This is a genomic window from Advenella sp. FME57 (assembly GCF_014897675.1).
Taxonomy (GTDB): domain Bacteria; phylum Pseudomonadota; class Gammaproteobacteria; order Burkholderiales; family Burkholderiaceae_B; genus Advenella.
On sequence record NZ_JABUXU010000015.1, the window covers coordinates 1 to 57671 of the forward strand.

Sequence of the window (57671 nt, forward strand, 5' to 3'; positions counted from 1 at the left end):
GAGTTCAAGGCAGTGTTCGCCCAGTTTGCGCCTGGCGCGGTGTTGCCGTTCTGATCGCCAAAAGTAAGCAATGAAAAGCTTGGACCGCCGAAAGGCGGTTTTTTGTTACCGACTCGATCTCAGGCTTCCACCCACCCTCAAGTACGCTCGGTTACGCCAGACAAAATGACTCAAACTCACTGCCCATAGATGCACCATTGCCTAGCGAATTTTTGATAACCGCACTCTAGGCATATGAAATAGCAGCCATCACAATCGACCTCAGTCTCGACCAAATCCGACGCCATTTTTGGCGACATTCGGTGCATCTCCACATCGCGATTTCTTGCTTAAGAGGGGCTATCACATAACCAATTTTCGTAAGCTTTCGTTTTAAAATAACATTTGATACCAGTCAATTTTTCAGCAAATTATCTATTAATTAATTGAAATATTATTTAATAAAAAATAGAGGATTTAGCTAAAATTCGCAGAGCGCCATGTAAAGCTGCGAAAGTCTAAATCCAGATCTGTAATTTCGAAGACGCTCAGGTCTAGACGTAATAATGAGCACTGTTTTCTGAAAACCAGCGGCTTAAAATATACATATCTCATTCGAGCGGTAGTTGCCAAAGATTCTGAAATTTGAAAATCCGGATCAGCAATTTACCTTTGGATACCTCATTCTTACCATTTTTATGAAGTTGACTCGATTTCAAATTGGGGTAAACCCTAATTTCCACAGAAATGCACCAAGATAGACGACGTTCCACGATCCGCTAGTTCAAGCAACCTTGTAATGTGATTCAAACGTCGTATAGCAACCCCCACATGTGGGAATGAGCAAAAACAGGGTAAACCCTTATTCAAACACCTCATAGGAATTGCATTTGAAATATTTTTTGTGAATCTGGTTGCTTTATATTAACTTATTGACAATAATACGTAAGTCGAATATTTCAAAACTCGACATAAAGTAAACCGGATAAGCGAATATGTCCGCGGCAACTCGGCTAAATAAAAATCGCTATCCAATTTGCTTTCTTTATCACAACTTATATGGATAGGTGAAAATATGGCTACAGTAGATCTGGATGTCGGTGGATTGTTCCAACCGTCAGAACAAACAGTTGACCAAAGCTCCTACGATGGCGACACATTGCTAAACGTGAATGCGCTTAGCCCAAACACCACACTAACAGTTACCAATACGACAGACTCCCCCGACGTTCTTGAACTCCAACAAACGATCGGTATCGGACTGCTTTCGACCAGTACTTTAAACTTGGGTGAGAACGCCAATGTTAAGCTGACAGGCTTGGCGGGGGTTAATGCCGGATCAACTTTCAACTATAACCTCGAAAACGGTTCTACGCTTGAAATGTCATCGGACTTCCTTTCCCTTGGGCTAGGAAATACTGTTAACGTTGATTTGGGCGCAGATGGCACCTCGACATTTATTTATGATTCTACCGGTATCAATGTCGAACTGTCAGGATTCCCCAACGTCACTGGCGTAACTGCAGGAGACCAGATCCTAGTCGCCAATGCAACAAGTGGTGAATACGTCAACGGTGATCTGATCTTTAAAAACGATTTTGGAGTTACTGTAGGCCGCTTTAATGCAGAGGGCCTGGATCCTAACCAAGTATTTTTTGAAGGCGGCACGATGACTTACGCGTGCTACCTCAAAGGCACACACATTGCGACACCTGACGGTGAAGTCAAAGTGGAAACCTTAAAAGCTGGCGATCAGGTTCTGACTGCAAGTGGCAGCATTGCTACCGTCAAATGGCTGGGCTTTCGCAAACTGAATCGTGATCGCATTCCGGCTGATGCACAATTGCGCGCTGCCCCTATCCGTATCGCCAAGGGCGCTCTGGCAGAGAACATTCCCCACCGTGATCTGACCGTTTCACCGGGCCATCGTTTCAACTTCGACGGTGCACTCATTCCCGCTTTGTCCCTGGTAAATGGACTGACTATTACCCAGGACTTCACTGTCAAGCACTATGAATATTTCCACGTCGAACTGGAACAATTTGACATGCTGCTGGCTGAAGGCGCTGCTGCAGAAAGTTATCTGGATGTTGGCGACTACCGCAATTCATTTGAAAACGCCGAAACAGTCGCTGCCCATCCTGATTTCGGACCCGCGCCTGAGCGTGTTGCGCTTCCGGGTTATGTGCAGAAAATTACACCTGAAATTATTGAACCCGTTCGTCGTGAACTGTTCAAACGTGCACAGGCACTGACCGGGGTATCCCGTACGGCTGATGCAAAGCTTCAGGTTCAAGTCAATGGTATCGCCATTGACGCAGCAACTGCATGCAACAAAACCGGGGTATATCAATTTGAACTGCCTGCCGGACAGCAATCGGACATTCGCATTCTGTCTAACTCAGCCGTTGTTCGCGATACATCATTGAGAAGCCGTCGCGATACCCGTGTAATCGGTGTAGGCTTGACCGACATCACTCTCATTGTGGACGGCACTCGTCACGCAATCGACATTACAGCTGAGAGCCTGACCGGTCTGAATGATGTGCAGGATGTCTACGGTACAGATATGCGCTGGACGACTGGCGAAGCTGTTATTCCTGCCACACTCGTACCGTCATCTAAAAGCTCTGTCGTACTGGAGCTGAATGTGCTGCGTACGCATATGTACTGGACTGCAGCTGAGCTCGAAAAAGCACGAAAAGCAGCATAATCTCGTGTAGACAGTAACAAGCTAGTAACTTTATAAGAGAAGCCGCTCGAATGAGCGGCTTCTCTTTTGAGTGCGTTGTTCCTGGAATTGCTCCGGTATTACAGGACCGGAAGTATTAGTTGGTTAATCGCAGTTGCTGCTCTCGGAAGCATCGGGGTGACTGGTATTTCAACGCACTGCTATCATCTTTGTAATGTTCGGCCGGTCTTTCGAAGCTTTCATAGCGACCGCTGAGTCTGGCCAGTTAGCCATATCAGCATAATCCGGTCTGAACTTCTTCAAGTTGAAATCTATGTTTTAGTCTTCTCTGTGTTTTAAGTATAAGCACGAATCCAAAGTGATTGGGATCTTCTACACGGATGCATGATCTTGCCGCTTCAACGAATCAATTAAATCCAATGCCTCATCAAGTTGGATTTCCTTCCCCATTTGATAATTGTAGTATTTTGGGTAAAGCATAAAAGCACCTGCAAAAAGCTGTTCTTTAGTAAGCTGACGTGTTCTGCGAGAGTTGTATTGACGGTCATCTGTCAATCCCCAACCGGCATAAAATGGACAGCCCAGGGTAGTGACCTTGAGCCCGCGTATAAGCGCTTCAAATCCAGCTAATGACGTAATCGTGTACACATGGTCTATACTCTCGAACGCTTGCGCCATGGGGATATCTTCTTCCAGGATATAACAAAGGCTTTTTACCTCTTCAGGGTCTGAAAGTTTCTTCCGATGGCCATTTAATATATCTGGATGTGGCTTATAGATTATTTCCGCCTCTGGGTTTTCTCTTGCGGCAAGGCGTATCAGGTCATTATTACTGATAGCGGATTCGCAACCATATTTGATTGAGGCATCATTCTCAACTTGTCCAACAACGAGAATCCGCTTGCTGTTTTTTGGGCCATACATAGGCTTATCAACTATTGCTGGTACGTGATTGTATTTACTGATTTCGAGTTTTAGCATCTTATTAATGAGAAAAGCAGCCTTTTTAATTAATTTTGGATTTTTTTCAAAGTCATAATGACTCAAAAGAATTTCAAGATCCGATGGCTGCGTAGCATCGAAATACGGTGTTTTTGAATCTATCGTAAGAGAAATCGGTGGGGTATGTTGTGCGCCTAACTGTATCGACCGAATAAAGCCGTCTTCCAGATACCAGATTTCATTTTCAAGTTGTTCAAACAAGCCTACATGATTCTTGCCCCAGACCATAATTTGAGCACTAGGCAGACTTTGAATAAAATTGAGTAGCCGACGTTGTTCGAATTCAGCCATATTCAACGGATAAAAGCGGAATCGTCTGTCTGGAAACCACTGATGCAGTAAAGGGCGTTTCCATTTTGCGAAATGGAACGCGAAGGTAGGAATATGATTTTCATCAAGCACCTTCGAAAAATCTCTATTTCTTTTGAAATCAAGTATATATCGGCATGAGCTTTCTATAAGGGCTTTGATTTTTTTTTCATTTCGAAGTTGATTTATTGATGTATATACCAATAGCATGAGAGCTGTATTCCCATTGTAATGATCTATGCAAATCACCATAGTCCTCGTCATACACTTCCTACACTTAAGTGCATATTAATACAATTTTAGGTACTAGATTCCATCGTATCCATATCACGACTACCGACGAAGCAAGATCGTATGTGTGTAATTACTCAGTGAAAAACTGCGCATGTGATAATAGGAAACATCACAAATGAGTATGATCATGGAGGATGAGACCAAACTTTGGCCTCCCAAGTGCAAAAGCGCGCTAGTGCTCCTATAATGGGCTGGTGTTCACCCAGATACACAGCGTTGGTTCGCAGTTAAGGCCTTCGACAGGAATTCATCGCGCCACATTGCCCTCAGAAAAATGGCACGGTGGAACGCTTGATTCGAATGTTCAAGGAGCAATGTGCCCCATCGCCTTCGCTTCGAAATGCTGCCGCATGCCAGTCGTGTTATCGGTGACTGGATACGCTTTTACAATTACCGACGCCCACACCAGGTGTTGAATATGAAAACCCCGGCTGCTACATTTACACTAGCCGCGTAAGTTGAGCAGAAAACGTTAGGGCATTACACGCCAATGCCAATCCTGCCATCGAAATCCCCGGCTGCCGGCTCGCAACAAACCATCTCGGCCTTAAACGCAGCTGTGTATGCATGCGAAGTACGTTTTATAGGGATTAATTCGTTGGATGCGTACAAATAAATACATAGATGTACCAATCCTGCACCTTTTGCGTTAAGGGACCTCATGGCTTGGTGTAATGACCCAGCGTTTTCTGCTCAACTTACGCGGCTAATGCAAATGCGGCAGCCGGGGTTTTCATATTCAACGCCTGATGTGGGCGTTGGTGATTGTAAAAGCGTATCCAGTCACCGATAACACGACTGGCATGTTGTAGCGTTTCGAAGCGATGGCGATGAGCGCATTGCTCTTTAAGTGTTCTGATGACACGCTCTACCATGCCATTTTGCTGGGGGCAATGTGGCGTGATGAACTCCTGCCGAAGGCCATAGCTGCGAACCAACGCTGTGTAGCTGCGACTGGTAAATACCAGGCCGTTGTCGGACCGAAGCAGAAACGGTACGGGCACGCGCCCCAGCGTACCGAACCGGGCAATGAGCGCGTGCTCCAGCGCACTGCTTGCCGTTGTGGCCTTGCCACTGCGAGACAGATGCCAGCCTAATAGTTCACGCGTGTGGCAATCGATCACCAGAGCCAGCGTAGCCCAGTTATCACGGCCCGCCCAGATGCGGCACAGATCGGTAGACCAGCGCTCGTTAGGCATACTGGCTACTGAAGGTAAGGCCTGAATGCGGGGTCTGAAGCCAATCGCCCGTTTCCTGACCTGCCAGCCGTTTATCTGGAAGATACGCTGCACGGTGTTCTTGTTAAAGCCTAGCAAACCAGCTACTGTCCGATAGCCAAACGACGGGGACTCCTCAATCATCGCCTTGATTGGCTCCACGAACATTGGATTAACTTTAGGCGCAGACTTGATCGGCTTGTAATACACCGTGCGTCTGGGGATACCAAACCACTGGCACAGCTTGGCGATAGAGACCTCAAATCCTTCTTCTTTTAGTCCCTGGCGGATCGATTCGATCATTTGTCGTCCTCGTCCAGCAGGGACTGCAGCTTTTTTCTTGCTCTCAGCTCCAGCATCGCTTCGCCATAGGCATGCTGCAACTCCTTGATTTGCCGTTCATATTGTTCTTTTATATCCAGTGGATTGGCTCGCAGGGCATTCTCCATCCCTCGCTTGGCTTCATCCACCCAATTCTCCACCTCGGATGGCGACAAATCATAAGCGCGACTGGCTTCTGCTACTGTAGTTTTACCCTGAATAATATCCAGGACCAGTGCACTTTTTCGCTTGGCTGTCCAACGTTTAACTTCTTCGTCCATTGTCATACTCATCTGTGATTTCTCCTATTATCACATGAGCAGTTTTTCACTGGGTCATTACATTGGAAGCTGACTGATATTCATTTTCTTAAAACGCGGTCCAAGTGATCGCACAACTTCTTGCTCTGAAATATTATCAGAAGCAATCATTTCTTTTTTCAGAAGACGACCCGAGTCATTAAATTCGTGCGCATTTACCAAAAACATAGGCGATCGAGAATCGGTTATAACAGGAACAACGGTATCCATTTTTATATGGCCAGCTGGCTTTGGAAGCTTGAATATGTAGTGACCGGATTCAATTATGTTAGATACATAAGCTAACCCGACTGCTAAATTGGCTTGACGTTTCTCCACTAGGCGAAATGTCTTTTGCCCTTCTTTATTGATACAGCTCAAATAATACCCGTTATTAAACGATATGCCATGGCCAACAAATTTCGGGTGTAAATAATTTCTGAGTTGGGCCGTATAGTCGTTTGCAAGACCGTCATCGTCATCTAGGCGGGCCGTGATGACGATTTCTCCATCGTCATCACTAGGAAGTAATTTCTCTACAATTAGCTTTTTCTCAAAATCTCTTGGGTTTTCATAAACGGACAAAAAGGCACAATAGACATAGGACCTCTTCGACACCAAACCAAGCAGTCTTCTCGTCCATTTCTCAGGCAATTGATCTGAACAACGTAAAACAAGAATAAAATCTTTATCGATCTGAGCGTCTAAAGAGGGGAGGCAGATATTTTCAAAATACGTAAATCGGGACTCAAGTCGCTGATCCGTGAATAATATTTTTTTTCGGCTTTCAACGTCAGCGTCTTTACCTTGTGCATATTTGTTGCCTTTCTCATATATATGAGAAAACGGAGTAAAAATCACAATTCTACTTCTTGTAACTTCATCATTAGCTTGTGCAAATCTATCCATGATAACCTCGCTTTCTCTGAGTTTTGCTAAATCATAAGAAATGATAGCTTGTTTTTGCATGAAAGTTATTGACCAAAATAGCTTATGGAGTACGTGCTCTCAAAGATCTGATCAGCCTAATTCATTAACGAATTTAAATGATTTGTGTAATTGTCTTTTAACCTCTCAAAGACTTCTTTAGGAAAAGGGTTAAACGGCGTTGAAACTCCTGCTTGCTTAAAATTATCGATTAAATAAGCGACCTTTCTTGTCATTTGAGGTGGAAAAGATTCATTTATCAAGCCTAATATTTGAATAGCTTCCAAACTCATTTTTGATCTTCGTACCCCCCCGCTTTCCGTTGCCTGAGCAAAAGGTGCATTAACACCTAGCAAATTAGCTAAATACTTGTCGTTATTCTGAATTACGTCGTTAAATTCGCTAATCACAATGTTTTCGCACCCAACGCTCCGTATATCGTGCAATAAATCAATCCAAGATACTTTATCAAACTCGACCATCTCATAATAATCGTCAAAGTCACAATACTTGAAGTGTCGTAACGATTCGCAATAACGAGAAATGAAATAATCGACGTAATCACGCAGAGTAATGTGCGTGATAATTTTATAGCCATTGAGTGCTGCGACTAACTTACCTAAACGGGGAATTGCTTTCGAATATATTTTATTGGAGTCTGGTTTATTCGTGCCTCCGATTATATTCTCATCTGAAATTACTAACTTGTCGCAAAGCATATAGGGTAACAATCCTTCCAGAAGTACTTCCTCTTGGGCATTGGTACTTAGTTTATGCGTTAAAGATTTTCTTAGGTCTTCCAATTTTATGTACTGAATACGTTCTTTCGATAGTTTTTCTTGACTATTTAACAAACGGGATTGAATATGAGTTGTCGCTGTTTTATGTACACCAAGATGTAAAATTATTTCGGGTTTCATATGTGCGTTCAAGTAATAAATTTATAACTCTCTGTGCGCAAAAGTCGAGCATACAAGTACAGAAAGTTTTAAATAGTAAGTTCGAGATGTAGCTCGTGAATACACGAGTTCTTATGATTTATGGGTTTAATACAATAGAGTTCTGTGCAAAAGATTTCATTTAATTATCTTGATTCGGACCAAGCAGTATCTCAGATAGGCTTTCGCATTAATAAATCACACAATGTAATTTTATCAGATATATTTTTCCGTTTAACAGGCACAGGATAAAAAGAAAATTGGCCTAGCATAATCTGGCTTAAGAATTTAAGATTGTGCCTCGGCATGTTCGCGGATCTGAGGGCTCTTTTGGATCACCTTTGTAAATTTAGGACCGGAACTATTGCCTATTTAATCGCTGCTACTATTCCTGGAGTTGTCGGGATGACAGGTATCGCAATGCGATGTGACGATGGCCCTCATTGTAGTATTCGAACCACTGTTTCAAGGCGTTTATGACGGCCTGTGAGTTAGGTCGATCAGCCAGATGGGCATAATCGCGCCTGAAGGTTTTTACAAAGCTCTCGGCCATCCCGTTGCCTGCGGACTGACCACCTGTGTGATAACAGGTTTTAATCCCGGCATCTGTGCAAACTGGCGGGTGTTGGCAGGTGTGTAACAAGCGTCATTATCAGACAGCCATTCGCCTGGCTGCGCGACGGTCTGTCCATAGAGTCTCTACTACCTGCATCATCAAATCTCCAACCAGTTGGGGAATCAATCCCTTGGGTTGTCGCCACCCAGCTCATACTTGCCTGTCGGGCCTAAGTCAGCATTTGAGTGGTATGAGATGACGCGGAAGACGGGTAAGGGCGAGGACGCGAGCGAACCTCTACAAACTCAAATTGCGCACCAATGAAATAGCAATTAGATTCTAAATACTCTTATCAATACTTGATTAATTACATCTACCGTTTGCCGCGCAACCGTGCAATCAATCCGAGCAATGGACGTAATGCCTTTCGCCACGAAGGCATCACACTAGCACCCTGTACCTTCCACAACAACAATTCATCAAGCGCCACCTCGACCGTCGTAAAACGATGAGTGCGACGGCTTACATAGGTTGGATACAGAATCAATGCCGCTGCCGTGAGTTCGTCCAGACTCCGCTTGCGGGTCCGACGAGAGACCGGGTACCGATCCTCTGTGAGGCTCCAGCCGGCATAAAATGGCCGTCCATAAGTGACCACTCGCTTGCCTCGCATTAAGGCTTCAAATCCTGCCAATGAAGTCAGAACGTGAACTTCGTCGACTTCCGTAAATAACTGACCTATAGACAAATCCTGAACAATCTCGTCGCACCATTGCCCGACCTGAGCTTCCCCCTTCCCTTTATCACGCATGCCGGCTGCAACGTCAGGGTGCGGTTTATAAACAATATAAGCATCCGGGTTATTTAGCCGAACAGCCTTTAACAATGCCAGGTTCCCGCGAATTACAGTAGACCCGAAACGTATAGATGCATCCGTTTCAACCTGTCCTGGAACCAGAATGACAGTGGTAACCTGCTCTGGCCGGACCCACCCCCCTGTGCCTACATTATATTTAGTCAGGTTTTCAGAGACAATTCGCTCTCGCAGATGTTGAGCGCGACGCAGCAGATCCGGTGACATCTGTGAATACTGCAGTATAAACTCCAGATCCGATACACATGTTGCATCGTAATAAATACCACGCGTGTCCATTACCCAGGAAAGCGGTCTGATCAAATCGACCCCCAGCCCCACAGAGCGCATGAAACCGTCTTCCAGCCGGATAACCTGCCCCGAAAACGATTCACTCGCAGCGTTGCGCCCCCAAAGCGCCAGAACACCATTGTTTGGGCATTGTCCCACCTTATTTACAAATCGGACAGCGCTACCTTGAAAAAAATCTTTGACGATCGGCCTTTTCCAGGACGAATATCCCGGAGCAAAGATTTCCTTAGGAAAACGTGCACGGCAGGTCCTTTGTAGCTTCATCCACGAGATGAGACGTTCAGGTTGGCACAATTGGCCAGATTCGGGGTCCAGATAACGTGCGTACTCTATCAGCGCACCATAAACCAACTGTTCCAACGTCACAGGTGAGCGTCTATCTGGCGCGGGTAATCTATCGTGGGTCAGTCCGTACCCGGCATAAAATGGCATACCGAAGACATGTACCGGCTTTCCCCACAACAGCCCTTCAAACCCCATTTGCGAGGTCACTACATAAATGGCACGAGCACGCTGTAACAAGGTCACCGGATGCACATCATCGGCGATCACTTGAATCCGAGGATTCTTTTTAAGAACAGCAGCATTGAAATGGCCCCGTTTGCGTCCAGCAAATACATCGGGATGGATCTTGACTAGAACAGTTGAACTTGGAAAATCACTCAATGCTGCCTGAAGCATTGCTTGGAAACTTTTTTCGCTCGCCTGTCCGTGCTCGATAGCGGAATCACCGTATGTCTGATCAGCCACAAGAACGTAGTCTTCCGGCAACATACCCGCCCAATCCCGCAGATGGTTATATTTCGATACACCTGCATCACGCCATTGCCGACATAGACTGCGCGCCCTCTCAATCTGTTGCAAACTCAAGGACCGCTGGATGTAGTTTTCCAGATCGGAAGGCCGGCCAGCGTGATAGTAAATCCCCTGATAATCCACAACAATAGAAAAAGTTGGGTCTTTATCGCCCAGATCGACTGAGCGTAGGAAGCCGTCCTCGATAAAAAGAATGGTCTTTTGCAGTTCTGAGGCCACCACGGCAGCGTGGCGATAGGATGGCTTGAATCCCCAACTGGCCACGTAGTCAATATTCCGCGGCATGCACCCGATCCGGCCGCCGACCACCTCAAAATCCGGCAACAGAGCGGAAAGTGTTGAGTTTTTACTTATGCCCCGGGTAGCTAGCAATAAACGCGGCGTCCTGTTCATGCAATTTGCTTAATATTATTTATATAGTTGGTCCGTCAATCGGCATAGTCTTTACCCATCGATGGAATTATCTCAGCATTAAAGCACAAAACCAAAGCAATCTGCGAGGCACTACCGCGTCTTTCACTCTTAAGTATTTTCTCAGGCATCCGTCACACCCCAGTTTTACACACTCAATAAAAGTTGAGCACTGACCGCATACGCGACGCCGCTTAGCCAGACAATGTCGTCCGCAGTAACTTCGCGGGCATCAACAACCACCACCAGCCCTGAAATAATTAAACGGATATCGTTAGCTGTGATTTAACTAATTGCATGTCGATGCCCCACTCGGCCTTACTCCGTAGGCACTTGCAGCTTATGGTATTTACGACCCAAATTGACCGTTGCTTCAAAAAAACCGTTCTTGCTACCGCAATCGTATCGGGTTCCTTCGTAAGTGTGCCCAAATACAGCACGTGATTTAAGCATGGACGCAATCCCGTCAGTCAGCTGTATTTCACCGCCAGCTCCTTTTCCAATAAAACGCAGATGTTCGAAAATGTCTGGCTCCAGAATATACCGACCTACAACCGCATTGTTGGAAGGGGCATTCGCAGGATCAGGTTTCTCAACGATTTGCTCAACTGTCATGGTTCCACTGCCTACCGATTTACCGGCGATGATGCCATATTTTTTTGTCTCTTTTTGCGCCACCACCTGTGTACCCAGCACACTGCCATTGCAGGCGTGCGCTACCTGAATCAACTGGTGCGTGACAGGTGTATCAGAATCAATCAAATCGTCTGCCAGCAGTACGGCAAAAGGCTCATTGCCCACAACGGGTTCCGCACATAATACCGCATGCCCCAATCCTAAGGGAGCAGATTGTCTGATATAAATACAATTGACATTGGAGGGCAAAATATCCTTCACGATTTCCAGCATTTCTGTTTTACCGCGTGCGATAAGCTCCGCCTCCAGTTCAGGCATCGAATCAAAATGATCCTCTATCGAACGTTTGTTGCGTCCGGTTATAAAAATCAAATCGGTAATACCTGATTTCACCGCCTCTTCCACAGCATACTGAATTAGCGGTTTATCTACAACGGGGAGCATTTCTTTGGGCATTGCTTTGGTAGCGGGCAAAAAACGGGTACCCAGCCCGGCAACCGGAAATACAGCTTTTCGAATAGGATTCATTCAGTCCTCGGAGTAAAGTTAAAAATAAAGCTAACCTAAATAAATATACTTCACACACCTATACAACGCGGTAATCTACTATTTCAAGTGTATTGATGTGTTTCTGACCAGTTCACAATATTTCTCGTTAAAACGGAAAAACAATAGGTACCAGGATTAGGATGCATAACGAATAGACAATCGCAATAGGAAGCCCAACCCTGAAAAAGTCCTTCACTCGATAGCGCCCGGGCGAATAGACCATCAGGTGCGTCTGATAGCCAAAAGGGAACAAGAAGCAGGCACTGGCGCCATACGCAATTGCCATAATAAATGGAGTTGGGTCAACACCAAAAGCCTTGGCGGTGGATAGCGCAATCGGAAAGGCCAAAGCGGCCGCCGCATTATTGGTGATGAGTTCAGTAAGCAGCATTGTAATTAGATAAACGCCCACAAACGCCCCCATTACACCATATGCATCGAACGCAGAGCGCATAACACTGGCAATCAGATCTGCTGCGCCGGAGGCGTCAAGCGCATGCGCGACAGACAGGGCCGAAGCGATGATGATCATCAGCTCGAATGGAAAGCGGCGACGCAATTCAGACAACGTCAAGATTTTTGTGATGAGTAAAGCAGCAAGCAACACCAACAACCCACTGAACAATGGCGCAATTTCCAGCGCGGATAGCAAAATAACAACGGCAAATCCACTCATGGCAAGCGTACTTTGTAACGTGTTCAGTACTGGGCGTTGCAAAGTATCATCTAACACATGGAAATTACGGTCTATATTACGGTGTTGTTTAAAATCCGGACCAACAGCCAATAGCAGCGCGTCGCCCACATGCAATGTTATCTGCCCTAATTGGCCTCGTAGTTGCCGATCACCACGACGTATACCCACAACACCCGCATCAAACATGGTGCGAAAATCCACATCACGCAAGGTGCGGTTCGCCAGCTCAGATTCATTTGAAATGACTGCTTCCACTAAATTGGAGTGTAGTAGTTCCGGCACATCGGTGCCAAAGACAGCCAATCCGTCAAACTGCTTCAATGCCTGCACTTTCTCCGTTTCACCCGAAAAAATCAGCACGTCGCCAGCCAGCAGCACTTCTTCCGGATTAACTGGTGAAATAAGCCTCCCTTCACGCAAAATCTCTACCAGATACAGGCCATCCAATCGTCGCAAACGATTCTGTTCGATCGTTCTGCCCGCTAATGGCGAATCCTGTTGTACCTGAGCTTCCAAAAAATAACGTTGGCTCGAAGATATATCATCAGCAGTTCGGTTATCAGGTAACAGACGAGAAGTCAAAGACAAGACCAAAATGCAGATTAAGGCTGTTGGCAATCCAACCCAGGCAAATTGAAACATTCCAAGTGCAGGCAGACCTGCACTGACAGTAAACGAGTTAACAACAAGATTGGTTGACGTTCCCACCAATGTAATTATGCCTCCGAAGAGGGAGGCATACGATAAGGGAATCAGCACTTTGGATGGTGCAATCAACCGCTGCTTTGTAACAACGCCCAAAAATGCGCCTACTACCGCGGTATTGTTCAGAAAGGCAGAAAAAACCGCCGCGACAAGTGACAGCCGAAACACTGCAGACACGGCTTTGCCTCCGCGAAACAGCATAGTCGATAATTTATCCAGTATTGGGGTTCGCTCCAACGCCAAAGACACCAGCATCAATAATATCAGTGTCGCCAGCGCGGAATTGGTAAATGCGGATAAATAAACCTTCTCGGGCACCAATCCAAACAAATAATACGCACCCGCCCAAGTCGAAAAAAGAATGGCGGGCGATATTTTCCCGTGAATAAGTAATACCAGCAATAGACCGATAGAGCCCAGGACCAAATAGGCAGTCATAATGGGCATCCAGTCAACGAGAGTGACCCCAGGCCACAAAATGCGGATTTTCGAATCCCGGCTTACCATATTCAAGTGGCTCCCCGGAAATTGCTTCGACCCGTCCTCCGGCAGCACTTAGCACAGCATGACCAGCAGCAATATCCCATTCCATGGTACGTCCCAGCCGCGGATAAACATCTGCCTCGCCGGCCGCTACCAAACATAGTTTCAGTGATGAGCCGGCATTAACGACATCTGCTACCGTGTGCCCGGATTGCCCCAGAAAGGAATCCAGTGCGGCACTATCGCCGTGAGAACGACTGGCAACCACGGTCAGGCCAGCCTCGGGCACCACGCGGCAACGAATATCAGATCGGCCTGTAGACTGTTCCACAAATGCGCAGGAATCAACCGCACCAGCAAAAAGACGCCCCTGTGCCGGAGCGTACACCACACCAAGCACCGCAACTCCGTTTACTATCAACGCGATGTTGACCGTGAACTCCCCGTTCCGATTAATGAACTCCTTGGTTCCATCCAGTGGATCGACCAACCAGAAGGTATCTGCCACATCTGGCATCTCGCCAGCCGCTACCGCCTCTTCAGCAATCACCGGCACACCTGGCAATAGTGCTTTCAGCAGCGGCACCATCACCTGTTCCGCCCGTTCATCTGCCAACGTAACGGGAGATGAATCAGCCTTTCCCTTTACTTCAAAATCAGTCTGATAAATTTCCATAATCGTCTCTCCACCCTTACGAACGATGGGAATGATGGATTCCAGAAGGGAGCCGAGGTTATTGGCAGTCACAAATTGATCCTTTTATTTGATTGCGAAAAGTAGATAATATTACTTTTCGCATATTACATATTGAATATTAAACAATTTTACACATTAATTTTAATAATTTATATATACTTAAATTGTTTAATAGTGATAATTACCAATCTGAGCAGGTTATGGTCGTAAAACGCTCTTCTCTCTCCATGGAAGAACTTAACCGGCAGCGGCGAGCTGCAGTACAGTTGCGCCTGCAAGAAAAGACGCTGGGCTTTATAAGTAAAAGTACAGGATTGAGCGCTCCCACTATCATTAATGCGCATAAAGCGTATTTAACGGGAGGTTGGGCCGCCGTTAACACGAAGCCCAGGGGACGCCCCCCACTGTTGCAAGAAGCCTTATCTTCACAGGACGAAGCTGAATTGCAGGGCATACTGTTTCCGCCAGTAGGAAATGATAGTCCTAAGGTATGGGATATTGATACGCTCGTACATTGGATTGCAGGACGTGCGCTTGAAAAAAGCGGTAAACAGCCTGATCGAAAGGCCATTGCACGCTTTCTGTCCAAATACAAGCTATTGGCCAGGTCACTATTGGATGCTGCGCGCTCACATCGCGGCAATCACATCCAAACGTGGCTGGCCAATGATTACCGGGAAATACAAAAACGCGTAAAACAGGAGCAGGCAAATCTTTTCTGGGTAGACGAGCGCCAGTTGGGCAACGCCGATTTACCATATTTCCAATTGGTTGCCCACACCCCACGGGGCACTCAGTACTGGCTGACTCTGGCTAAATGGCCCACCGCCCTGAACTGGACCGCGTTTTTCGACGGGATTTGTAAAGTATCAGTCAACAAAGCCATCATTATTACCCAAAATCCAGCCGTGAAAAAGAACACCATAATCAGCAACTGGATCGCACAACATACAGACAATATCGAAGTCATTGTTCTACCTGCGCCCTGGCGCTCTACTCCAGAACCCGCCGCAGACACCAGCCATCATCCTTCCAATTTTTCACTAAAGACGAGGCAATCCATGTCCCTCACTCATCTCCAACAACTTGAGGCCGAGAGTATTCACATCATGCGCGAGGTCGTTGCAGAGGCCGACAATCCAGTCATGCTGTATTCCATAGGAAAAGACAGCGCAGTGATGTTGCACTTGGCACGCAAGGCCTTTTTCCCTGCGCCCCCACCGTTTCCCTTGCTGCACGTGGACACACAGTGGAAATTTAAGGCCATGTACGAGTTGCGAGATCGTATGGCGAAAGAATCCGGCATGGAATTACTGGTTCACGTAAATCCCGACGGCATAGCCAAGAACATCAATCCGTTTACTCACGGCTCTGCCATTCATACCGATGTCATGAAAACCGAAGGTCTGAAACAAGCCTTGGACAAATTTGGGTTCGACGCAGCCTTTGGCGGCGCCCGCCGCGACGAAGAGAAGTCACGCGCAAAGGAACGCATTTTTTCATTCAGATCCGAGCAACACCGCTGGGATCCCAAAAATCAGCGCCCGGAACTTTGGCGTCTGTACAACACAAAAAAACACAAAGGCGAGTCCATTCGAGTATTCCCTATATCCAACTGGACAGAGCTCGATATCTGGCAGTATATCCACCTGGAAAACATTCCAATTGTGCCACTGTATTACTCTGCCGTACGACCAGTGGTCGAGCGCAACGGCACGCTAATCATGGTCGATGATGACCGCATGCCACTCCGACCAGGCGAGGTGCCCATGATGAAAAGCGTACGCTTCCGAACACTGGGATGCTACCCATTGACCGGCGCAGTGGAGTCCACCGCAGATACATTGCCCGCAATTATTCAGGAAATGTTATTGACAACAACATCCGAGCGTCAGGGGCGTATGATCGACCACGACTCTGCCGCCTCAATGGAAAAGAAAAAGCAAGAGGGGTATTTCTAAATGGCACATATATCTGATCTTATTTCAAGCGACATCGATCAATATCTGAAGACTCATGAAAACAAAAGTCTGCTGCGATTTATTACATGCGGCAGTGTTGATGACGGAAAAAGTACGCTTATTGGACGACTGCTTTTTGAATCCAAAATGCTGTTTGAAGACCAACTAGCTGCTGCCGAGGTAGATTCAAAAAAATTCGGCACACAGGGGGACAATATAGACTTTGCCCTGTTGGTAGACGGTCTGGCGGCCGAACGGGAACAAGGCATTACCATTGACGTTGCCTATCGCTTCTTTTCAACAGACAAACGTAAATTTATCGTTGCCGATACCCCCGGACATGAACAATATACGCGCAATATGGTCACCGGCGCATCCACCGCGGATGTAGCCATTCTGATGGTTGATGCGCGCAAAGGGATTCTAACTCAGACCCGTCGCCACAGCTATTTGGTGTCACTGCTAGGTATCCGCCAGATTCTGGTAGCCATTAACAAAATGGACCTGGTCAACTACGATGAGAAAACATACAACAAAATCGTAGAAGACTACAAACAATTTGCCAAGCAACTGGACATTGAAAACATTACCTTTATTCCTCTGTCGGCCTTCAAAGGCGATAATATTATTACACCAAGTGATAATACCCCATGGTATCGCGGCTCTACACTGATGGGCTATCTAGAGACAGTGGAAGTCGACGATGAAAGAACCCGCAAGGAAGCATTCCGCCTGCCTGTGCAATGGGTGAACCGCCCGAATCTGGATTTCCGTGGATTTACAGGCGTTGTCGCAGGCGGGCAGATACAGCCCGGAGACCGTGTTCGCGTTCAACCATCAGGCAAGGAAAGCGAAGTTGACCGCATTGTGACGTTCGATGGCGATCTGGATACGGCAATTGCTGGCCAGGCCATCACGCTGACTCTAAAAGATGAAATTGATATTTCCCGTGGAGACGTCATTTCCAAAGCAGAATCCCCAGCAGAAACAGCTAACCAATTTGAAGTGACTGTAGTGTGGATGCACGATGAACCCATGCTTCCGGGCCGGTCTTATCAATTGAAAATTGGCACCAATACGGTATCGGCTACGATCACTGAAATCAAATATCAAGTCAATGTGAACACCCTGGAACACACTGCCGCCAAGAAACTTGAGCTGAATGCCATTGGTGTATGCAATATCAACATTGACCGTGCGATTGCGTTCGATCCCTACACACATAACAGGGACACAGGCGGTTTTATCCTGATCGACCGCATGAGCAATAATACTGTCGGCGCCGGCCTGATTCATTTCGCACTGCGTCGCTCGCATAATATTCATATGCAGCACGTGGATGTAAACAAGGAAGAAAGAGCGCTATCAAAAGGGCAAAAGCCGTGCGTACTCTGGCTGACAGGTTATTCTGGCGCTGGAAAATCCACCATAGCCAATCTAGTTGAAAAACGACTGCATTCGATGGGAAAGCATACGTACCTGCTGGATGGTGACAATATGCGTCACGGATTGAACAAGGATTTAGGCTTTACTGATGAGGACCGGGTAGAAAATATTCGTCGAGTTGGAGAAGTTTCACATCTGTTAGTTGATGCTGGCCTGATCGTACTCACCGCTTTCATATCCCCTTTCAGAGCCGAGCGTCAATTAGCACGTTCACAAGTAGAGGATGGAGAGTTTATCGAGATATTTATTGACACTCCCCTGGAATCAGCGGAAGCTCGCGACCCGAAAGGTTTATACAAAAAGGCGCGTCATGGTCAACTAAAACACTTTACAGGGGTCGATTCGCCTTACGAAGCTCCGGAAAAGCCCGAAATAAGAATTGATACTAGCAAAATGAGCGCTGAAGAGGCGGCGGACCATATTGTAAGCTATTTGGAAAACGAACACTTTCTGTGAAACAGAGCTAATCATCAATATTAGTGTTCAATATTCAAGCCCGGTTATTTACATAGCCGGGCTTTTTTTGAACCCGGCACGGGCCTCTGGTATTTATACCTTGTTTCTGAAAAAAAAATATGTGATCATCCACCATGACGATTGGAATATTTGGATTGCCCTCAAGATTCCCATATTCGTCCTATTTACCTTACGCCATCACAATATTTTGGCAAACTAAACAAAATTAACTTGGGTTTTGCGCCTTTCTCACATGTCATTTGATTTCAATAAAGATACTTCTTTTGTTCTGGGGAAAACGTATGTCAAATATCATTTCCAGAATTTATCCAAACCCATCGTGTTTCTATTTTCACCGGCTGACTCTGAAATTCCGATCGAGAATATACGAGCGAATATAGATCCTTGGGGGTTTTCAAGAATAAAAGAGTTAGGACTGAATGTTCTATCGTTCACCTCTCTACAGCCCAGAAATTGGTATAAACACCCGGTTTTAAATCAATATCTTAAAGTGCAGCTCCCAGACATGCTGCCAGACTTTCCCGAACGGCTTGGGATCGGCGCCAATGTAGGCGGTTTTGGCGTGTCTCTTTATGCAAATGCGCTCAATTGTCAACGGATCCTCCTGTTCAGCCCTATATCGACCTTAAATCAGGAGCATGCCCCCTGGGAAAATCGTTTCGCGCAAGGTTTGCGCGGTCTGAACTGGACACAAGGAGACATCGATGGCAGCACAACGCGTTGCCCCGGCCAGATTATTTATGACAAACAACAGATGCTGGATAATTCACATGCACAGCGCTACGGCTCACAACTGGAACGCATCACCGCTCGAGGCCTGGGAGAAAATCTTTACAAACATCTTCAGACCATGAAGCTACTTGACAAAGTAATTGATGCTTTCATAGAAAATGAACTGACAAGCCATTTTTTCCATACATCGCTACGCAGAAGGCGGGGCTATCTGGATTATTATGCAGGGTTGCTCAACCACCCCTCCAATCGCCTGACCCCCGCTCGGCAAACAATTATCGAAAATCGCCTACTTGCCTGTGTACGTAAATATGCCAAGGACCCTCAGGCCATTCGTTATCAGGACGCCACCCTACTCAGAGATCTAGCCATCAGAATCGAGAACGAGGATCTAACTTTGGCAGAACATTTAATGAGTCAAGCCCACCAATTACGGAAAGGACCTTTCATCACTAAGAAACTGGAAGCATACCGCCGCGCCCTGAACCGGCGTTAAGCTCACGACATTACACGCATATACGTGAAATGTGTCACTAAATTGTCGCGACCGACCGCGGGTTCGCCCAAAACCAGGCGCCCCGCCCGCAGACCAAGCTCGTACAGTTTGTTAGAAATTTCCGTCAACCTATCCAGCTCGCCTTCAGGGCACGAAATATAGATCTCATCCAAAGCGAGCACATCAAGCCACAACAAGAGAATCTTTGAGTCCGACTCGAGCAATAAACGCAATGATGAGACATCGAAAACCAGAAATAGCGAATCGGGTATCGTGCCCTCATCCAAGTCGCGTAATGCAGAATCATTGTGCTCTACTTCTATGCAAGTGATGTCCTGAGCTGCATTATGAACAGTCTGGATAGACAATTGTTGACCCAAATCCGCACTCAATGCCTCGACCAGCATTTTCAGTTTTGGCACAAAAGAAACGTTATTGTTATATATCAAATACTTTTCCCACTTGTTAGTTAACAACTACTCGATACGTTGACGAGCATAGAAGGCCTGCACAACCAATTGGTCCTGCCCTGCCTTATAATTGCCACAATTGAGCAATACATCGCGAATCATCACGTGTCCTCCTATCACGGCTCCTTCCTCCGGCACGTTATTCTGAAAGGTGTTGATTAAAAACCTTGGCACCCAGATATGCCTATATCCCCTCCTGGAAAAAGCCAGCCAGAATGCCCAGGCAAGGTCTTCACAATTGCGTCTCATTACATCAAACCCGATTTCAGATGCAACCTTTGTCTCGATCAATGCGGTCAGCACCATATCATTTCGTAAAAAATGAACATGATCACCCATAAATTGACTGAGCACTTTTCCAGCGTTTACACCATACCTATATTGACTTGGCAACACCGCCTGCGGAATCATCACCGATGTGTTATATGCACGCAGCATTTCAACCAGAAAATTAGGTGCAAGGATGGTGCGCTCATCCAAAAAAACACATAATTTGGTTTTGGTCTTTTGAAGAAGCATCTTGAACAGAGCCGCTCTTCCAACAAGCGGCTGCTCCAGCAATGTGCAATGGGGTAGGCGAAGCCGGATATATCCCTGCACAGTCTCACTAATTGAGCCCTGATCGAAACAGATCAACACATGTTGCGCCTTCATTGTTTGCGCACATATTGCGTCGATAACCGCCTGTATATTGCCGGCCTCTGTAACTGAAACCAGAAAGCTTACGTCATGCGCCACGGCACGGCGTCGGGCAAATTTCAGAGCATATTTTTTCTTTTTCTTTCTGGCGGCGTCATACAAAGTACCAACGCTTTGCGCGATGCGTGAAGGATCAAGTTCTTCCTGGTTATACTGCTGCAAACGTTCAACTATGTCAGATGCGTTCTGAGCAATAGAATTCACCGTTCGCTGCCATTGCCTGACATCGGGCTCTTTTTTATCGAGAATATAATGCTTTAAATCAGGGGGAAAAAAGGATTCCATCGGCGTACCTGACATCACGATTGGCAGCACACCTCGATCTATGGCCTCAAGACACGCGAAACTGAACGTTTCAGCAGCCCCCAAAACCGGGAAAAAACTCCCTGCCTGCAAGCGTGCCAGCGCCTCATCTCTTGACAGCTCCCCCATGAATTTAACCTTGCCGCGCAATGTGGGCATCAACCGCTCAAGAATATACTCACGTGGATCTGCTCGAAACGGAATACGATCTTCTTTGCCAATAAAGAGCACTTCATCCAGCTCCGTTGAGCTATTCATTAAGTTGGCCAGCAAAATCAGCTTATCCACACCCTTCGATAGACAAAGTCGCCCAAGAAACTGCATAGACGGATGGACTCTGTCGCAGGGAGTACACATTTGAAATGCATATGGCTCACGCACAACGACGATATTCTCTGTAATGCCGTACCTGTGCAGACGTGAACGTGCCGATACAGAAGGAGTCAATATCAAATCGCTGATACGCAGCTGCTGCCGCTCGCTTGTAAGTTCGTTTTGCGTGTAAACGGACGAGGCAATTTGGTCCGCATCATTATAATCCTCGATGAACCCATGATTGAAGGTAGAGCAGAGGATGTTATGGCTCAAATTGGAAGACTGGATATGCTGAAATGCCCTAAGGGATGGTGCCAGGAAGTCGGCAGACTCAATCACCTCAACTTGCCATTCAATCGCGCAACTTAAAATTTCATCAGATAGTATCGCGGAGACTGCATAATTATATGGCCCTTGCGGAAACCGCCTGTGCACTTGAACACCGTCCAAATAACATATTCGGGTATTTTCGGACTTGAAAGGCCAATAATCATATGTCTCGTTCCTGGGCTGATACGTCCAGGTTAACAGGAACACCTCGTGGCCTGCCCGCTCCATAGCTGAAGCCATATAGCCAATATATGTGCCTATACCCCCTGACGGAAAAATCGGGCTTTCATTTGTGACATATAGAATACGCATTTACTACACTCTGGCGCCGGTCATCATAAAAGAGCTTAGCAGTATGCGATTAAGATCAGAAGTTGCACGGGGTAAATTGATAATGATTCGTGCCCCGATTGCTTCTGCTAAAGGGAGCGATTCGTACTGAGCATCGTCAATATGATAACTAAATGCCAATGGTATACCCAATGCCGGGTACGACTTATGATGATAGTCCTCATGCCTTGAGTCAGGAAAATACAACCGCAAATACATGGAAAAATCCTCTACCAACTCATCCGACGAAGCGCTGAAAGCAGGAACAAAATCCAAAGTTAAATTATTTATTTCCCTTAATGCATCAATAGATACATCTGTCTCCAGCGTGAAATATGTTAGGTCATGCTCTGGATCAATGCTGGGGTAGATCAACAAGCACGAGCTGCCTGCAGTAGGGTCCTCGGCATCAGATTCATCATGGTACGTATCCGTTTTGACCTTACAGCTGAAACCACCCGCATCTAAACTAAAACCAACACATACGCCACGGGTAATTTCTTCGTATGCCTGAACTGCTTGCTCGGTAACCTCAGGAGAAAACCTCGTCAATAATGACTCAAGGGCATTCTCCACCGGACCAGTAAAATCCTGAGCATCGGCATCAAATGGCGCGTTCTGGATATGCTCGTCCATGTACGCACGCATTGTGACCAGCGCTTTTTCCATTGAATAGATTTGACTACGAAAAGCCTGTAAGGCGGCCTTGTCCATGCTTTCTCCCTTGCCACGGCCATTCCATCTACAGATGGAAATGCACCAATTTATATAAATCTGAAGTCTTTTAGTTGCACTTTAATTGCGTTAACCAAAAGGCAGTTATTTTTCGTTAGAAAAGTAACATGGAATATCATTTTAACATCATTAGTTTCCCACCGTTGCCCGACCTAGGCTTGGCAAACACGGGCACCGTTACACATATCACAATTGAAAGATGCAATGGATGGCGAAAATTCGTCAAACACGATAGAATTATCAAGCCATTAACAATTGAACCTTATATCTTTTAATGTTTTTTAAACTAATAAAAGACCAATTGAAGTCAAAAAATGTCATCTCCAAAATTCTCGCGGAAACCGAGGATTATCGAATTACGCTCCACGATATCGGCAGCAAGACTACTATAATCACATTTGGCTATTGGGGCAGCGGAATCAGCCAGAAAGGCTTTGGCACCGACTTTTGCTTAAAAAATGGCTTTAATAATATCTATGTGTGCTGCAAGGGCGCGCAACGCTTTCAGCACCTGTCGCTGGATACGTTCACCAACACAGTTAAAGACGTATTAAAAAGCAAAGACGTAATCACCTATGGATTATCTCTGGGAGGATACGCTGCCATTTATTACGCAGCCCACATTAATGCCAGGATTGTCGCATTTAGCCCCCGCAACTTAAGCCACCCGGCTACTCCCCGAATCAAACAAACTTTCACTCATACTCAAATCTACGAAAACGCAGTCACAAGACACACCCCGATTATCATAATTGATCCATTTGATCAAACTGACTTCACATTCATCACAAAAGCAATTGCTCCCGCATATAAAAAAATGCACGTCATACACATCGATAATGCCGGGCATAGTTGCTTTGGCGCGATCAAAAGCAGCGGTAAACTAGGACCTTTTCTATTGAATTTATTCGCAGGAAAAGTTGACCAGATAGACGTTGAGAATAAATACAAAGCAGAGTTCCTGGCACAAAAGGCCCAAGCTTATATGCATACCGAAGGGCATGCCGAGCCCTATATTCGAGCACTTATCCAACTGGACCCAAGTAGGCGAACCTTACGACTAGCCAAGGAGTATATCGTGACGAACAGCAAAGCTATAAAACTACCCACTCTTTCCATCAATGAAACTAGAGCGTGCCTGGCCACCCTAGACAATGCCTTTACCGAAAAATCGATGGCTTTTGACATTTTGACAAAAACAGCCGCTGTTCTAGAAGATGCCGGTCAGTTTGAAACGGCATTATCGCTATATCAACTTGCTATTATCAAATGGCCAGAAAGCCAACGGGCGCGCCAAAAGATTGAGTCATTGATGCCAATTGTGAATCTGACCAAACAACAAGAGAACGCTTGAATACATGTCCTGCCAATTTACCAAAATTTCGATACAGACCTGCATACGGCCCCATCAATACAGTAAGCAATTAAAAATATCGAACATCGAACATCGAATACCCAGCACCACGCCAATTGGTATGCCGTACTAGGCCGTCGCTAATGCAACACAACAGGCCTTCGCTATCCATGCGTTAGTGGAACTGGTAGATGCAGGTACCAACGACTCCGAATGATCGTAAACACGTTGGGCTCACGAACAGTTGTTTTTTAGCGAAAGCCCACATTGGGCCCCTTTTTTTGTGACATTTTGATTACAATTTTCTTTTGGTTCAGGTAATCTGTATAAAAAAGTTGCATGCTATCGCTAACGTAAGACTTGGGCACGGAGACAACCATGGAGCACAATGTAACAACAACCTACCTGTTAAGCGGGAAGGGAGATCAGAGAATGGAAACCATTGAGGGCAAGCAACAATCGGTGCCCGCGTGGAACCAATGGTGCTTGGCAATAAATCCAGCTCGCAACACCGATATAATCGCATCGGTCAAATATCAAAATCTCGATTTGTACAATATATTAGTTAACAATCCTGAAAAATCAGAATCTTTTTTTGATGAGCTTGCGTCGGCCCTACTGGCAAAAATACAGAAAGAGCAACGGGACGTTGTAGCCATCGAATTTGAATTCGATGGGTATCCGGTTTGTCTATCCAATCTTATTCCGCCAGGAACGGCCAACGACATAGAACATTATTATTGGTGTGTCGAACGGTAGTTGGTGGACCGCTCTAGAATCGAACATTGACGCTACGATAATGGCAAATTCTTCGCAAGGTCATCCTTCCTGCGTATTACATCATTCAGGCCAAGGTCGCCTAGTTACCAGTTTCTGAATTTTCTCAAAAATCCCCAGGAGTGCGATGCTGCATAAGCCGCAGAGACAATTGCTGGGAAAATGTAGTGATGGAAAGCTTTTTCTCGATACTCAAGCTGGAATGCGTGTATCGGTAATAATTCAAGACCAACGCCGAACTTAAAACGGCTATCGTTGACTATATTTAATGCCTCTACCAACTGTCCCTGCAGGCACTCAGCAAACGTGATCCTAGCTCATGTGGCTATCCAAATAATCGGGGGAACCTTAATCATCCTCATATCACCCTACAAGTAGCCACGTATCTTCAACAAATCTCAGTGAAATTTCTAGACGATATTGAGCGAGCCGTTACAATGCAAACCCTGCTTGAGGGTAAGACCGCCTGAAAATCAAAGGACGTGGTCCAAAAATGATCAGACAGTTATCCGTTTGTCAGATTACGTTTGAGCTAATGTAAATTATCAGTGCCGAAAATTTGACCTTCCCAACTCCTCCGCTGAATCAAGTCACCACACCGGTCGTGCTATTTCATGACTTCGTAGTTGTTAGCTTTAGCATTACTACTCGACATACTAATTAAGTGATTAATTCACCTCCCATGCGCTGACAACTTTTTCAAATGTCCAATCCATTGGAATTCATTGAGTTTGAATCTACTTTTGTGCGATTTTTCTATACTGCTTTATTTTTTTTTCAATAAATGTGCCTTGGCGAATTTGATACGCCAATTCCATTAATTTAAGTGCTTTATGTATATCAATATCCTCTAAAAGACGTGCACTATCCCGCAGCGTATCGGCAAATTTACGCTCAATGGTGATATTTTGTGGACTATTAATTTGCCCCTGGAGAAATTGATTCTTTCTATTCTGGATTATACGACGTCTAGTTTCAGTATGAGTACGAAACTCTTCATTTAACATTTCATCATAATATCTCACGATATTTCTTCTTTTTCTTACACTTTCATGAAATTGAACACAATCAATATCCCCATCGACAAACGCTTGAAATAGTGGGCTCAGTAGCTTCATCGTTTGAAGGTGTGTCGGCGTGCTGTGCCCCACACCAGGAATTTTCAAATGGACAATATTTTTCTTGTATCTAAGTGCGTGTAATCGATCGAGTTTGAAAAGTGGGTCATAGACTACGTATCCCGGGCAGTTCATCTTCGAGCCATCAAATACCCCGTATTTCCAGCTAAGTGAGCGTCCTCCAGGGAAGCGAGTCTCCCATGGCACTAGCCGATCATTTAGAGTCGATATAGGGTTCATGAGAAGCACTCTGTTCATTCTAAGGATATTTGCGAAAGCGCTCACCCCATACCCTCCCATTGAACCACCGTAACCTAGCCGCTCTGGAAAATCAGGAAGATTTGCAGACAGATCTCGCAGAAAAGCTGGAAAAGCTCGTTTTCTATACCAGTTACTGGGACGGCAGGAGGCAAAAGATAAAACGTTCAAACCTTTTCTTTTAACGAACTCAAATCCCCATGGTGAAGGATATTCCGAAATTTTTGCTTCATCAATTAATTCCCCAAGATTAGCAAAGGTAATGACAAGCGGTTTTTTGATATTGCAAAAATGATATTTAAAATACACATTTGCCGCAGAAGACGCTCGGTCGATATTAAATTCAAAGTCCAATCAAATTCCTCGATGAATAATTTCTTTGTTTTCCGCCTTTATATGAAAGCATACAAGAGCAGTTTTCCATTTAAAAATATTATACGAACGAATCTTCGTTAAATTTTGTGCTGTTTTATTGGAATTTGTAATAAGGTTTTAATGAGTTACTGGACGAACTAAGGGTAAACGATCTTTGAAGACAACATCGAGACACTAAAGTCAAAGACCTGTAATTCTGCATCATCAATCCAACGAGAGAGCGCCATCAATTTAAGTATTGTGTATTTGGTAGCTGGAACACTCACAGCACGCAACTCCGCGGTATTGGACGAAATGCGGTAACTAGGCGACTCTGGCACTGTTAATTGGCACACTGATCACCGGTGTTGGTATGCGTGGCATCTACGACCCTTAGGTTTGGCTCCGTCAACCGCTTGAGGTTTACTAGCTCCGATTACATCACGCTGGAGCGTGTGATTCAAACGCTCAAGGAGCAATGCGCCTATCAACATTGGTTGAAAATCCTAATTCAGATTCTGCATTGGCCGCTAAAGTTAAGCGGAGAACGCTGGGACATTACAGAAACGCTGGGGACCTTACGCCAACCCCCAGCGGAGCGCGAAAAATTTCTCAGCAGTACGTCTAAGGTTGGAGAAAACCTGTCACTAATCCAGCCGAAGCTGATAGCATTCATATCGATGAATCAATGATGAGGCATGCATTCTGGAGTGCTTATGTAATTCACTCCCTATTTATCCATATGTATTTTTTCTTGGATAAGAAAAATTATCCTATTCAAATTGCTGCTACTATTAACCGTACTGCGACCCAAAGATGTTACCTCAAAGTACTGGTGAAACTCGGTTGCGTTATTACTCAATTTATTACAAACGCCGTGCATCATTCAGAGTGACAATAAGTCCAAGCGATATTGGTTTAAGGTACTGACTGTCTGACAATCGTGGCATAAGGAAAAACAATGCTTAATATGACTAGCGAATTAAAACGCCTCTCTATGTTTGGCCCCACGGCGTTGTTGCTCGCTCTGGTATGTGCTCAGCTCAGTTTAGTAAATAGCGCCCAAGCAACCTCATGTGTAAGTAGCAATGGCAGTTTACGATCTGATGCAGCACCAAAGAAAGAGAAACAGATAAAGTGCCCGTCTCCCGTCTATAAGCACTTTACCACTGGGTTGGTTGAATTGCGTAATGGGAAGGTGCTTTTGCGGGATGGCGAAGAGTGGTATCCCAAAGGGATGACTTTTTTTGGTCGCCTTATTCCTAAGGGGCATAAATCAGACGCCAGCACTATGTACGCACAACGTAATTTCGGACAAAAATATATGGATGCCCTAAAGTGGATGGGAGGTGACACTGTTCGATTGCAAATTGGTATGCCTTTTCTCGATCCGAAGTCATCTCATTTCACTTCTAGTTATCTTCAGGAAGTCATAGATGCTGTCAGTTTGGCTAGACGAAATGGGATGACGGTAATTTTGTCGATGCAGTGGCAAGAGCGAGTAAATGTGCCCGACGTAGAGAAAAGAATGCCAGGCCAATCGGCCTTACGAGCCTGGGAGTACATTGCCCCACAATTTTCGTCAGACAGCGGTGTTCTTTATGAGCTCTTTAATGAGCCTGTAACACCAGTTAATCCTTCTCGCGCTGAATGGCTGAAGTGGCAAAATGGCCACCAAGCAATTGTGAATATGATCCGTGAGAAAGGCATCCACAATGTATTGATTATCGAAGGCCCAACGATGGGGAAACTTCTAAGCGAAAAATACCCCATTAAAGATACCGTTAGACAAACCGCTTATGGCATTCATCCGCGCCTGCGCGCTTACCTCAATACTCCTGAAGAGTGGGATGAGCGTTTTGGCAACTTTGCCAATTCACATGCTGTAATTGCAACAGAATGGGGGCATAGAGGCAGCACGTGTAAAACAGCAAATAGCGACAGAGCGAAGGAGTTTATCAAGTACTTAGAGAAGAAAAACATTGGCTTAATTGGATGGGGAATGGAGACGAAAAGTAGCACTATCCCAAAAATTTTAGGCAATGGACGCTATCAAGTTTCCAGCTATAAAGATCTTGATTGCAACGATAGAAATGCAGGTCCTGGTGATGATATGCGCCAGCTATTTCAAAGGAAAACAAATAGACAAGCACAAATTACAGAATAAAATATGATCCCGGGCACGCTAAACTGCTCTCCAAAAGCGTGTAATGCCCCAACGTTTTCTGCTCAACTTACGCGGCCAGTGTAAATGTAGCAGCCGGGATTGTCATACTCAACACCTGGTGTGGGCGTCGGTAATTGTAAAAGCGTATCCAGTCACCGATAACACGACTGGCATGCGGCAGCATTTCGAAGCGAAGGCGATGGGGCACATTGCTCCTTGAACATTCGAATCAAGCGTTCCACCGTGCCATTTTTCTGAGGGCAATGTGGCGTGATGAATTCCTGTCGAAGGCCTTAACTGCGAACCAACGCTATGTATCTGAAGGGTGAATATCAGCCCATTATCGGATCGAAGCGGAAACGGCACGAGCACTCGCCCCAGTGCACTGCTGGCAGTCATGGCCTTAGTGGCTACGAGAGGCTGCGAGACCAGATGCTATCCAACCCAGATACGGCACAGATCTGTAGGACACCGCTCTTTGGGGTGCAGGCCACTTGAGGGTAAGGCCTGAATGCGGGGCCTGAAGCCAATGGCCCGTTTCTTGATCTGCCAGCCTCTGGTCTCTTCTTGCGCGGTCATACTCATCGTGAATTTATCCTATTATCACATGAGCAGTTTTTTACTGGGTAGTTACATTAATGAGGGTTATAGCCACTCGGGTTTTTTAATTGCCAGTTCCAAGCATCACTTAGCATCTTCTCAAGATCGAACTCAGCATACCAAGACAACTCGTTTTTGGCCTTTGTCGCATCCGCCCAGAATGCCGGTAAATCACCTGGCCTACGCGGAGAGATTTGGTATGGCACTTTCTGCCCGGTAATTTGCTCAAATGCCGCCACCATTTCAAGAACCGAAACTCCTTTTCCCGTACCCAGATTGAAAATTGATATCCCGCCTTGCTGCAGAGCATTTAGGGCTTTGATATGCCCGCGTGCTAAGTCCACCACATGCAAGTAATCTCGAACACAACTACCGTCCGTTGTCGGATAATCATCACCAAAAACAGAGAGGACCGAACGTTTACCGATGGCTACTTGTGTAATAAATGGAAGAAGGTTATTAGGTATACCTTTTGGATCTTCGCCAATTAATCCAGTTGGGTGTGCTCCAATAGGATTGAAATATCGCAGCAATGCGATTTTCCAACGTCCATCTGCTTTTGCCAAATCGGTAAGAATTTGCTCGACCATGGCTTTAGATGTTCCATATGGATTATTTGTTGTACCCCGCGCTTGCGTTTCAATATAAGGGACAGCCGCTTCCTCACCATATACCGTGGCAGAAGAACTGAACACCAGCCGGAATACATCTGCTGCACTCATTGCCTCGCATAGGACCAGCGTGCCATGCACATTGTTCTGATAATAAGTGAGTGGTTCGTCAACGCTTTGCCCAACAGCCTTTAGCCCAGCAAAGTGGATCACTCCATCTATCTTATGTTTGGCAAATACCCTATCAAGAAGCGCTCTGTCCTGCACATCACCGTGTACAAATATCGGCTTTTTACCCACTATTTGTTCAATACGATCAATGGATATTGCATTGGAATTACATAAATTATCTAAGACTACAACATCATTTCCAGAGCCAAGAAGCTCCACAACGGTGTGAGAGCCAATGTACCCAGCTCCACCGGTTACTAACCATCTCATATTCCACTTACTCCGTACAATTCGAGATCAATTTAATGTCCCATATCAATTAAATTAATGGTAAGAAAATGCATCCTTAACTGGCTTGCAAAAAACCAGCACTAGAAGGCGCTTCTTGAGAAAAATGGAATACATCAGCCAGTGCCTTTGCAACAATACTTTGATCGGAACTTGGGATTCTGATGAGATGACAATGCCTATCCCGCAACATAGAGTTTAATCGAACTGAATCACGTTTATCTTCTTCTTGATAAATTCTGTATTTGTACTCAGAATCAACTAAATCAATAACCCTCGCCTTTGAATCCACAACAATTAAAGCTAAATTCGATTTCCAACGAAGAACTTCCAGAAATGACTGGAAACGAAGATCTAATGTAAATATAAGCTTCTTACCTGCATAAGCAGCAGCCAAATCACCCAAATAGTAAGGCCAGACTCTCAAACGCTCTTTCGAGGGAACGACATCAAAAATGTCGTTCAATACCACACAATCATCAGATGCGTTATCCCTTATAAATTTCGACACCGCTTTCCGATCCTCACCGTGCAGGGCAGCGACCACGATCATATCATTAGGTACCTGCTTAATAAATTCATAGTGGTCATGATCAAAACTGGAAAGACTTGGCCAATATGTATCTGCAGAAGCATTTTGCAAATCATAGCAAAAGCCTACGGTCGAAACGATATCACGACGAGCGGATACTTCATCAATAACTTTTTCTTTCACACGAATATAATTGCATTCGGCATCTTTAGCCTTACCTAACCCTACTGAGAGCTTACAGTTGCTGTAGAGATTTCTTAGGCCATCTTGAATATCGGCATGATTTTCATCAAGGGAAATAACTGTCAGATTATCCTTGAATTTGAGAATATCCAAATAGGCGATGTCTTGATCATCGTCCAGAATGAAAATCAGAGTTTTATTCTTTTCCTTGTGAGCAAATTGACCGACTCGAATGTACCAGGGTATATCCATCAACGAAATAATATCGGACGACATTGTCGTCGCACCATTTTTGGCAAATGCCGTAGGTGATTCAATCAAATTGCCACAAAGCGCTGCATCAGGCAAATTACCAAACCATCGAGGAACACTTTCCTGCTGCGCCTTTGTATACGCATAGACGACCACAATAGGATTAATGATCGATTTTACATAATTTTTTTCGTTTCCATAGAAGACCTTAATGAGCACATCTTCCAGTTGATGCATTGAGCCCGGATCCACTTGATAATACTGACACAACCGCTCCTGCAAAAGTCGATTAAATTCTGCTTTCGCAACTTCCGTCTGATTGTTGTCGGTCTTGAGCTTAAATACTTCTCCAATATTGGACAAATCACTTTGTTTGATTCTGTCGATTTTCCTTTGTGGTCGATCCTCTTCCGAGTTCATGTACACCAGCGTGATCATCTGGCTCCATCGTAAGACGTCAATATAGTTCAGATCTTTCAAGTCGATGGAAAATACCAATACATCTTCCTGTGTGTCCGAAACAAGATCACTCAAATAATATTGCCAAATATGCCGAAGATCACCTTTCCTAACGGTATTGAAAATATCATGAAATACACGAGCAGATGTCTTTTGTTTGATGTAGTCAATCGCCCTTATGCGTGTCGCCGCATCCGACGAACAAATCACAATCATTCGTTTAGTCAAAGATTTAATCAGATCATATTGATTGGTGTCCGCGTCACTGACACTATACCAATTCTTCCGTTTCCAACCACGCAGCAGGCCCTTGCATAGCGCGTCAACAGAATTCAAACGATGTCCCAATCTTTGGACTGTTTCATTTAAAAGCGTCTCGTTGATTCTGGCAAATTCGCAAACATAGCCTTTGCGCATGAAACGAGAGGTCTGCGCATTGAAGCAAAGTGCATCAAGATATATTTTTTCGTTTTCTGGAGCATCCTCATCCAACAACAACACGGTGGCGTTTTCTTTCCACCGAAATACTTCCAGGAAGCGACGACTTGAATCGTTCAAAGTAAATACAAGTGTCTTCCCTTTGGACCTGAATACCAAAGACCCGATATAGAGCTGCCATTTATGCTGTGCCAGCTTGACGCTATCGGATTTATAACCGGCCACCTGTGGCGTTCCCTCATTAAACGTTATTTGTTCGGGATCCAGTATATCGCCATACACGACAGCATCTGGTAGAGCTGCAAATTTCCGTTTGACGCTTTCTTTCAATTCCTGGTTATTAGAGCAAATAATTACTACTGGATTAGGAATTGATTTGATATAGTCATATTCATTTTCATTGAATGAGACTAGGTTATACCAACGGTTGCTTTCCATCTCCTTAAGCAACTTGATCCGCTCAAACAACTCGACTTTGTATTCGTCACACTCATTATCCAGATAGTCAGCGTACTCATTAGGCAGCATCGCTCCAATACGTTTCAAATGCTCACGCAAAATTGGCGCCCGATGAGAGACCTTGCGTGCAAAAAACAACTCCTCGCCAATAAGTTCTGCCAGGTCATCCTCGTAATACACCCTAGGGATACCCCAACTATTGAACTGATACCGAGTCAACGGTGCCGCATCGATTTCAGTTTTGGGTATCAGATTGCCTACCTGGGTCTGGAAAAAAAGCTCATCAGGAATCCAGCTACGTTTGTAGAACTTGGTCAATTCTGGATGACTATCGATTAAAGTAAGAATTCGCTCAATAGTACTCTTGCGCAAGCACCACCATTGAGACCCCATATGGGGTATCTGACTCAAAGGAAGTTGCCGTTTAACTTTCCATTTTTTTTGGAGTGATATGCCCCAATTGAAGAGCGTGGTCTGGTAACGCCAATTGAAGAAGTGAAACAGCTCCCACCGTTCCTCCTGTATGCCATCGGTGATCCAACGATTGTCGCGAGCGTTGACGACTTCAATATGATCAACCTCATCCTGAGCGAGATGCTGCTCCAGCAGCTTGATCGGTTTGACAGGCATGCAAGAGCCTGAGATCAACATGAGATAATCGCAGTTGTAATTTTTTTCACGAGCAAGGTACAAACAGTTGAGAGTGGCCTGAATGATTGACCACTCCCCCCAAACGACTTTTACGCGTTTAGCAAAATAAATTTTTCCAGGTAGAGCATCGAGCCCCCAATGACTGCATGCGTCCTCCAAACTATGAGAGGATCTTGCGTCATGATGAGCGAATATATCTGACCCGGCAGATAACACTGATTCAATCAACGGTTTAAGGGATTCCGGCGCCTCATGTGCCACCAATACAAAAGAAACTTTCACTGATCACCACTCCCCGATGTTAACTAAACCCAGTTTTGCCAAAGTCCTCCAATTTTCGTACTTTACAGAGATACTTGCATCGTATAGATGCGACTTCTCTTGAATGATTTTGTTATATTTTTTATACTCAGCGGAATCATTGTAATGCTGTTTTGCAGCGATCTCTTCAACTACCTTGTCCTTCAACTGACTAATAAACTTGAAGTGTAAAATAGCACCAGATGTTTTTCTACTGAAATAACCTTCGTTTAGCTTGCGCGGTATAGCCATGTGCATGGAGGAAACATAAAAATAATGGCGTTTCCATTTAACCAGCGGCACTTTATTCAAAGCAGGTGCGTTTTCCGGATTATCTTTAAAGAACACTCTACGCCGCACCCCCCCCTGCACAAACAAATTCTTATATTCCTTGCTATACGCTTTCACATATCCAGTGGAATCGAAATAAGAACAAGCATTGATTGGATTTGTCCCTTCCGTGTAGAAACTTTCTTCTACTGCTTTGTCTCCATACATATCCACCATTGTAGTAAAAAAAGCGGATTCACGTATGGATGACAGAAACTCAGTCAAATCACGCAAATCACGAGTCTCAATGTACGGATACACTAAAAATTCATCGGGATCACAAGTGATACACCAGTGACCAGCGCCATACTTATATAGAAGATAGTTTGCCCAATGCATACCAAAATTGGAGGCTTTATATCCTGCCGAAGTAAAGAATGTTGTTACATCATTTTGTGCCTGAGTGACATCATCAAAATTATCAGTTGAGCCGTTATCGACGAAAATAAAATGATCAACACCCAAGTTCCGGTAGTACTCAAGAAAATAACTTAATCTATGCGCTTCGTTCTTCATCACTGCAAATAGAAGAATATCGTTCGGCTTAAATTTCTTTAGATTATTCTGTTTAATACGTAAATCGCGCCCATGTCTGAAGGCAAGATTTCGGTATCTTGCCACTTCCTTGAGCCAGCCCCATTTTTGATTTAGTGCTTTCCGAATTTTCGTCTGCATTTCACGCTCTACCATTAACCAAACACTGAAGGAATTTAGGATTATAGAAGTAGTTATTTCAACTATGATTAAACAAAATTTAAATATTCTTAATCTTATATTTCAATCGTAAAAATTATCTACGAATTGTTTCTTTTGAAGACTCAATATAGCTTCGTTCGCTGCTATCAAAGGTACCTGCGAGCTCTCATTCACATTGAAATTTTCTTCAGAGTAATCAACAAATTTAAAATTTGAGCCACGATCCAAAATAGATTGATGCTTGATATCATAATAGCGAGAATCTTTATTATAGAATCCTTGACAACCTAACCGAGCGAAAACGAAATGGACATGGAAACGGCCAGTAATGACCACATCTTCCTTATTAGCATTTATACCTTTAGAAATCGTCTCGCTGACTGGAAGCAACCGTAAATTTGGGATTTTACTTTCTACCAAATTGAACACATTTTTATCCTCCCACGGATAGCTTTCAAAGAATAATATCTCGTCAAAATGCTCGGAATAAGTACGCAGTGCATTCCAAAAGCTCTCTTGAATGCTACCAACGTTATAGTTTAGAAAAGATAAAAACAAGCGTTTCTTATTATCATTCCGGGATTTTATAATCTTATTTAACGGCAGCAGATAGCAGTCATCTAATCCAAATATGAACTTATCGCACTGAAGCGTATTTGAAAGCAAACGAAAATTATCGACATCCCGTAGCTCAAACCAGCTAAACCTAGAGAAAATCTCTTTAAATAAGGATCTTTGTTTAGACGGTGAGGTCTCAACGGGGCCGAAGCCAATACCTGTCGCAATTATTTTTGTCCCGAAATGTTTATTAAGTGCCGCAGCAAATCCTATATAAAATCCTTTCTCCGGATCCCAATTATTAAGGTAACCGCCACCATGCAAATGCACACTTTCAGCACGTTCAAATACCGTCAGATCAATATCCTTATATAGCTTGAATCCTCCTCTCTCGATGAATCGATAACCCCTTACAATTTGCGACCAAAACGAGGTTTTCTTTGGAACATTCTTTGCGATTTTTACTAAATCCTGTCTGAAAATCAACTCAACAATTTCGTTACCGCTGCCATGCAATTTACTCATATTTGCAGCATTGTTTTCGTAGAAATGGAGTTTAACGTTAAGATTTCTATGCTCAAAATATTTAATCCAAGCATGGACAATTAGTTCATCACCATAGTTAGGCGCACCAGCCCCTCCAAGCAACACAAATTCTCTGATATTTACTTTGTTATCTGCAATCATAAATGACCTAACTTAAACTAACATAATGTTGATTTTTATTTTAGACTCTGGAGTTAAAACTCGCGCTGAACCTTGTTTTTAAATATTCGAATTCGCCAGTCATCATGCGCTGCAACTCTGCATCTACAATCCCAGGAATCGATGTTTCGCTACCTTTGTGTACTACTTTAGATAATCCTTCGTAGCTTGAAAATTTTGGCAGCCCAAGAAACTCTTCAATTTCTGACATAAGGCGTTGAGGCTCAGACTGTATATCGTCAAAGGGAATGTACAAAATGTTCTCTCCTTCAGTAAAATACTTATCCCATTGAGGAACAAAAACTGAATAGTTACCGCGATCCATTATGGATGGGTTATTGAGATTTTCTACAAAGACCTCGTCAGTTACGCTTTCCCCTTTCACTAATGAACCGTTACGAACCATATTCATTTTCAGCTGTGACCAGGCTCTGGCCACTGGATTACGTATGATGTAGATAATTTTTACGTCAGGGATTAGTTCTAACAGATACTTAATTCCATCCTCGCCTATCGTACTATACTCTGGTGTAATTTCACCACGGACCGACCCATGAGGAGCATACGAAAAAATTTTTTTATACCAGCCCTCTGAAACACCCTCTGGGTAGGTTGCTAATTCCGATAAATAGTGAATCCGCTTCCAGTCAATCTTCTTGTTTTTATCACCAACAAGTTTAAATAGTTCCCGCTTGAGCACTGCATTGATATGATGCCCAATCCACTTTCGAAAATCTTCTCGAAATAAATAATCAAAAAAATGTACCTCTTTCATTGGAGGCATCCATATCGATGGATGTTTTCTTAATTGTGCATCAAGCCATGTCGTTCCAGCTTTTTGAGCGCCGATACATATAAAACTAGGTAAACTCATTCTCTATTCCGCCTTAATTAAATTAATACTTTCTTCCAATTGATTCATTTCAAACCCAGCATCATAACAGTCTCAACGATACTTACGTACAAAAAAATGAGTAGTTTTCATTTCATCAGTGATATCACAATTCGTAAAACATTTTGGCTTCCCTGTCGAATCAAATTCATAATAGGTTAGACTTCTATTGGCGATGTTGTTGTGATGACAGAGGTGGTAAACTAAAGTCTGAAAAAAACATTCATCTGGAATCCAGACCGTACGGAAAAATTTAACAACTCCTTGTCTTTCTTCAATGAAATCTATTAGCCTTAATATCGTCGCCCTAGACAAACACCACCACTGAGAACCAAATTTAATCTCGAAGCCATCTAAAATATTCCGCCGTAATAACAGTTTTTTTTGTATCAAATAGCACAAACGAAATAGCTTTGGGTTACGCCGCTTTGAAAAAAAATGTCGATACCGATATCGATCCTCTCTGATTCCATCAAAAATCCAAGTCGTATCCTGACATTCGATAAATTCTTTGTTCGCATTACTGTATAAAAAATGTTTCAATTCAGATAGTGGTCTAATAGGAAAGCAACTTCCACTCAATAAATAACAGTGAGTAAAATTAAACGAACGAGATGTCAAGAACCGCAATGCATTCAAAACAGCTTGCACGAGACCGAACGTTCCCCAATAGCCATTTACTCGCTCCTCGCTTTTCAATGTATGACATCGTGGAAAGTCATTGAACTTCGATAACAATAAATTATAATCAGCAGGATCACTTTGGTTATCATAATGAATAATTATTTCAGCGCTATCATCGGCTTCAAGAATTGTATCGACTAGCGAAAAAATAGATTCGAGCGGGCCGTGACACATTAGAATGTATATAATCTTAACCATGACGGTTTACTCTTGCGACATCAGAGACTTTAATTTAGCAAAATTCCTTTCATGTTGGTAATAATCTGATTCCTTACGTTTGGGGTGGAAAAGATGGACCAATACACAGCCCGACTTAACACATTCTTCACCATAGAGTGCAAAGAACGCTCTGAAGCCACGGTATTCGATTATTTTTCCACTACCCGTATTTACCGAGTAATCAACGGGTCTTTTTGCAATGAGGTAGTTTGAAGAAAGTCTATGTAGCAGCTCAAAATCCTCTGCTCCATGCCCATCATAGCTTTCATCGTGCCCACCGATTTCTAAAAAATACTTTTTATAAACAACAATGCACGAACTTCCCTGTACAAGAAACTTCACACCACCACCTTGCTCCGCCTCTTCATAGAACGCCCAATTGGTCGATTGAGGCGACGATTGGAGGTATCTGATATAGCGCTTCGTGCCCTGTTCGGTTAAAAAAGCAACTGGAATACAAAAGAAATGCTGCTTATTATCAGGAGATAGCTTATCCCGGAGAATATCTGCAATTTGCAGATACGTTTCAGCTGTACCCAAGAAATCCAGATCGTGAAAAAGAATAATTTCAGATGTCGATTGGCGTGCACCGCTGTTGCGCGCACGCGCCAGAGAGAATCGTCGCTTGCGAGTAGGTAGATAAAGATATTGACTATTTGGTCGGATCATTGCGAAACGACAAATCTCCTTTTGCCAACGCTTAGCGCTTCCATCGTCAACAACAACAACTTCGAAACAGCTTGGTATCAATGATAAGAGACGTTCAAGACGCACTAACGCCTCTCTTGCTTGATGATTGACACGAATAGGAACAATAATGGCAGCAACCGGTGTTGCTAAGTTCTCAGCAGCCGGGGATGCGCGTGTTAATAGACCTTCGTTTACATCCTGTTTACTATGCAAAAAAACACGTGCAATACGCTGGAATATTCTATTCAAAATGAATACCATTAATACTTTTTTCTTCTCGTTGGAACTAGTAACAAATTACGCCAGCGCGTTGTATGCCGCAATACCCTCTTCCACGTTCTCATACGGCAGCACCTGTCCTTTATCAATCAGTAGTACATAGTCGCATAACGACCTTACTTGGTTCATGCCATGCGTTGTAAGAATCAAATTTGCTTTTCCAACCCTATCTTTAAAAGCCTGACTGGCTTTCTTCTTGAAATGAGCATCACCAACAGACATGGCCTCATCGACTAGGTAATAGTCAAAATCAAATGCCAAGCTTAACCCAAATGCTACACGTGCCCGCATCCCGGTAGAAAACGTCTTGACCGGTCGATCAAAATATCTCCCAATTTCAGCAAACTCTTCTACGTACTGAACTTTCGAGCGCATTGCCGCGCCTTCGGCACCATAGACTCTGGCAATAAATTTGACATTCTCGCGTGCAGTCAAAGATCCTTGAAATCCGCCTGAAATGCCAACCGGCCAAGAAATTGTGTTACTCGTGATAACATCGCCACTGTCCGGGATGTCCAGCCCCCCAATTAAACGCAATAAGGTGGACTTGCCTGCACCGTTACGCCCGATCAGTGCGATATTCTTCGCGGAAGGCAACACCAGGGACAGATTTCTGAATACAAACTCACGCCCCGTCACTGTGAGGTAGGATTTCGTTAGATTTCGTATCTCAATCATAATGATACCAATTTCAGCTTTCGAACCCGGTAGAGCCCGAGTGCAATCAGCGAAAGCAATGTCGCGCAAAGCAATGGGTAAGTAATACTGACCCCGTTTATCGGAGGATAATACTCAAATACAGATGACCTCAAATCGTCAACAATATGTAGATATGGATTCCACAATAACCAATTGAGTATTTCCGGCGGTAGCGCCCTCACCGGAAATAACACGCCTGACAATAAGTAAATTGGGAAAAATACCATACGCACAATCGGCTTCAAGTCCGGCAGCACCTCAGTAATCATGCAAAAGATCATGCCCAACGCGAACGAAAGAGCGATCCCAATAAAAATAGTAGTTAGCCAGGCGAGAGGATGACGATGAGCAACGTCGTCGCTGAACCAGAATCCAAGAACAAAGAGAAGAATGACATAGACGCAAGCATAAATCGTGATCTCTACTATAGTCCTGGCCACCATCGTATCAAATGGCTTAATTTGCTTGTAAGAAAATAGCGCCTTGTTCGCGCTTACCGATTCCATGACTCTGAAAACAATATTTCTCATCATAAAAAAAGGCACCATCCCTGTTAACAGGAAAATCGGATAATCGATTCCATAGCCAGCAGTACGACCACGCAACGAGAAGATAGTCATCATCATGACTATCTGAGCGGTGGGTTCAAAAAACACCCAGAAAATCCCGAACCGCTTGGCACCGAACCTGCTGCGCATTTCCCTAAGCAAGAGGGCGAATATCACCGCCTTCATGATCCCGAATGACGAACGCTTTTCCATTGAGGTGCCTGCCTTCAGTTAGAATCTGCTAATTGCCCGACCAACCATCATGGTTTGCGCGATAGGTGAGATAATTTTCTGCCACTCGTATACCGGAGCATTCGTTACGTAAACAGCATCTTCCGGAAATACCTGGAAAGCACGCGCCAAGAACAGCGATTCAGGCTTACGCATATCCAGCCGGAACACCTGAGCTGCAGGTTCGCCTTCCTTGGGCTCGGGATTTACACGAAATACAAAAACACCCTGAGGATCGGCTTTTTCTTCATTCAACCCTCCCACCACTCCCAAAACCTCGAGTAGACTAGGATTGCGTGAAGGCAGATCCTTCAAACCAGGCTCGCCCACTGCGCCCATGGCAACAAAACGCTGACGGGCCCGCTCAAGCACAATTTCAGAGCGGGGAGAAACTTTGCGATTTTTCCCGTTAAGAACATCATCATAGTTGATGGTAAACGCACGCTTACCATCACGCACGATCACATTGATCAGATGTGGTTCATATATCGGACCTCCCGCCATATTGACGGCGTCCAGAATGGTAAGCGGCCCCTGTAGACTGGAAAAGCGGCCAGGCGCCTTCACCGCACCAGCGACCAACACAGACCCGGACAAATCGCCGACGATCTGACTATGCACTTGCGGGTCAGTTGCCGATGCTCCTTTTAATTTCTTTTTAAGCTTGTTGTCCACTTGGGTAAGCGTCAGGCCACGCACATTCACATCCCCGGCATAAGGAATGGAGATCATTCCATCCGCTCCTACCCGTACATTTTCAAACGTGGTGCCGCCTGCCGAAAGAGGTGCAAACACGCCACCCTCCGCTGAATCAGATACCATGATTTGAATCACGTCGCCGGGCACCAACTGTATTGTAGTGGTAGTACTGGTTTTAGATACATTTGATGAGGCCGGGGGTGGCGCCGCCCGTGAAAATTCAGCAATGTTACGCGGAGCAAGGTCAATCACGGAATATGGCAGATCCGGATCTGTTCCTGCTTCACTGGAGGTAATAGAGCTACTGTAAGGCCCCGATCCTGACATGATCGAGCCGCATCCCGCCAAGGCGAGCATAACGACAACGGGACCTGTCATTCGAAAAAGCCGTTTGGGGATTGCAATTGAGCTTAGCATTTTCGCCATTTTATATTTCACACTAAAAAATCGTAAGGATGGTAGCTGTTCTTCAGAAGCATCATTCATCACTTTGTTAATCTTTATGGTCATCAATCGTTGCAACAATGAACCGCACAATACCAAGAACGGCAAGCAAGGCTACAAGTATAGTGATCAGGTTGTAAAGCCTGCTGGGGTAAATTGCTTCATCTGGGAGATTCGGGGTCACGACGACGGCAAGTGTCCGAAATTTCTTGTTGATTTCAATTCGCGTATTGGCAAGCGACGCCAAGCTAATCTTATAGGCCTCTTCTGCCGTCGTGGCCTGTATGGACAAATCTCGATACTTGGACGCTACGGTATTTAGTTTGTTGCTATCCCCCCCTTGGGCGATAAGTCTTTGCATTTCAGCTTCAAGCTGCTTCTCAATCGCAGCAATCTTTCTTTTTTGCTGTTGCACCTGAGGGGAACTGCTATTGAGCGCAGCATTCAATGCACTCAATTTTGCTTTCTCTGCAGCCAGCTCTGATTCCATCGTTGCAATCATCGTAGAGCGTGACTCTGCTGTTGCCTCAGCATCCAGTAAATTATTTTCTGCCTGAAAACGTAACAGTTCGCTGCGTTTCACTTCATAGTTCATGCGAGCTGTTCCCAGCTCTTTCTCCACAAAAGCTAGTTGATCCTGAGTCATTCTATGGGAAAGCTCATTAACAAACTTTTCACTTTCGCGCAGAATCACACTCAGCACCTTCTGGGCATATTCGGGGGCAAAAGCCTGTATCTCCAGCTGCAGAAGTCCAGTTTCCTCATCAAAATGCGCCTGTACTACCCTTTGATAGAAAGCCAGCATGTCTTCATTTGAAGCTGCATTGTTGAGCCAATACAATGGATCACGATAGACCGAAGTGTAATGATCTGTCCAGTTAAGCTCTTTTTTCAAGATATTGAGCATATCTGCTGAAGTGACAAATTGCCTCAAATATAACGTCTCCTCCCGGGACGTAGGATTCACTGCACCCAATAGCAAGGCCAATCCGGGCGCCTCTGCAGCAGGATTAGCGTTGTCTGTTTGTCTTACAGCAATTTCAGCGACACTGACATACCGGTCTGTTGCGAAAACAGCATAATAGACTATTGCTATTACAAACGGGATGAGTACGATACCGATAAACAGGAGTCGATTTTTAGAGGACGAGTTTGCCATTCAGTGAACACCAATAGTTTGACTTTGTGCTGGATTTTAAGACGAAAACATATTACAAATGTGAAAACACCTTATTTTTATTGCATTTACATGCGTAATGTAAACTAATTTGTAAGATTCTGTCGGAAATAGGACACGAAATAATACGAGCCTGACAGATATGTATTTAAATGTAACTTTTATTTAAGGCGTCTTATCAGGCAAGCTTTTTGAAGAACTGTCCGCTGTCTCTTATTTCTCCGTTAAGTTGCACGTTTGTGATTTTTATGCTGATGTACGTATATTTCAGATAACATATTAGCTTTTCAGGGTAGAGGCAAACGGTCGTGATTCTTGATGGAATAAAAGCCTTCGAAAATAAAAGTATCTTATTGCTGCAGGGGCCAGTAGGCCCTTTTTTTCGTCGTTTTGCCTCTGATTTGCGCAATTGTGGTGCAAAAGTTCACGTCGTAAATTTCAATGGCGGAGACTGGTTTTTCAACCCAAAGACCTCTATCAGCTTTCGTAAACATCCAAGAGAGTGGCGTGCGTTTTTTGAAAACCTCCTGAACGATTTGGATATAGATGTCGTATTTCTCTTCGGGGATTGCAGACCGATTCATATTGTTGCGCATCAGATCGCTTCGAAATACGGTGTACAGATCGGCGTTTTCGAAGAAGGTTATATACGCCCAAATTTTATTACACTTGAAAAAAACGGAGTAAATGATCACTCCAGCGCTGCGCGCGAAGCGCAGTTTTATTACAGTCAGCGAAAAATCCCAACTCGACGGGAAAAGCAGGTAGGGTATGCATTCCCCTACATGATGCTGTGGGCAGTACTGTATTACACCAGCAGCATCCTTCTCAAACCCTTTTTCTGGCATTACCGCCATCATCGCAGCCTGCACCTGAAGGAAGGCTATATCTGGCTGCGAAGCTTCACACGCAAGGCTTGGTACCATTTTGCCGAAAGGAATATGGAAAAGAAACTAACCACGAACTTTTCCAAACAATATTTTCTGCTCCCGCTTCAGGTATATAACGACGCCCAGATTCACACCCATTCCGATTTCGCGACCGTTGAAACCTATATCCGATTTGTGGTGAAATCATTCTCCAAATACGCGCCCATGGGTACTCATTTAGTCATTAAACATCACCCGATGGATCGTGGTTACAATGATTACTCCAGCTGGCTTCAGCAACTTGAGTTTCTTTATGACTTGTCCGGCCGCGTGCATTACATCCATGATCAACATTTGCCCTCACTGCTAAGCCATGCTATTGGCACAGTAGTTGTCAACAGCACCGTTGGTCTGTCTGCACTATTGCATAAATCCCCGCTCAAAGTATGCGGTAGAGCTATGTACGATTTTAAGGGGCTTACCTTCCAAGGCTCCCTGGATGAATTCTGGAGGGAGGCAGCAGATCAGATTGTCGACGAAAAACTGTTTAATTCCTTCAGGAACCATTTGATTGCCACCACTCAAATTAATGGTAATTTCTATAAACGTATTCCTGGAGAAAGATCCGTTGCAGGTCTTGCCTGGCAGGCGCTTCAGACAAAATCCTCGGAAGAACGACCAAATAAACTTTATACAGACAGCCAAATTGATGGCTGATCGTCCTCATTGAATTGGCATTTATGTCATGCGGGCGCCTCGCGGCACTCATGATGATAAAAACTGGTGGAAACAACCAGAAGCAACCGCGGTTCTTTTGCCTGCCTCTGAGTGTTGGTGTCCGGGCATGGCTCGTTCGCATACCGTCCAGACGTAAGATAACGTGTCCGGTCAACTAGAATGGTGCACGGAAGACCAGTCGAGTCTTGGGCATTTACAATCATGTTTGCAATAAGTAAAACGGCGCTTCCCGGATATAATTTATTGGCCAGGTTTTCGTGGCGGATCCAGTACTCGGAAAATGAAAATTACGGTTGCGATATAATAAGTTCCGACTTCAAGACTACCTACTACCACACATGTCCGTATCAACTTACACGCAGCCCCTTACCACGCTACCTGAATGGCAGGAATATGTTGACGCTATTCAACGCGCTCCTCGAACCAGCCCCACGGTGCGTATCATTGAAGCAGGCGGGCTCCATCTTGATCTGACTGGTCAGGTGTACTCAGACGAAGTAGCCATCCATATTGAAAAATTGCTTGAGGTGCGTCAATTAAGTGCACGGCGCGCTGCGCTCATTGATGGACATCCCGTCAACACCACCGAAGGGCGTGCGGCCTGGCATACTCAATTGCGCACACCCCGACCTACGGTTGAGGTCGCAGAAGAACGTAAACGTGCGTTGGAATTTGTAAGGCGGAGTGACAGCGAACGACGCTGGCGCAATATAGTACATATTGGTATTGGTGGCAGTGACTGGGGAGTCCGTCTGGTAGTAGGGGCATTTGGATATGCGGGCATGTGGCGTAATATCCGTTTCGTCGCCAACATTGATGGTCACGCTGTGGAAGGTGGTCTGGCTGGTCTGGACCCCAGAGAGACGCTAGTCGTTGTCGCGAGCAAGTCGTTCAGGACTGCGGAAACTTTAGAAAATGCCAAGCGTGCTATAGAATGGATGCAAGCTGCAGGTATCCACAATCCACTGAACCAGGTTATCGCAATTACGGCAAATCCAAAAGCAGCATTATCTTGGGGTTTGCAGGAAAATCAGATATTCCAATTTTGGGACTGGGTCGGAGGACGATTCTCCATTTGGTCTGCAGTCAGTGTCGCTGCCGGGCTGGCAGTTGGATCTGACGTGGTGGCTGGGCTTCAAAGCGGCGCAAAAGCGATGGATGACCATTTTTTGAACGCACCCATCAAAGACAATGCTCCGGTACAGCTTGCAATGGCCGGAATTGCCAATCGAAGTATTTTGAATTACGGCTCACTCAATATTTCCGCTTATGACTCCCGTCTGGCCAATTTAATCCCGTACATCCAGCAATTGGAGATGGAGTCGCTCGGAAAATCAGTCGATCTGAACGGGGAACTTATTACCGTCCCAACCGGACCCGCCGTATGGGGCATGCCGGGTACAGACGCTCAGCATACTTTCTTTCAATGGCTACACCAGGGTAGTGACGGTGCGCCGGTCGACTTCATTGCATGCCAGAATGAAGACCATACCTGGAAAGAGCATCACACTCAATTGCTCGCTCATTGTCTCGCACAACGAGAAGCGCTTATGACGGGCAAAACCTATGAACAAGCGATCGCAGAGTGCATTAGCGCAGGGTTATCAGAAACCAAAGCGCGCGAACTGGCAAAACACAAAATACATCCAGGCGGTCGGCCGTCAAATCTGATTATGATGCGCAGCCTTACACCGTTTGCGTTAGGCGCACTGCTGGCGCTGTATGAGCACAAGGTTTTCGTTCAGGGATTAGTGTGGGGGTTGAACCCATTTGATCAATGGGGGGTTGAGTACGGCAAAGTATTAACCAAAGATATCACCGCTGAACTAAAGGGGGCTCCAGCGCGCACGCCTCACGACGCTTCCACACAATATTGGATCGACAGAATTAATTCAGAGTCATAAGACTGACTTCTGTTAGTAATAGAATACAGGTTTCAATGTTGTTGGGTACTTTATTGGGAGCAATGCATGCCTTTCAGCGACACGCCTTTATCGGTAGACCTGAACAAGGGGAAGTCTCAGGTAAAAGTATACAAGCGGCTACGTCAAGACAGTTACTATGAATCGGCAAACATCGTGCTGAAGTCCATTCACAGTGATCTGGCCAAAGTTAAAGAGTCCAACCCAGAGAATTACGACGAATTTGTAAATTATATCGGGCTATGAACCTTTTCAGGTCGTTCCATCATTATCTGTATGCGGCCACTGCTGTCGACGGCAATTTTTACAAAAATATTGCCCAATAGAAAACGACCGCAGGTTTGAACTGGCGCACTGCCCAAACCTGTGATCCGGCCTCGGGCCCAAACAAGGTATACTCCGACAGTCAAATCCACGGTTAATTCTCCAACCATGTCAAACGAAAATCCTGTTCTATTTCTTGCCCAAAAAATCGGGCTGGACAGGCGGGGAGTGGTTTACGGGCTGCAACTTGCCCTCAGTGCCTGGCTGGCGTTTGCCATTGCTTCTTTTCTGCATATTCCCAACCCCTTCTGGGCCGCCATGCCGGTCTTCGTTGTCGCCCAGGCCATGCGCGGACTGGCGTTCGAGCGCGGGCTGTATCGGGTCGTAGGCACGGCGCTGGGCGCACTGGCCGGGTTTGGCATGATTCAATTCATACAGGACGCCCCCTTTGCTGCGCTGTTGATGCTGGCGCTGTGGGTGGCGGTGTTTGGCGCCTTGACCCATCTGCTTTACGGGGTGCAATCATATGCGGCGCTGATGGCTGGCATTACGGCTGTGGTCGTGGTTATTCCCTGCATGTTCGTGCCCGAGAACTATATGCAACTGGCGCTGGCCCGGGTGGAGTGTACGTTTATCGGGGTGCTAATGATCACCCTGTCATCCGCCCTGCTCACACCCAATGCCGATCGTGATCAGTTTTACCTGTCTGTGTGCGAAGTGGCGGCAAGCGCCTGCCATCTTCTGGGCACCACGCTTAACGGCGCGACAAAAGACGGCGCCGCGCAGGAGGCTGAAATTCTGCAGAAGATAAGCCGCCTGGAAGCCTCGGGCATCGCCATTATGGCTGGTTCGCCGGCTGCGGCACAACACAAGCGGGTGATCAATGCCATGATCGTCTCTACGATCGGCCTGCTGGCTACTTCGCGCCGGTTGCATACGCACAACCGGCCTGGCCTGCCCATAGCGCCGCAGTTGGGCAATCAGCTGCTGGCCATTGCCGCACTGACCAAAGAAGACGCCAATCAGATACTGAGCCCACAACGTATGGATGAGGCACTGGCCTTGGCACAGGCGACCGACCCAACCTTGGCGCAACATTTGCAACGCCTGTTAAAAGGCGCCAAATGGCTGCTCACTTCAGACCAGGAGTCGGCACGGTTTATGTTCAGACTGGATGCGCCCATGTTGGCGCCCGCAACCAACTGGGGTCTGGCGCGCCAGACCGGCCTGTTGTGTGGCCTGATCACGCTGGTGTCGGCATCGCTTGCCTATGTGGGTGGTTCTTTTACTGGCGAGATGACCGCACTGGCGACGGCCATGTTCTCATTGGTGCTCGGCTCCATGGTCAAGCCGCAGATCGTAGCGCCTTTCCTGCTCAAGGGAATTATTGTGGGGTCCATTATCGCTGTTGGCTACCGGCTCGCAATTTTTCCGCATATTCACAGCACAGGCTTGGTTGTGGTGTCTATCCTGCCATTCCTGCTTGTGGGCGGTATGGCGCGGGCCAGCACGATGTTCGGGTTTCCTGCACTGGATGCCACAATGGCGTTTTTGCTGGGCAGCCAGGCCATGTTGCCGGCCCGTGTTGTCACGCCAATGGATGTGGTGGCCGAGTCCGGCTCAATGATTGTGGCGGCATGTATTGTGGCCGGCGGCTTTATTTTGTTGCCCCGGCGTAGCGACCGGCACGTGCATGAGGCGACCCGCACCATCAACCGCGATTTGTTCAGGCTGATCAATAACAGCGATAAACTGGGGGCCGGGCAATGGATGGCGCGCTCCGTTCGCCAGACGCTGCGCCTGACTGCCCATCTAGCGCAATCGAGCCAGCGGCATAGCCTGGCGCCGGCGCACCTTATATCGGCACTGAATTTCGGGCACAGTATCGCACAATTGCAGAGCTTGCAGGACAGCTGGACGCCGCAGACCCGTGCATTACTGCAGGACCTGAATGCACAGTTAAATACGTTTACCGACGAACCCAATACATTGGCTGCCACCCTGATGCAATACGCCAGGGATGTTCAGCAACCTGAAGTAGCGGCCGCGCTATGGTCGGCTTCCGAAGCGCTGTTGTCCGGTCGGGACCTTTTCGCGTACCGCCCGGGCATTAGCCGCAGCCACGACTGACCAATCAGAACGAACCGAACATGGTTCCCAGCGTAATCACCATAGCAGCAGCGAACAGCGGGATCACAATAGTGACAGCTGCAATATTCAGATAGGACTGGCGATGAGTCAGTCCGCAGATGGCCAGCAGCGTGATAATCGCACCGCAGTGCGGCAGCGTATCAAACCCGCCAGCCGACATTACCGCCACACGGTGCAGCAGTTCGGGGCTGATATTGTTTTCCTGGGCCAGGCGCAGGTAATCTGCCCCCAGTGTTTGCAGGGCGATACTCAGGCCACCCGATGACGAACCGGTAATGCCGGCCAGCGAGGTCATGGCAATACTCTCGGAAATAAGCGGATTGCCGGGTGCGACGCCCAGTACGAATTCCTTGATAATGGCAAAGCCGGCCAGGCTGGCGATCACGGCGCCATAGCCCACTTCGGAGGCAGTATTGAAGATCGGCAGCATGGAACCGTAAGCACCCTTGTTGATGGTGTCCTGCAGATTTGTCCAGTGGCGCAGCCGGGTAATAATGAGCCAAAGGCACGCAATAACAAGTGAAATAATAATGGCCCATAGGCCCAGTGCGCCTTTCACATTCAGTGCCGGGAATTTTTCCTTAAGGAAAGCCAGATCCATGCCCTCGAAGATGCCATAGGTAAACAGGGCATTGATGCCGATTACCAGGATCAGTGGGATGATGCTGCTCACAAATGAAATATTGTGGTCGGTGCTGATAACTTCGTGGGCGACGCCATCGTTATGGTCGCCATAACCTTCACCGGCCGTTTTCGCCTTGCGGGCGCGACTCATGAGCCACAACATGCCCAGGCCAAACATGATCAGTCCACCGATAATCCCCAGGCCGGGTGCCGCAAAGGCGTTGGTGCCGTAATAGGGAATGGGGATGGTGTTCTGGATGGCCGGCGTGCCGGGCAGCGCCGTCATGGTAAAGGTAAAGGCGCCAAGGGCGATGGCAGCGGGCACCAGACGCTTCGGGATATCTGCCATGTAGAACATGACTTTTGAAATAGGATAGATGGCAAATGCAACCACGAACAGCGAGACGCCGCCGTAAGTCAGAATACCGCAAGCCAGAACAACGGTCAGAATGGCGTGGCGCGGGCCAAGCACACGCATGATCCAGTTGGCAATAGACGCGGCCGCGCCCGAATCGGCCATAAGCTGGCCAAACACGGCGCCCAGCAGAAAGACCGGAAAGAACTGCAGCAGGTATTTACCCAGCGCAGGCATGAAGGTTTCCGTGTAAATCGGTAGGAGCTGGGCAACATCGCCAGAGAGCAGAACGGCCAGACCCGCCATGAGAGGCGCCAGGATCAGAACGGAATATCCCCGATACGCCAGATACATCAGCAGAACCAGAGATATCACAATAGATATCATACTGAACAAAATAATCCCCTTGTTTATAGGATACAGCGACAGCTTTTTGGAAACGGGAAAGAGACCGGCAGGTGCTATTTCCCAGTACCAGGTCAGCCATAAATAGTTGACTTTTCCAGCTTATTGGAATATTGGCTGCCATTATAGGGATTTAATGTTGCAGGACGGGACAAGGGTTAACTATATTAGTGTTATCCCTTAGTGAATACGCGAGGAATGCAGGTGTCAGTTGGTCAGATCGCCAACTGCGAGATGGGGGCCCATTGGGAGTTCCATTAATAGCGCGTTATTATTAAATAGGCACTATTAATGGAACAAAACGGCTGAACATACCAGGAGCGCGCCAAACGTAGTGGCAATTGAGTTCAGCCTGTCCGTAGACAGCGATAGCAATTGATGCCCCACGGGTGCGAGCCCACCCGCTGATGGCGCCAGGAGCTTGAGGGTCAGCCCGCTACTGGCCTGCGCATTCAAATGAAGCGGCGCGGTTAACATCGCCACTGCCCGTGTATCTTGGCCATGCCGGATATTCACAAAGCGGTCGGGTTCTGCCGGGTACGCCGGCCGTATCTGCCACCACTTGCAGCCCGGGTTCAACGCCCTTTTCCACCCAGTTCTCCAGTGCGCCCAGGGAATCCCAACTCGCATTGAACACCGTGCTGACAGCGTGACCATATCCAGGGATTTCGTAGTATCGAAGGAACTGGTCGGCTTTCTGTTTGCCCATGGTTGCCCGCACGCGGTTTACGTAATCTTCGGTCGCCCGTGTTGGCACCAGGCCGTCGGCAACCCCGTGGGCAATAAGCAGTTTACCGCCATGATTGGCAAAGGCAGACAGGTCTGTCTGGTTGATATCCTGCAACCGGGTAAGTTCATTAATACGCTTGCGCCACTTGCCGGGTCGGGTCGGGTCCAGCGACAAACTGTTGAAATCGGGATCCTTCGTGATGAAATACTTGACCCATTGATCCCAGAAACCGGCATGGTAAGGCACGCTCTGGCTGCCAGCCGGATTGGGCGGCATGGGATACGCTGGAGCAATCGAGCCCAGGTTCAGGTAATTGACGGTTGCCTGCAGTTTACTCTCGCCGGCCGGGCGCCCCAGGTCTACTCCCCAGGTATTGAATCCAGCGTGCCGCACTTCGCCACTGCCGACCGGTGGTTTGAAGACGATGTCCGACGCAAATACCTTCATCGCCCTGATCTGCGCATCGGACAGGCATTGGTTGCCCGTGTCCGCACCGTTTTCGCAGCGCAAGGGGCGTCCATCCACGGTCGCCTTGGCAGGATCAAAAATTCGGTTACATTGGCGCTGGTTGCTGATCAATCCGTCCCGGACGCCATCCAGCCCATCGCATGCCTGCATGCCGGCCTTATACAGAGCCTCCCGCTTTTGCTGGTTAGGATAGGCGCCGGGCTGAGCCAGTGCACGCGTAATGCGCCCGAACTGCAGATCCAGCGAAGCAGCAGCAAAGGCCGGATAAAGGGCGATGACGCCATTGAAGTCGCCTGGCCATTTCTGAATCACGGCAAGCGCTTCGCGACCCCCGGTAGAGCCACCAGCAAAATATTTCAGTTGTGCGCGCCTGCCATAATGGCCGGCAATCAGATATTGGGCCGTGTCATGGGTTTTCTTGAGCGCTTCATAGGCAAAATTTCTCAGGGCCTCCTGGTTGAGCGCAAACTTGCCGGGATTGGCCGGATCCTCAGCCAGTTGATGGCCAGAGTCACTGCCGTAAGTGGCGTAGCCAAGTCCAATGGGGTCCGGCTTGTCCACCGGGCCGGCCGGTAGCAGATCGGTCGTTTTTGCAGGCACGCCGTTATACCCGCCGCCGCCAATCATCAGCGACTTGCCGTTCCAGCGTGCAGGCAAATTCAACTGAAATTTAATGGCGGGCGCCTGCGGATCCACCGGAGCAATATCGCCCAGCACCTTGCAATAACCTGGGTGGGATTTGGGCGAGGTGGAGACCGGTGGCTGGTATTGCGTTGCCGTGACCGTCGCACCGCGCGTGGCCAGACCAATGGAAGCAGCAGGCACGGTGGTGCCGTTAAGTGCGATGCAGGACCGGGCGGCCTGATCATCCTGGCCTGTTGTGGCACAACCTGCGACGATAGCCAAACAACAAACGATACCCAGCGTAGTGACAAAACGCGATGACACAACAGGCATAATTTCTCCTCTTTCTTCTATTGCATTTGTGTGATTTTTTATCAGATACTAAATGTTTTTGAAGAAAATGGAAAGGCCGCATCGCCATGATCAGCGGTGCTGGGCCAGTGACCAGCAAGATGGGCGCGCTGGAGCACCGGTTTATCCGGCGGGCCTGATCTGGTCCGCCTTGTTCAATGCACCTTGTTCGATGCACCTTGTCCAGAACACTTTTCCTGACCTGCCACCGCCCCGGTCCACTCTGGTCGAAGCAGTCTATGCCGTGCGCCCTGGCCCCTTGTGCGGTCCCTGACGCCTTGGCCCGTGCGTCTTATCGTTCGATCTGTTCCTTCCAGTCGCGATTCAGTTTCGGGCGAACTTTATTGATGCGGTCCCAGTCCACCACAACCACGTGCTTCATATATTTTTCAAAGTCGCCCAGCAGTTCCTTATGCTCGGTTTTGGCGGCCACATTTTTGTTGGATGGATACTGTCCGAATTTAAGCGCTCCTTCCTGGGCAGGCACCGACAGCAGGTAAGAAGCGAGCTTTTGCGCCAGTTCAGGCTCGCTATTGTTGGCAATGACGCATTGGGCAACCGCCAGCAGCACCGAACCTTCTTTCGGATCCACATATTCGACCGGCAGGTTTTTTTCTTTCAGCGAATAGATGGCCGTGGGCGTAAGCGGGAACAGGGCGGCCTCTCCGGTTTGCGTCATTTCCGAAATCTTGGCTGAGCTCGGAATATAGGCAACCACGTTTTTGGCGACTGTGTCTTTGAACTTGGTCAGCGCATCCTGATAATTGCTATCGTCGCCACCATCAATCCGATTGAGCATCATGAAGGCATGCAGACCATAAGTGCTACTGGCTACAGACTGAAATACCACTTTGCCCTTGTACTTGGGATCGGCCAGGTCTTTCCAGGAGGTCGGCGGAGCCCAGTTGTTTTCCTTGAACAGTTTGGTGTTATATGACAGGCCGGTCATGGTCGTGACCACGCCGGCAGCCATGTTTTTGCCGATCAGCGTTTCCGGATACAACTCGGACAAGGCCTTGTCATCCTTGATGGGCTCACACAGCCCCATCTTGGTGGCGCGGTTCATGATGCCATCGTCCAAAAACATGACATGCATTTGCGGCTTGTCCTTGAACGCCTGTGCCTTGGCCAGAACATCTGTTGACGTACCCGGCACCACCACAATTTTCACATTGTTCGCTTTTTCGAAAGCGGGAAATACATGTTCCTCAAACCCGCGCTGCATATCGCCGCCGTTCATGCCAAGATAAAGCGTTTTCTGTTCCGCGCTTGCGTTTGCGCCCGTCAGCATTCCGACCACAGCCAGCATGCAAGCCGCAACGACCGGACGTTTTTTTACTGATACTGATTTCATCTGTGTTCCTTTTGCCGGCATTCCATGAAGAGATCTACAGCTTGCCGGAATCAGCTGTAAACCTGTCGATTCGAAAATCCTCTATCGGGATATGGCTATTGCCGGTCGCAATAAGCTGCGCCAGCACTTCTCCTGATGCAAGGCCTACCTGAAACCCCGCGCCGCTGTAGCCAAAACCATGAAACAAGCCTGGCGTCTTGCGGCTTGGACCAAGATACGGATTCAGGTCTGGTGTGGCGCCTTCGACGCCGCTCCAGAACCTGATGACATTTGCATGTGCAATGCCGGGAATAAGCCCTGCCAGTCGCGTAAGCAGCATGCTCACACTCTGATGCGATGGGCGGGCATAGCCGGTAGCCAACGAGAGCGCCCGGCTGCCGCCGAAAACAATATTGCCGCGGGCCACCTGCCTGGCATAGATGCCGCCGCCCTGTACGCCAAGCACCACGTTCATGATGGGCGGCAGCGGTTCGGTCACGCCCATCTGCGGATAGATCTCGGTCAGCGGCACCGATTCACCGAACATCGCTGCGATTTCCCCCGCCCAGGCGCCTGCCGTATTGACAACAAAGCGCGACTGAATATGCTGGTGGTCTGCGGTTTCCGACCGAAAATAGCGACCGTCATAACGGCTGCCGGTTATTCGGCAATGCTCCATGAGCCTGGTCCCGGCCTGCTGCGCCGCCCAGGACAGAGCTGGCGACACCACTCGCGGGTTGGCGTGGCCATCTGCCGGGCACAATGATGCGCCTGCAATATCCGTGCTTAGCCATGGGTAGCGGCTGTACACCTGACCGGCATCCAGCCATTGCAGATCCAGACCGCAGGATGCCACGCTGCGGTTGTATTCCTGCAGGCGCTCCATATCCTGCCCGTTGAATGCGATTTTCAAATGGCCGCAGCGAATATATTCGCCATCAATGCCGATCAGCTCGGACAATTGCCCCCACAGTTGATGCGATCGTGCTGCCAGTGGCATTTGCGACAGCGGCCGCCCCTGGCGTCTGACGCCGCCGAAGTTGACGCCGCTGGCTTTGGTGCCGCTTTGTCCGGCATCGCACAGCAAGACTTGCAAGCCCTGTTTTGACAGGAAATAGGCAGTGCTCGCGCCAATAATGCCCGCGCCGATGATCAGGACATCGGTATTTACAGTTTGCATGCCGCTCCCCCTATCGGAATCGGCTTGACCGGTGGTTGATTACGCAGTCGCTCCACGCCGGACAGGGCGATGCCCTGTTCATGCGCTAACAGCATGGACGCGCCCGCCACACACATTCTGCCCTGGCAACGCCCCATGCCAACGCGAGACAGGGCTTTCATTCTGTTCAAGCCTGAATGCGGATCGTCACGCAGCATCTGTCGGATTTCGCCCACGCGAATTTCCTCGCAGCGACACACTATCAGGGCATCATCAGCGGCATCGAGCCAGTGGGCCGGCGGCGCGAACATGCGATCAATACATTGCCGCGTTTTCCGGCCACGAGCAATACGCCGGGCCAGTTGCGCTACTTCTTTTTTATCGCAATGGATGCCCAGGTCCTGCAGCACGCTATAGGCACACTGCTTTCCGGTCAGTTCGGCCATATCGGCGCCGCCAATACGCATGCCGTCGCCAGCCAGATACACGTTTGCGCGACTGCTCTGTCCCCTGGGCTGCACTTGCGGTTGCCAACTGCAATCCTGTTCGTCAAACACAAAGTCGCAACCCAGCAGGCTGGCCAACTGGCTTTCGGAACGCAGGCCAAAGCCACAAGACAGGGCATCGCAGGCCAGGGTCTGCATCGCCGAATCGGCATTTTTTCGCCAGCGGACCGATGCGACCCGGCCCATGCCATCTGCTTCAACAGCTGCAACCCCATGCACCATTGTCACACCGCGGGCTCGTAACCAGGCCATGTAATAAACTCCCTTGGCCATAAGCGAAGCGTCGGCGGCAAAGGCCTGCACGCCCTGGCGCAGCGTGGGAAATGAACTGGTATCGAGCACCGCTGACACCTGCGCGCCGGCTTTGCAATATTGATAGGCAACCAGATACAAGAGTGGCCCGGTACCGGCAAGCACAACCCGCTTGCCAATCGCGCAACCCTGATACTTCAGGGCGATTTGCGCGCCGCCCAGCGTGTAAACACCGGGCAGTGTCCAGCCGGCAAAAGGCAATACCCGATCGGTCGCCCCGGTCGCCAGGATCACGCGTTCGTAAGAAATTGCATCATGCTTACCATCACAGGTGACATACAACTGCCGGGCATCCGCGTCCCATACCAGGGTGTTGGGGCGATAATCAATCTGACCAGACGCGATCATTTGCTGCGCAGTATCGTGCAGCGAACTGGCTTTACGGTGTTCGAAACCGTAAAGCTGGCGGGCGTCCCGGGTGAACCCGTCAGGCTGCTGGCGGTAGATTTGTCCGCCTGGTTTGGGGGCTTCATCAATAACGATGGGCCGCAACCCTGCGTGCACCAGGACCTGGGCGGCACGCATGCCTGCCGGACCCGCCCCCACGATAACCGGCGCCTGCGCCCTCACCGTTTTTGCTCCGGTATCACAAATCGCATATTTTCCTGCAGCAGCGTAGAGCAAGCGCGCACGCGCTCGCCGTTTTCCTGCAACACCAGACAATCCTGACACGCGCCCATCAGACAGAAACCGGCACGCGGCGAGCCGGTAAATTCGGTCAGACGCAGATGCCCATTGAGGGTAAGCAGCGCCGTCATGATCGTGTCGCCCATGCGTGCCGTACACGCAGTGCCATTCACAAAAAAATGACACGGCTTGCGCTGCTGATCAATCAGTCGCGTAAAGAGCCCAGACATCAGCTTGCCATTTTCTGCATGATTGCATTTGCCATGATCACTGCTTTCCGATCAGGATTTTATCCAGTCCGTACACACGATCCAGTACGAACATGGTGATCGCAGTCAGCACAATGATGAGCGCCGATACGGCAGACAGCATCGGATTGATCGATTCGGTCGCATACATGTACATTTTGACGGGCAGCGTAATGGTAGTGGGCGAAGTCAGGAAGACGGACATGGTCAGTTCATCAAAACTGTTGATGAATGCCAGGATCCACCCGCCGAAAATACCCGGCAGAATCAGGGGAAAGGTGATGCGCCGAAACACCGTCCACTTGCCCGCGCCCAGCGACTCTGCGGCATGCTCAATACTTTTGTCAAAGCCCACCAGGGACCCCAGCACCAGCCGTATCACATACGGGGTTACGATGATGACATGGCCAAGAATGAGCCATAGCAGGCTGCCGCGAACGCCCAGCATGGCAAACAGGCGCAGCAGCGCGACGCCCATGACCAAGCTGGGAATCATCAATGGCGACAGAAACAGGCCGTTGACCACATGCCGGAAACGAAATTGTCCGCGGGCAATGGCAAACGCCGCGGGCAGCGCCAATGCTGCACTGATGGAAGCGCTGGCAAAGGCGACCCACAGACTGGTCTGGAATGCAGCAATAAAACCCGATTCGTTAAAGACAGCCCGGAACCAGCGCAATGAAAAACTGGTGGTCGGAATGGACAGCACATCTTCCGGTGTGAAGGCCACCAGGCAAACGATGACCAGCGGCGCAAGAATGAAGATCGTAACCAGCGTGTTGAACAACAGAGAAAGGGGTCCGTTTTTCATTGTTTACCCCAAACTGCGCTTATAGGAGCGCTCGAGAATTTGATTGTAGGACATCATAATGATCAGATTCATGATCAGCAGCAGCATGGCCAGCGCCGCGCCCATGGGCCAGTTCAGATCAATCATGAATTGTTCATAGATGCTGTTGGACACCATGCGGGACCGACCACCGCCCAGCAGCACGGGAATCGCGAACGCGCTTGTTGAAAGACCAAAGACAATCAGGCTGCCCGACAAAATACCCGGCGTGGCCTGCGGCAGAATGACCCGTTTGATGGTCTGCCATTTGGAGGCATTGAGCGAATAAGCCGCCTTGATGGTTTGCGGATCAATCTTGTTGAGCGACGTCCACACGGGAATGATC

The 57671-nt window shown here is 47.1% G+C and carries 44 protein-coding genes and 1 pseudogene (1 of these 45 running past the window's edge); 11 read left to right on the forward strand and 34 right to left on the reverse strand.

The genetic code is table 11. The annotated features are described in order from the left end of the window. Positions 1 to 1054 precede the first annotated feature (1054 nt). Positions 1055 to 2692 (forward strand): Hint domain-containing protein, encoded by a 1638-nt coding sequence (locus INT32_RS16315; protein WP_193089782.1) that lies wholly within the window; start codon positions 1055 to 1057, stop codon positions 2690 to 2692. A gap of 351 nt (positions 2693 to 3043) precedes the next feature. Here the strand turns inward: INT32_RS16315 and INT32_RS16320 are convergent, their stop codons facing one another. Further along, positions 3044 to 4192 carry a capsular polysaccharide biosynthesis protein gene (locus tag INT32_RS16320; protein ID WP_193089783.1) on the reverse strand — a complete coding sequence of 383 codons (1149 nt, stop codon included), beginning with the start codon at positions 4190 to 4192 and terminating at the stop codon, positions 3044 to 3046. 424 nt (positions 4193 to 4616) lie between these two features. Here INT32_RS16320 and INT32_RS22200 point away from each other — a divergent pair, with 424 nt between their 5' ends. After that, positions 4617 to 4733 (forward strand): integrase core domain-containing protein, encoded by a 117-nt coding sequence (locus INT32_RS22200; protein WP_226817186.1) that lies wholly within the window; start codon positions 4617 to 4619, stop codon positions 4731 to 4733. Positions 4734 to 4974: 241 nt separating this feature from the next. Here INT32_RS22200 and INT32_RS16330 read toward each other — a convergent pair whose 3' ends face one another. From INT32_RS16330 to cysQ, 9 genes are all read right to left on the reverse strand, one after another. Next, positions 4975 to 5796, reverse strand: a complete 822-nt coding sequence (locus INT32_RS16330; RefSeq protein ID WP_193089784.1) for an IS3 family transposase — start codon at positions 5794 to 5796, stop codon at positions 4975 to 4977. Continuing rightward, positions 5793 to 6107 carry a DUF1153 domain-containing protein gene (locus tag INT32_RS16335; protein WP_193089785.1) on the reverse strand — a complete coding sequence of 105 codons (315 nt, stop codon included), beginning with the start codon at positions 6105 to 6107 and terminating at the stop codon, positions 5793 to 5795. The genes INT32_RS16330 and INT32_RS16335 overlap by 4 nt, the downstream gene beginning before the upstream one ends. 45 nt (positions 6108 to 6152) lie before the next feature. Continuing rightward, on the reverse strand, positions 6153 to 7082 hold the full coding sequence (locus INT32_RS16340) for a glycosyltransferase (RefSeq protein ID WP_193089786.1): 930 nt from the start codon (positions 7080 to 7082) through the stop codon (positions 6153 to 6155). A 56-nt stretch (positions 7083 to 7138) separates the two neighbouring features. After that, positions 7139 to 7960 (reverse strand): hypothetical protein, encoded by an 822-nt coding sequence (locus tag INT32_RS16345; RefSeq protein WP_193089787.1) that lies wholly within the window; start codon positions 7958 to 7960, stop codon positions 7139 to 7141. Positions 7961 to 8363: 403 nt separating this feature from the next. Next, positions 8364 to 8621, reverse strand: coding sequence for an integrase core domain-containing protein (locus INT32_RS22405; protein WP_193089788.1), 258 nt, complete (start codon positions 8619 to 8621; stop codon positions 8364 to 8366). Between the two features lie 286 nt (positions 8622 to 8907). Further along, complete coding sequence (locus INT32_RS16355; protein ID WP_193089789.1) at positions 8908 to 10908, reverse strand: capsular polysaccharide biosynthesis protein; 2001 nt, start codon at positions 10906 to 10908, stop codon at positions 8908 to 8910. Between the two features lie 336 nt (positions 10909 to 11244). Continuing rightward, the gene (gene galU, locus INT32_RS16360) at positions 11245 to 12090 is read right to left on the reverse strand and encodes a UTP--glucose-1-phosphate uridylyltransferase GalU (protein WP_193089790.1); all 846 of its coding nucleotides are present in this window, start codon (positions 12088 to 12090) and stop codon (positions 11245 to 11247) included. Between the two features lie 127 nt (positions 12091 to 12217). After that, entirely contained in the window at positions 12218 to 13951 is a 1734-nt protein-coding gene (locus INT32_RS16365) for an SLC13 family permease (protein ID WP_193089791.1), read from the reverse strand. Between the two features lie 13 nt (positions 13952 to 13964). Continuing rightward, entirely contained in the window at positions 13965 to 14744 is a 780-nt protein-coding gene (gene cysQ / locus INT32_RS16370) for a 3'(2'),5'-bisphosphate nucleotidase CysQ (RefSeq protein ID WP_193089792.1), read from the reverse strand. A gap of 1007 nt (positions 14745 to 15751) precedes the next feature. Between cysQ and cysD the strand changes: the two are divergent. The 3 genes and pseudogenes from cysD to INT32_RS16385 form a co-directional block, all read left to right on the forward strand. Next, positions 15752 to 16654 (forward strand): annotated as a pseudogene (cysD, locus tag INT32_RS16375) (sulfate adenylyltransferase subunit CysD); the annotation flags it as partial. Beyond that, positions 16655 to 18556 (forward strand): sulfate adenylyltransferase subunit CysN, encoded by a 1902-nt coding sequence (gene cysN, locus INT32_RS16380; protein ID WP_193089793.1) that lies wholly within the window; start codon positions 16655 to 16657, stop codon positions 18554 to 18556. Between the two features lie 253 nt (positions 18557 to 18809). Further along, the gene (locus tag INT32_RS16385) at positions 18810 to 19805 is read left to right on the forward strand and encodes a hypothetical protein (protein WP_193089794.1); all 996 of its coding nucleotides are present in this window, start codon (positions 18810 to 18812) and stop codon (positions 19803 to 19805) included. Between the two features lie 2 nt (positions 19806 to 19807). On the opposite strand, the gene INT32_RS16390 is transcribed toward INT32_RS16385, so the two are convergent. The 3 genes from INT32_RS16390 to INT32_RS16400 are packed head-to-tail and all read right to left on the reverse strand — an operon-like array spanning position 19808 to position 22966. Next, positions 19808 to 20254 carry a hypothetical protein gene (locus INT32_RS16390; RefSeq protein WP_193089795.1) on the reverse strand — a complete coding sequence of 149 codons (447 nt, stop codon included), beginning with the start codon at positions 20252 to 20254 and terminating at the stop codon, positions 19808 to 19810. Positions 20255 to 20281: 27 nt separating this feature from the next. Then, entirely contained in the window at positions 20282 to 22234 is a 1953-nt protein-coding gene (locus tag INT32_RS16395) for a glycosyltransferase (RefSeq protein WP_193089796.1), read from the reverse strand. A 3-nt stretch (positions 22235 to 22237) separates the two neighbouring features. Further along, positions 22238 to 22966, reverse strand: a complete 729-nt coding sequence (locus tag INT32_RS16400) for a hypothetical protein (protein WP_193089797.1) — start codon at positions 22964 to 22966, stop codon at positions 22238 to 22240. Between the two features lie 322 nt (positions 22967 to 23288). Here INT32_RS16400 and INT32_RS16405 point away from each other — a divergent pair, with 322 nt between their 5' ends. After that, positions 23289 to 24341: a hypothetical protein gene (locus INT32_RS16405; RefSeq protein ID WP_193089798.1), complete on the forward strand. Its 1053-nt coding sequence runs from the start codon at positions 23289 to 23291 to the stop codon at positions 24339 to 24341. 378 nt (positions 24342 to 24719) lie between these two features. Then, positions 24720 to 25100: a hypothetical protein gene (locus INT32_RS16410; RefSeq protein WP_193089799.1), complete on the forward strand. Its 381-nt coding sequence runs from the start codon at positions 24720 to 24722 to the stop codon at positions 25098 to 25100. A gap of 755 nt (positions 25101 to 25855) precedes the next feature. Here INT32_RS16410 and INT32_RS16415 read toward each other — a convergent pair. Then, positions 25856 to 26848 (reverse strand): hypothetical protein, encoded by a 993-nt coding sequence (locus INT32_RS16415; protein WP_193089800.1) that lies wholly within the window; start codon positions 26846 to 26848, stop codon positions 25856 to 25858. Positions 26849 to 27809: 961 nt separating this feature from the next. Here INT32_RS16415 and INT32_RS16420 point away from each other — a divergent pair. Next, a complete protein-coding gene (locus INT32_RS16420) occupies positions 27810 to 29015 on the forward strand; it encodes a glycoside hydrolase family 5 protein (RefSeq protein ID WP_193089801.1) in 1206 nt (401 codons plus the stop codon). A 67-nt stretch (positions 29016 to 29082) separates the two neighbouring features. Here the strand turns inward: INT32_RS16420 and INT32_RS22410 are convergent, their stop codons facing one another. The 12 genes from INT32_RS22410 to INT32_RS16480 form a co-directional block, all read right to left on the reverse strand. Next, positions 29083 to 29199, reverse strand: coding sequence for an integrase core domain-containing protein (locus INT32_RS22410; protein WP_226817190.1), 117 nt, complete (start codon positions 29197 to 29199; stop codon positions 29083 to 29085). A gap of 451 nt (positions 29200 to 29650) precedes the next feature. Next, positions 29651 to 30667 (reverse strand): UDP-glucose 4-epimerase GalE, encoded by a 1017-nt coding sequence (galE, locus tag INT32_RS16430; RefSeq protein WP_193089803.1) that lies wholly within the window; start codon positions 30665 to 30667, stop codon positions 29651 to 29653. 76 nt (positions 30668 to 30743) lie between these two features. Then, complete coding sequence (locus INT32_RS16435; RefSeq protein ID WP_193089804.1) at positions 30744 to 33941, reverse strand: beta-1,6-N-acetylglucosaminyltransferase; 3198 nt, start codon at positions 33939 to 33941, stop codon at positions 30744 to 30746. Positions 33942 to 33944: 3 nt separating this feature from the next. Further along, complete coding sequence (locus INT32_RS16440; RefSeq protein ID WP_193089805.1) at positions 33945 to 34964, reverse strand: glycosyltransferase family 2 protein; 1020 nt, start codon at positions 34962 to 34964, stop codon at positions 33945 to 33947. Positions 34965 to 35066: 102 nt separating this feature from the next. Beyond that, a complete protein-coding gene (locus INT32_RS16445) occupies positions 35067 to 36230 on the reverse strand; it encodes a polysaccharide pyruvyl transferase family protein (RefSeq protein ID WP_193089806.1) in 1164 nt (387 codons plus the stop codon). 40 nt (positions 36231 to 36270) lie between these two features. Then, on the reverse strand, positions 36271 to 37122 hold the full coding sequence (locus INT32_RS16450; protein WP_193089807.1) for a sulfotransferase: 852 nt from the start codon (positions 37120 to 37122) through the stop codon (positions 36271 to 36273). 72 nt (positions 37123 to 37194) lie between these two features. Beyond that, positions 37195 to 38022, reverse strand: a complete 828-nt coding sequence (locus INT32_RS22415) for a beta-1,6-N-acetylglucosaminyltransferase (protein ID WP_193089808.1) — start codon at positions 38020 to 38022, stop codon at positions 37195 to 37197. 6 nt (positions 38023 to 38028) lie between these two features. Then, positions 38029 to 38982: a glycosyltransferase gene (locus INT32_RS16460; protein ID WP_193089809.1), complete on the reverse strand. Its 954-nt coding sequence runs from the start codon at positions 38980 to 38982 to the stop codon at positions 38029 to 38031. Positions 38983 to 39030: 48 nt separating this feature from the next. Continuing rightward, on the reverse strand, positions 39031 to 39690 hold the full coding sequence (locus INT32_RS16465) for an ABC transporter ATP-binding protein (protein WP_193089810.1): 660 nt from the start codon (positions 39688 to 39690) through the stop codon (positions 39031 to 39033). Beyond that, entirely contained in the window at positions 39687 to 40472 is a 786-nt protein-coding gene (locus tag INT32_RS16470) for an ABC transporter permease (protein ID WP_193089811.1), read from the reverse strand. The genes INT32_RS16465 and INT32_RS16470 overlap by 4 nt, the downstream gene beginning before the upstream one ends. A gap of 18 nt (positions 40473 to 40490) precedes the next feature. Then, positions 40491 to 41699, reverse strand: a complete 1209-nt coding sequence (locus INT32_RS16475; protein WP_226817166.1) for a polysaccharide biosynthesis/export family protein — start codon at positions 41697 to 41699, stop codon at positions 40491 to 40493. Beyond that, entirely contained in the window at positions 41683 to 42792 is a 1110-nt protein-coding gene (locus INT32_RS16480; protein WP_193089812.1) for an ABC transporter permease, read from the reverse strand. Before INT32_RS16480 ends, INT32_RS16475 begins: the two co-directional genes overlap by 17 nt. 326 nt (positions 42793 to 43118) lie before the next feature. Here INT32_RS16480 and INT32_RS16485 point away from each other — a divergent pair, with 326 nt between their 5' ends. From INT32_RS16485 to INT32_RS16495, 3 genes are all read left to right on the forward strand, one after another. Further along, positions 43119 to 44396: a capsular biosynthesis protein gene (locus INT32_RS16485; RefSeq protein ID WP_193089813.1), complete on the forward strand. Its 1278-nt coding sequence runs from the start codon at positions 43119 to 43121 to the stop codon at positions 44394 to 44396. 359 nt (positions 44397 to 44755) lie between these two features. Continuing rightward, complete coding sequence (gene pgi, locus INT32_RS16490; protein ID WP_193089814.1) at positions 44756 to 46321, forward strand: glucose-6-phosphate isomerase; 1566 nt, start codon at positions 44756 to 44758, stop codon at positions 46319 to 46321. A 450-nt stretch (positions 46322 to 46771) separates the two neighbouring features. After that, complete coding sequence (locus INT32_RS16495; RefSeq protein ID WP_193089815.1) at positions 46772 to 48733, forward strand: FUSC family protein; 1962 nt, start codon at positions 46772 to 46774, stop codon at positions 48731 to 48733. A gap of 4 nt (positions 48734 to 48737) precedes the next feature. Here INT32_RS16495 and INT32_RS16500 read toward each other — a convergent pair whose 3' ends face one another. The 8 genes from INT32_RS16500 to INT32_RS16535 all read right to left on the reverse strand — a co-directional run. Next, positions 48738 to 50120 (reverse strand): GntP family permease, encoded by a 1383-nt coding sequence (locus INT32_RS16500; protein WP_193089865.1) that lies wholly within the window; start codon positions 50118 to 50120, stop codon positions 48738 to 48740. Positions 50121 to 50574: 454 nt separating this feature from the next. Then, a complete protein-coding gene (locus INT32_RS16505; RefSeq protein WP_193089816.1) occupies positions 50575 to 52293 on the reverse strand; it encodes a tannase/feruloyl esterase family alpha/beta hydrolase in 1719 nt (572 codons plus the stop codon). Positions 52294 to 52603: 310 nt separating this feature from the next. Beyond that, the gene (locus tag INT32_RS16510) at positions 52604 to 53665 is read right to left on the reverse strand and encodes an ABC transporter substrate-binding protein (RefSeq protein WP_193089817.1); all 1062 of its coding nucleotides are present in this window, start codon (positions 53663 to 53665) and stop codon (positions 52604 to 52606) included. A gap of 34 nt (positions 53666 to 53699) precedes the next feature. Next, on the reverse strand, positions 53700 to 54824 hold the full coding sequence (locus tag INT32_RS16515; RefSeq protein ID WP_193089818.1) for an FAD-binding oxidoreductase: 1125 nt from the start codon (positions 54822 to 54824) through the stop codon (positions 53700 to 53702). Next, positions 54812 to 56191, reverse strand: coding sequence for an FAD/NAD(P)-binding oxidoreductase (locus tag INT32_RS16520; RefSeq protein WP_193089819.1), 1380 nt, complete (start codon positions 56189 to 56191; stop codon positions 54812 to 54814). Before INT32_RS16520 ends, INT32_RS16515 begins: the two co-directional genes overlap by 13 nt. After that, positions 56188 to 56478, reverse strand: a complete 291-nt coding sequence (locus INT32_RS16525; RefSeq protein ID WP_193089820.1) for a (2Fe-2S)-binding protein — start codon at positions 56476 to 56478, stop codon at positions 56188 to 56190. Before INT32_RS16525 ends, INT32_RS16520 begins: the two co-directional genes overlap by 4 nt. Before the next feature lie 37 nt (positions 56479 to 56515). Beyond that, positions 56516 to 57307 carry an ABC transporter permease gene (locus INT32_RS16530; protein WP_193089821.1) on the reverse strand — a complete coding sequence of 264 codons (792 nt, stop codon included), beginning with the start codon at positions 57305 to 57307 and terminating at the stop codon, positions 56516 to 56518. A 3-nt stretch (positions 57308 to 57310) separates the two neighbouring features. Next, positions 57311 to 57671, reverse strand: the end of a protein-coding gene (locus tag INT32_RS16535) for an ABC transporter permease (RefSeq protein ID WP_193089822.1). It continues 512 nt past the right edge of the window; the window shows 361 of its 873 coding nt (coding positions 513–873); its start codon lies off the right edge, out of view; the stop codon is at positions 57311 to 57313.

Excerpts from the sequence above, each read along its gene's own strand:
- INT32_RS22410 (WP_226817190.1), bottom strand. The coding sequence starts at position 29,199 with ATGCTGCCGCATGCCAGTCGTGTTATCGGTGACTGGATACGCTTTTAC.
- pgi (WP_193089814.1), top strand. The coding sequence starts at position 44,756 with ATGTCCGTATCAACTTACACGCAGCCCCTTACCACGCTACCTGAATGG.
- INT32_RS16525 (WP_193089820.1), bottom strand. The coding sequence starts at position 56,478 with ATGTCTGGGCTCTTTACGCGACTGATTGATCAGCAGCGCAAGCCGTGT.
- INT32_RS16450 (WP_193089807.1), bottom strand. The coding sequence starts at position 37,122 with ATGAGTTTACCTAGTTTTATATGTATCGGCGCTCAAAAAGCTGGAACG.
- galU (WP_193089790.1), bottom strand. The coding sequence starts at position 12,090 with ATGAATCCTATTCGAAAAGCTGTATTTCCGGTTGCCGGGCTGGGTACC.
- INT32_RS16345 (WP_193089787.1), bottom strand. The coding sequence starts at position 7,960 with ATGAAACCCGAAATAATTTTACATCTTGGTGTACATAAAACAGCGACA.
- INT32_RS16365 (WP_193089791.1), bottom strand. The coding sequence starts at position 13,951 with ATGACTGCCTATTTGGTCCTGGGCTCTATCGGTCTATTGCTGGTATTA.
- INT32_RS16410 (WP_193089799.1), top strand. The coding sequence starts at position 24,720 with ATGGAGCACAATGTAACAACAACCTACCTGTTAAGCGGGAAGGGAGAT.
- galE (WP_193089803.1), bottom strand. The coding sequence starts at position 30,667 with ATGAGATGGTTAGTAACCGGTGGAGCTGGGTACATTGGCTCTCACACC.
- INT32_RS16315 (WP_193089782.1), top strand. The coding sequence starts at position 1,055 with ATGGCTACAGTAGATCTGGATGTCGGTGGATTGTTCCAACCGTCAGAA.
- INT32_RS16475 (WP_226817166.1), bottom strand. The coding sequence starts at position 41,699 with ATGACCATAAAGATTAACAAAGTGATGAATGATGCTTCTGAAGAACAG.
- INT32_RS16470 (WP_193089811.1), bottom strand. The coding sequence starts at position 40,472 with ATGGAAAAGCGTTCGTCATTCGGGATCATGAAGGCGGTGATATTCGCC.
- INT32_RS16445 (WP_193089806.1), bottom strand. The coding sequence starts at position 36,230 with ATGATTGCAGATAACAAAGTAAATATCAGAGAATTTGTGTTGCTTGGA.
- INT32_RS16480 (WP_193089812.1), bottom strand. The coding sequence starts at position 42,792 with ATGGCAAACTCGTCCTCTAAAAATCGACTCCTGTTTATCGGTATCGTA.
- INT32_RS16530 (WP_193089821.1), bottom strand. The coding sequence starts at position 57,307 with ATGAAAAACGGACCCCTTTCTCTGTTGTTCAACACGCTGGTTACGATC.
- INT32_RS16465 (WP_193089810.1), bottom strand. The coding sequence starts at position 39,690 with ATGATTGAGATACGAAATCTAACGAAATCCTACCTCACAGTGACGGGG.
- INT32_RS22200 (WP_226817186.1), top strand. The coding sequence starts at position 4,617 with ATGCTGCCGCATGCCAGTCGTGTTATCGGTGACTGGATACGCTTTTAC.
- INT32_RS16330 (WP_193089784.1), bottom strand. The coding sequence starts at position 5,796 with ATGATCGAATCGATCCGCCAGGGACTAAAAGAAGAAGGATTTGAGGTC.
- INT32_RS16400 (WP_193089797.1), bottom strand. The coding sequence starts at position 22,966 with ATGGACAAGGCCGCCTTACAGGCTTTTCGTAGTCAAATCTATTCAATG.
- INT32_RS16340 (WP_193089786.1), bottom strand. The coding sequence starts at position 7,082 with ATGCAAAAACAAGCTATCATTTCTTATGATTTAGCAAAACTCAGAGAA.
- cysN (WP_193089793.1), top strand. The coding sequence starts at position 16,655 with ATGGCACATATATCTGATCTTATTTCAAGCGACATCGATCAATATCTG.
- INT32_RS16420 (WP_193089801.1), top strand. The coding sequence starts at position 27,810 with ATGCTTAATATGACTAGCGAATTAAAACGCCTCTCTATGTTTGGCCCC.
- INT32_RS16335 (WP_193089785.1), bottom strand. The coding sequence starts at position 6,107 with ATGAGTATGACAATGGACGAAGAAGTTAAACGTTGGACAGCCAAGCGA.
- INT32_RS16505 (WP_193089816.1), bottom strand. The coding sequence starts at position 52,293 with ATGCCTGTTGTGTCATCGCGTTTTGTCACTACGCTGGGTATCGTTTGT.
- INT32_RS22415 (WP_193089808.1), bottom strand. The coding sequence starts at position 38,022 with ATGGTTAAGATTATATACATTCTAATGTGTCACGGCCCGCTCGAATCT.
- INT32_RS16515 (WP_193089818.1), bottom strand. The coding sequence starts at position 54,824 with ATGCAAACTGTAAATACCGATGTCCTGATCATCGGCGCGGGCATTATT.
- INT32_RS16395 (WP_193089796.1), bottom strand. The coding sequence starts at position 22,234 with ATGCGTATTCTATATGTCACAAATGAAAGCCCGATTTTTCCGTCAGGG.
- INT32_RS16320 (WP_193089783.1), bottom strand. The coding sequence starts at position 4,192 with ATGCTATTGGTATATACATCAATAAATCAACTTCGAAATGAAAAAAAA.
- INT32_RS16355 (WP_193089789.1), bottom strand. The coding sequence starts at position 10,908 with ATGAACAGGACGCCGCGTTTATTGCTAGCTACCCGGGGCATAAGTAAA.
- INT32_RS16440 (WP_193089805.1), bottom strand. The coding sequence starts at position 34,964 with ATGCAGACGAAAATTCGGAAAGCACTAAATCAAAAATGGGGCTGGCTC.
- INT32_RS16495 (WP_193089815.1), top strand. The coding sequence starts at position 46,772 with ATGTCAAACGAAAATCCTGTTCTATTTCTTGCCCAAAAAATCGGGCTG.
- INT32_RS16500 (WP_193089865.1), bottom strand. The coding sequence starts at position 50,120 with ATGATATCTATTGTGATATCTCTGGTTCTGCTGATGTATCTGGCGTAT.
- INT32_RS16385 (WP_193089794.1), top strand. The coding sequence starts at position 18,810 with ATGTCATTTGATTTCAATAAAGATACTTCTTTTGTTCTGGGGAAAACG.
- INT32_RS16510 (WP_193089817.1), bottom strand. The coding sequence starts at position 53,665 with ATGAAATCAGTATCAGTAAAAAAACGTCCGGTCGTTGCGGCTTGCATG.